General features: G+C 35.3%; 40 protein-coding genes. 31 read left to right on the forward strand and 9 right to left on the reverse strand.

Annotation, left to right across the window (positions count from 1 at the left end; genetic code table 11):
* The first annotated feature begins 459 nt into the window (after positions 1-459).
* Both HNS38_RS12075 and HNS38_RS12080 read left to right on the forward strand, forming a co-directional pair.
* The gene (locus tag HNS38_RS12075) at positions 460-2,574 is read left to right on the forward strand and encodes a peptidylprolyl isomerase (protein WP_172281919.1); all 2,115 of its coding nucleotides are present in this window, start codon (positions 460-462) and stop codon (positions 2,572-2,574) included.
* Between the two features lie 79 nt (positions 2,575-2,653).
* Entirely contained in the window at positions 2,654-3,148 is a 495-nt protein-coding gene (locus HNS38_RS12080) for a DUF5362 family protein (protein WP_172281917.1), read from the forward strand.
* Here HNS38_RS12080 and HNS38_RS12085 read toward each other — a convergent pair.
* The 4 genes from HNS38_RS12085 to HNS38_RS12100 are packed head-to-tail and all read right to left on the reverse strand — an operon-like array spanning position 3,131 to position 6,321.
* A complete protein-coding gene (locus HNS38_RS12085; RefSeq protein WP_172281915.1) occupies positions 3,131-3,958 on the reverse strand; it encodes a transketolase in 828 nt (275 codons plus the stop codon). The two genes, HNS38_RS12080 and HNS38_RS12085, sit on opposite strands and share 18 nt — an antisense overlap.
* Before the next feature lie 5 nt (positions 3,959-3,963).
* Positions 3,964-4,623: a DUF4159 domain-containing protein gene (locus HNS38_RS12090; protein ID WP_172281913.1), complete on the reverse strand. Its 660-nt coding sequence runs from the start codon at positions 4,621-4,623 to the stop codon at positions 3,964-3,966.
* Between the two features lie 10 nt (positions 4,624-4,633).
* Positions 4,634-5,338 (reverse strand): 16S rRNA (uracil(1498)-N(3))-methyltransferase, encoded by a 705-nt coding sequence (locus HNS38_RS12095; protein ID WP_172281911.1) that lies wholly within the window; start codon positions 5,336-5,338, stop codon positions 4,634-4,636.
* On the reverse strand, positions 5,338-6,321 hold the full coding sequence (locus HNS38_RS12100; RefSeq protein ID WP_172281909.1) for a T9SS type A sorting domain-containing protein: 984 nt from the start codon (positions 6,319-6,321) through the stop codon (positions 5,338-5,340). The genes HNS38_RS12095 and HNS38_RS12100 overlap by 1 nt, the downstream gene beginning before the upstream one ends.
* A 133-nt stretch (positions 6,322-6,454) precedes the next feature.
* Between HNS38_RS12100 and HNS38_RS12105 the strand changes: the two genes are divergently transcribed.
* From HNS38_RS12105 to HNS38_RS12120, 4 genes are all read left to right on the forward strand, one after another.
* Entirely contained in the window at positions 6,455-8,236 is a 1,782-nt protein-coding gene (locus HNS38_RS12105; protein ID WP_172281907.1) for a M20/M25/M40 family metallo-hydrolase, read from the forward strand.
* A gap of 9 nt (positions 8,237-8,245) precedes the next feature.
* Positions 8,246-8,644: a GtrA family protein gene (locus HNS38_RS12110; RefSeq protein WP_253916365.1), complete on the forward strand. Its 399-nt coding sequence runs from the start codon at positions 8,246-8,248 to the stop codon at positions 8,642-8,644.
* A 94-nt stretch (positions 8,645-8,738) separates the two neighbouring features.
* Positions 8,739-8,921, forward strand: a complete 183-nt coding sequence (locus tag HNS38_RS12115; RefSeq protein ID WP_172281905.1) for a hypothetical protein — start codon at positions 8,739-8,741, stop codon at positions 8,919-8,921.
* A 534-nt stretch (positions 8,922-9,455) separates the two neighbouring features.
* Complete coding sequence (locus HNS38_RS12120; protein ID WP_172281903.1) at positions 9,456-11,753, forward strand: TonB-dependent receptor; 2,298 nt, start codon at positions 9,456-9,458, stop codon at positions 11,751-11,753.
* A gap of 98 nt (positions 11,754-11,851) precedes the next feature.
* On the opposite strand, the gene HNS38_RS12125 is transcribed toward HNS38_RS12120, so the two are convergent.
* Positions 11,852-12,670, reverse strand: coding sequence for a choice-of-anchor J domain-containing protein (locus HNS38_RS12125; RefSeq protein WP_172281901.1), 819 nt, complete (start codon positions 12,668-12,670; stop codon positions 11,852-11,854).
* Between the two features lie 356 nt (positions 12,671-13,026).
* Between HNS38_RS12125 and HNS38_RS12130 the strand changes: the two genes are divergently transcribed.
* From HNS38_RS12130 to nhaD, 15 genes are all read left to right on the forward strand, one after another.
* On the forward strand, positions 13,027-14,232 hold the full coding sequence (locus tag HNS38_RS12130; RefSeq protein ID WP_172281899.1) for a DUF4407 domain-containing protein: 1,206 nt from the start codon (positions 13,027-13,029) through the stop codon (positions 14,230-14,232).
* 399 nt (positions 14,233-14,631) lie between these two features.
* The gene (locus HNS38_RS12135; protein WP_172281896.1) at positions 14,632-16,044 is read left to right on the forward strand and encodes an anthranilate synthase component I family protein; all 1,413 of its coding nucleotides are present in this window, start codon (positions 14,632-14,634) and stop codon (positions 16,042-16,044) included.
* A gap of 10 nt (positions 16,045-16,054) precedes the next feature.
* Positions 16,055-16,639, forward strand: a complete 585-nt coding sequence (locus tag HNS38_RS12140) for an aminodeoxychorismate/anthranilate synthase component II (protein WP_172281894.1) — start codon at positions 16,055-16,057, stop codon at positions 16,637-16,639.
* Positions 16,636-17,625, forward strand: coding sequence for an anthranilate phosphoribosyltransferase (gene trpD, locus HNS38_RS12145; protein WP_172281892.1), 990 nt, complete (start codon positions 16,636-16,638; stop codon positions 17,623-17,625). Before HNS38_RS12140 ends, trpD begins: the two co-directional genes overlap by 4 nt.
* A complete protein-coding gene (gene trpC / locus HNS38_RS12150; protein WP_172281890.1) occupies positions 17,622-18,422 on the forward strand; it encodes an indole-3-glycerol phosphate synthase TrpC in 801 nt (266 codons plus the stop codon). The genes trpD and trpC overlap by 4 nt, the downstream gene beginning before the upstream one ends.
* A complete protein-coding gene (locus tag HNS38_RS12155; RefSeq protein ID WP_172346543.1) occupies positions 18,416-19,039 on the forward strand; it encodes a phosphoribosylanthranilate isomerase in 624 nt (207 codons plus the stop codon). The genes trpC and HNS38_RS12155 overlap by 7 nt, the downstream gene beginning before the upstream one ends.
* Positions 19,036-20,211 carry a tryptophan synthase subunit beta gene (trpB, locus tag HNS38_RS12160; protein WP_216663709.1) on the forward strand — a complete coding sequence of 392 codons (1,176 nt, stop codon included), beginning with the start codon at positions 19,036-19,038 and terminating at the stop codon, positions 20,209-20,211. The genes HNS38_RS12155 and trpB overlap by 4 nt, the downstream gene beginning before the upstream one ends.
* A gap of 1 nt (position 20,212) precedes the next feature.
* Complete coding sequence (gene trpA, locus HNS38_RS12165) at positions 20,213-20,974, forward strand: tryptophan synthase subunit alpha (RefSeq protein WP_172281885.1); 762 nt, start codon at positions 20,213-20,215, stop codon at positions 20,972-20,974.
* A 4-nt stretch (positions 20,975-20,978) separates the two neighbouring features.
* Positions 20,979-21,995 carry a 3-deoxy-7-phosphoheptulonate synthase gene (aroF, locus tag HNS38_RS12170; protein WP_172281884.1) on the forward strand — a complete coding sequence of 339 codons (1,017 nt, stop codon included), beginning with the start codon at positions 20,979-20,981 and terminating at the stop codon, positions 21,993-21,995.
* 87 nt (positions 21,996-22,082) lie between these two features.
* A complete protein-coding gene (locus HNS38_RS12175; RefSeq protein WP_216663710.1) occupies positions 22,083-23,087 on the forward strand; it encodes a DUF1028 domain-containing protein in 1,005 nt (334 codons plus the stop codon).
* Between the two features lie 160 nt (positions 23,088-23,247).
* A complete protein-coding gene (locus HNS38_RS12180; protein WP_172281882.1) occupies positions 23,248-23,607 on the forward strand; it encodes a DsrE/DsrF/TusD sulfur relay family protein in 360 nt (119 codons plus the stop codon).
* A 10-nt stretch (positions 23,608-23,617) separates the two neighbouring features.
* A complete protein-coding gene (locus HNS38_RS12185) occupies positions 23,618-24,007 on the forward strand; it encodes a hypothetical protein (protein WP_172281880.1) in 390 nt (129 codons plus the stop codon).
* Positions 24,008-24,092: 85 nt separating this feature from the next.
* Positions 24,093-25,169, forward strand: coding sequence for an endonuclease (locus HNS38_RS12190; protein WP_172346544.1), 1,077 nt, complete (start codon positions 24,093-24,095; stop codon positions 25,167-25,169).
* A 24-nt stretch (positions 25,170-25,193) separates the two neighbouring features.
* Positions 25,194-25,763, forward strand: coding sequence for a 1-acyl-sn-glycerol-3-phosphate acyltransferase (locus HNS38_RS12195; RefSeq protein WP_172281877.1), 570 nt, complete (start codon positions 25,194-25,196; stop codon positions 25,761-25,763).
* Positions 25,764-25,967: 204 nt separating this feature from the next.
* Positions 25,968-27,362: a sodium:proton antiporter NhaD gene (nhaD, locus tag HNS38_RS12200; RefSeq protein ID WP_172281875.1), complete on the forward strand. Its 1,395-nt coding sequence runs from the start codon at positions 25,968-25,970 to the stop codon at positions 27,360-27,362.
* A gap of 572 nt (positions 27,363-27,934) precedes the next feature.
* Here nhaD and hutI read toward each other — a convergent pair.
* Entirely contained in the window at positions 27,935-29,176 is a 1,242-nt protein-coding gene (gene hutI / locus HNS38_RS12205; protein WP_172346553.1) for an imidazolonepropionase, read from the reverse strand.
* Positions 29,177-29,832: 656 nt separating this feature from the next.
* On the opposite strand from hutI, the gene ettA reads away from it, so the two are divergent.
* The 3 genes from ettA (at position 29,833) to HNS38_RS12225 (ending at position 34,345) form a co-directional block, all read left to right on the forward strand.
* The gene (gene ettA, locus HNS38_RS12210) at positions 29,833-31,524 is read left to right on the forward strand and encodes an energy-dependent translational throttle protein EttA (protein WP_172346545.1); all 1,692 of its coding nucleotides are present in this window, start codon (positions 29,833-29,835) and stop codon (positions 31,522-31,524) included.
* 35 nt (positions 31,525-31,559) lie between these two features.
* Complete coding sequence (locus HNS38_RS12215; protein ID WP_172281871.1) at positions 31,560-32,813, forward strand: sugar MFS transporter; 1,254 nt, start codon at positions 31,560-31,562, stop codon at positions 32,811-32,813.
* Positions 32,814-33,325: 512 nt separating this feature from the next.
* Positions 33,326-34,345 carry a hypothetical protein gene (locus HNS38_RS12225; RefSeq protein WP_172346547.1) on the forward strand — a complete coding sequence of 340 codons (1,020 nt, stop codon included), beginning with the start codon at positions 33,326-33,328 and terminating at the stop codon, positions 34,343-34,345.
* Between the two features lie 258 nt (positions 34,346-34,603).
* Here HNS38_RS12225 and HNS38_RS12230 read toward each other — a convergent pair whose 3' ends face one another.
* Positions 34,604-35,686 carry an LptF/LptG family permease gene (locus HNS38_RS12230; RefSeq protein WP_172281868.1) on the reverse strand — a complete coding sequence of 361 codons (1,083 nt, stop codon included), beginning with the start codon at positions 35,684-35,686 and terminating at the stop codon, positions 34,604-34,606.
* A 3-nt stretch (positions 35,687-35,689) separates the two neighbouring features.
* Positions 35,690-36,820: a tRNA guanosine(34) transglycosylase Tgt gene (gene tgt, locus HNS38_RS12235; RefSeq protein WP_172346548.1), complete on the reverse strand. Its 1,131-nt coding sequence runs from the start codon at positions 36,818-36,820 to the stop codon at positions 35,690-35,692.
* A 200-nt stretch (positions 36,821-37,020) separates the two neighbouring features.
* Here tgt and HNS38_RS12240 point away from each other — a divergent pair, with 200 nt between their 5' ends.
* The 7 genes from HNS38_RS12240 (at position 37,021) to HNS38_RS12270 (ending at position 44,885) form a co-directional block, all read left to right on the forward strand.
* On the forward strand, positions 37,021-38,142 hold the full coding sequence (locus tag HNS38_RS12240; protein ID WP_172281865.1) for a glycosyltransferase: 1,122 nt from the start codon (positions 37,021-37,023) through the stop codon (positions 38,140-38,142).
* The gene (locus HNS38_RS12245) at positions 38,133-38,741 is read left to right on the forward strand and encodes an RNA polymerase sigma factor (RefSeq protein WP_172346549.1); all 609 of its coding nucleotides are present in this window, start codon (positions 38,133-38,135) and stop codon (positions 38,739-38,741) included. The genes HNS38_RS12240 and HNS38_RS12245 overlap by 10 nt, the downstream gene beginning before the upstream one ends.
* Positions 38,742-38,865: 124 nt before the next feature.
* The gene (locus HNS38_RS12250; RefSeq protein ID WP_172281862.1) at positions 38,866-39,441 is read left to right on the forward strand and encodes a DUF4136 domain-containing protein; all 576 of its coding nucleotides are present in this window, start codon (positions 38,866-38,868) and stop codon (positions 39,439-39,441) included.
* A 5-nt stretch (positions 39,442-39,446) separates the two neighbouring features.
* Positions 39,447-40,580: a response regulator gene (locus HNS38_RS12255; protein ID WP_172281860.1), complete on the forward strand. Its 1,134-nt coding sequence runs from the start codon at positions 39,447-39,449 to the stop codon at positions 40,578-40,580.
* A 171-nt stretch (positions 40,581-40,751) separates the two neighbouring features.
* A complete protein-coding gene (locus tag HNS38_RS12260; protein WP_172281859.1) occupies positions 40,752-41,555 on the forward strand; it encodes an MBL fold metallo-hydrolase in 804 nt (267 codons plus the stop codon).
* 4 nt (positions 41,556-41,559) lie between these two features.
* A complete protein-coding gene (locus HNS38_RS12265; RefSeq protein WP_172346550.1) occupies positions 41,560-43,632 on the forward strand; it encodes a response regulator in 2,073 nt (690 codons plus the stop codon).
* 194 nt (positions 43,633-43,826) lie between these two features.
* Positions 43,827-44,885, forward strand: a complete 1,059-nt coding sequence (locus tag HNS38_RS12270) for a DUF4421 family protein (protein ID WP_172346551.1) — start codon at positions 43,827-43,829, stop codon at positions 44,883-44,885.
* A 330-nt stretch (positions 44,886-45,215) separates the two neighbouring features.
* Here HNS38_RS12270 and HNS38_RS12275 read toward each other — a convergent pair.
* A partial coding sequence (locus tag HNS38_RS12275; RefSeq protein ID WP_172346552.1) for a T9SS type A sorting domain-containing protein occupies positions 45,216-46,250 on the reverse strand: 1,035 nt, incomplete at its 5' end.

The raw sequence follows: 46,250 nt of genomic DNA on the forward strand, positions 1-46,250 counted from the left end.
TTTATTAAAAAAACTCTGAGGACTGGAATTTTATTCTAGTTCTTGGAGTTTTTTTATTATTAAATCAAGATAATCTACTAGTTTCGTGTAGATATGAATCATAAGCGCTCCAAATCTATCATATAATCATTATACTATTCAAGATTAAAGTATCCAGAAAAACAAGAAACAATCTCATCAAATTATAAGATGTAATTAAATAATTGTCTCACAATAAATAATAGAAAAAATTACAAAACACCTATAGAAAAGAACTAATACTACTCATAACTCAAGTGGTGTTTTTCGGCTCCATAACCCATATTAAAAGCTGATAACATGCGATTTAAGCCCATAACACATGAATGAGAATACCTTATAAGCACAGTATTAAAAAACTAATTTCCCAAAGCGTAAAAAAATGTTTTTAATTTATCTAATCTATTGTACATTTGCAGCTTGTAAAAAAAATTAAGTTTTATGGCCGCAATTGGACAAATTAGAAAGCACTACGGATTATTAGTAGCAATCATTGGTATTGCACTCGCCGCCTTTATTTTAGGCGATTTATTTAAAGGACAAACCAGAGAAGCTGTCAATATAGGCGTAGTAGACGGAGAAGAAATATCCTACAGGGATTTTAGTTTAGAGGTAGAACAAGCTGTTGAAGCTGAAAAAACAAATAAGCAAAAACTTCAGTTAACTTCTTCAGAAGTATTCAGAATCAAACAAAATACTTGGAATAACATGGTGAAAGAAGTCATCATGAAAAAAGAGATAGAGGAAATTGGATTGGCAGTCACTGCTGATGAATTATTCAACTTAGTACAAGGCTCGAATCCTCATCGTTATATTCTTCAGTATTTTAAAGACCCAAACACAGGTGAATTCAATGGAGAATTGGTGTTACAATATCTTCAAGGATTGGATCAAATGCCTCGTGAAAGTCAATTACAGTGGATTGAGTTTGAAAGAGCTATTAAAGATGACCAATTGAACACAAAATTCAACAACTTGGTATCTAAAGCATATTATTATCCTTCAGCATTTGCTAAGATGGCAGATTCAAGAAAAGAAGCTGAAGTAGAGGTGAAATATCTTGCTCAAGATTATTCATCTATTGCTGATGATAAAGTTGAAGTAACAGATGCTGATTACCAGAAATACTATAATGAGAAGAAAGAAAGTTTCAAACAAAAAGAAACTAGAAGTTTAGATTATGTAGTTTTCAATGTAAAGCCTTCTGCTGATGACCGTCAGGCACAACAATTGAAATTTAATGAGTATTATGAGGAAATGAAAACGATACCTTTAAATGAAGTTACTGTTTTCACTAATTCTATATCTGATAAGAAATACGAAGACAAATGGTATAAAAGAGGTGAACTCCCTTTACAAATTGAAGCTACCATGTTTGATGGTGAGCCAGGCGCTACTGTTGTTCCTTACCTAAGCAATAATGCTTATCATACTGCAATCTTATTAGAAAAAGGAAACCGTCCTGATTCTTTAAAAGCATCACATATACTTATCGCCTACGCTGGTGCCACTAGAGCAAATCCAGAAGTAACAAGAATTAAACCTGAAGCTCAGAGATTAGCAGATAGTCTTTTAGCTATTGTTAAGAAAAACCCTAAGAAAATTGAAGAATTAGCAATTGCTTTTTCTAACGATGGTGGTGTTACTGAAAACAAAGGACATTATGATTGGTTTGCTGATGGACAAATGGTTCCTGAATTTAATCAAGCAATTTTAGATAATAAAGATGGCTCTGTTGTTTTAGTTGAATCTGTATTCGGTTTCCATGTTATGAGAATCGATGGCAAGAAAGATTTTTCTGATAAAGTAAAAGTTGCCAAAATGGAAAGAGAAATCCAGCCTAGTAACCAAACTTACCAAGATGTTTATGTTAAAGCCAATGAGTTTGCAAGTAAATGCAAAGTTTCAAGTTTCGATGCTGTAACTGAAGAAATGGGTTTAAGTAAAAGATCATTAGCTGATTTAGATGCTATGCAAGAAAATATCCCTGGACAAAAAGAAGGTCGTCAAATTATTATTTGGGCTTATGGTCAAGATAGAGAGCTTAACGACTTAGAATTATTTGATATGGGTGCTAGTTATTTGGTTACTACTCTAGCTAAAATCTCTGATGAAGGATATACTCCTTTAGAAGATGTAAAGCAAAAAATTTCTTCCGCTGTTAAGAACTTAAAGAAAGCTGATATGATTATGGAGAAGATGCAAAACTCTTCAAACAAAAGCTCTTTAGACAAATTGGCTGCAGAACTTAATGTTAAAGCTGAGACTACTAAACTAACTTTCGAAACCTCTAGCTTCCCTGGATTTGGTCCTGAAGCTGATGTTATCGGAGTAGCTATGTCATTAGATAAAGGAGAAATGGCTGGTCCTATCAAAGGAAGCAAAGCAGTATTTATGCTTGAAGCTGTTAATACTAAAGCTGCAACTGAAAAGGCCAACTATAAAGCGTTATCAGATCAAATGAGTAATAGATTCCTTTCTTCTGTTAACTTCAAGCTTTATAAAGCTATGGAAGAGCAATCAGAAATTGTTGACAATAGACATTTATTCTTCTAAAAAAAGAAAAAACATATTGAAAAACCTCTCCTAATCTTAGGGGAGGTTTTTTTTATTATATTCGTGAAAAATTATTAAAATGGAAAGTATATTTAATACTAATGAAGAAAAGTTTGAACTTAGTCCCTCCTCTATTCAACACCTTACAGAAGCTGCGAAATGGAGTAAATTCCTATCTATAGTGGGCTTTGTGGGCGTTGCCTTATTTATAGTTCTTGCCCTGTTTATGGGAATCGTTTTACCATCATTGAATGAAGGACTTGGGATGGATGCTTTTCAACAGTTAGGTAACCAAGGCAACAAGGGTAATATGGCCATATTTGGCCCCATCATGGCTTTCATTTATTTGGCTTTTGCCATCCTCTATTTTTTTCCTGTATTATACCTTTTCAATTTCTCTAAAAAGGCTCAATTAGCCATTAAAGAAATGAATAATGAGCTCATAGAAGCTTCATTCAATAATCTCAGAAAACATTTCAAATTTATAGGAATCCTCGTTATAGTTATCATTGCACTATATGCTTTGGCATTTGTTGGTGCAATTATGGGTGGAATACTAGCTTCCCAATTCTAGTAAGAAATCGTACAATTCAGATTTAGAAGGAGCTTTACCATGCCAGGTATAATCTCCTTCTATAGATTTTACGCCTTTTCCCATTAGGGTATGTGCAATGATTATTGAAGGCTTTTGGCTATTCTTTTCAATCTGTTTAAAAACAGATTCTAGTTCTAGAATATCATTGCCATTACATTCGAATACTTCCCAATTAAAGGCCTTCCATTTATCAACTAGTGGCTCCAGTTTCATGACTTTCTCCGTAGAACCATCAATTTGAAGATTATTTCTATCTACTATACCTATAAGATTATTTAATTGGTGATGACCAGCACTCATGGCCGCCTCCCAAATAGCGCCTTCTTGTAATTCCCCATCTCCCAAGAGACAGAAAACCCTTGAGTTTCGATTGTCTATTTTATTTGCTAAGGCTATGCCTACAGCAACTGAAAGGCCTTGTCCCAAACTTCCTGCAGATAATTCTAATCCTGGTAAGCCATGATCCCGACCCGGATGCCCTTGTAGGCGAGAGCCCAACTTTCTAAGACTCATTAACTCTTCTTTCTCAAAATAACCTGCTTCAGCTAAACTAGCATATAAAACGGGTGCCACATGTCCTATGGACAATATCAATCGATCACGATCCTCCGATTTTGCATTCTTCGGATCATGCTTCATTTCTTTAAAATATAAATAGGCCATTACATCGGCAAGACCTAATGACCCACCAGTATGTCCAGAACCTGCCTCGGAAATCATGCGAAGCACACATTTTCTAATTTCCTTTGCCTTATTCTCTATTTCTATACTCGAAAATTTCTTTTTCATCCTTCTTAATTTGAAAAAACATATTGCAAGATATTGGCGCCCATTTTTAAGGCTTCCATCCTTTTTTCACCAGAATCATTATGAACTTCTGCATCTTCCCAACCATCTCCCAAATCACATTCATAAGTATAGAAACAAACCAGTCTACCTTCATAAATCAATCCAAAGCCTTGAGGTGGTTTTTTATCATGTTCATGAATCTTGGGTAACCCATCTTGAAAATCATATTTCTGATGGTATATGGGATAATCAAAAGAAAGCTCTTCGAACTCTAATTCAGGAAATACCTTTTTCATCTCTGGACGAATAAAAGGATCCATTCCATAATTATCGTCGATATGTAAAAAGCCCCCGGAAATTAGATAATCTCGAAGGTTGGAGGCTTCTTGTGCAGAAAAAACTACGTTTCCATGCCCGGTCATATGAATGAATGGGTGATTATAGATATCACGACTACTAGGTTCTACTGTCTTATAATCTTGGTCTAAATCCATCTGGAGATAGGCATTACAATAGGCTATTAAATTGGGTAATGCTGTAGGATTTGCATACCAATCTCCTCCTCCATTATATTTTAATAAAGCTATCTGAACAGGTTTTTGAGAAAAGCTCATGAAGCTAATCATTAATAATAAAACCAATAGAACGTGTGTTTTTTTAACCATTATGAATTCTCTAAGATTGATTTATAAATGCGATACTATGACAGGCAACCACTGCAGCTGTTTCAGTTCTTAATCGAGAGCTAGAAATACTAACAGGCTCAAAACCTTTATCTTTAGCCTCATTCACTTCTTCTGGTGAAAAACCTCCTTCGGGTCCGATAAGTATCAATGCTTTTTCACCAGCCTCAACAAACCTATCAATACGATCGCTTTTATCAGCCTCACACCAAGCAATAAGTTTCTTTCCATCAAAATCTTGATTTATCAAATCTTTAAATTTCATCATCTCTTTCAATTCGGGATGCCAAGCTTTTAAAGATTGTTTCATAGCCGAGGTGATTACCTTTTGAAGTCTGGGCCATTTTATTTCTTTACGCTCTGAATGTTCTGTTCGAATAGGTGTAATTACATCAATGCCAATTTCAGTGGCTTTCTCCAAATACCACTCAAAACGATTAATATTCTTTGTTGGAGCCACTGCCATGTGAAGTTCATATGGCTTAGAATTGAAATCGCATTTGGTTTCGTTCACTTGAACCAAACATCTTTTTGGATGCGGATCAATAATTTCTGAAATCATCCAGTTTCCTTTTCCATCGGTGAGAATTATTTCATCACCCATATCTAACCTGAGCACACGAGCCGCATGTTTCGATTCCTCTTCGGAAAGCTGATAAGTATTCCCTTGTATATCTGGTGTATAAAAAAGATGCATTATTGCTTAATTATTTTTAAGGTTTGAGTGCTTTGAGTGTTGGTGAGTGACAAAAGATAGACTCCCCTATTGAGTTGTCCTAAATCGATATAATGATCATTCGAAGAAATTATTTCTACATGAATTTGATTCCCACTTAAATCATAAACTATCAATTCAACTGGCTCACCATTCAAACCATAACAAGTAATACCTTCCACAAAAGGATTGGGAGAGACCGTAAACAGAGAAGCAAATTGCTCATCAAGTCCCATGCAAGAGGTAATGAAAAACGAATTTGAAGAGACAGGACTGGTATAGACGCCTTCCTCCACAAATAAAGTAATACTATCCAACCCAGACCCACTCACAGGCGATACCATATAAGGACCTTGACCTTCTCCACTTAATATAATTAAACTCTCTCCAAAATTCCAATGATAGATAGCATCAGTATTGGCATTTCCAGTATAATTAACTTCATATGTGTTTTCATAGCACATTACATTATCTTCTTCAAGGCTAATACTAAAATCACTATGCAATTTAGGTAAAACGGTCACCACAGAGGAGGAATCCACAATTTCCCCAGCACTGATTACTACACCAAATAAATCGATAAATACTTCAATGGTAATATATAGCTTATACTCCCCCCAACTGTCCACTTCTGGTGTTCCAAAAACATTAACACATTTAGGGATTTGAGGATAAAAATCGCAGTTATTATCCTGACATTGATAATTCATTCCTGGAGGAATATTATTTATAGTCACTATTTCTATATGATCTAACACCACTCCCTCTTGCTCAGTTGGAGAAATAATTGTCAAGACTTGTTCGTAATACTCATCCTCGATAGCACTAGGAAAATCGGTAGGACAAAATTCACCATCTCCTTCAGGGTCGGTACAATTAGGGTCAGGAGTACATTGTGCATTTGTTATATTAATACTCAACAAAATGGAAACTATCAATATAATGGATTGTAGAATTCTTTTCATAGTTTAAATTTAAGTGCTTAGGCCCCATAATGATCAAAGAAAAACAATGAGATAATTATTGAAGGATTAACAGTTTTTTGATAAACAAAATTACTAAAAACTCTTGTATCTTTACAGCCTAAAAAAAACTCTTATGCTTAACAAAAATCTTATCATTAGCTTTATTGGTCTGCTGGCCATTATGCTCACCTCATGTGGTCCTAATCCTGAGATTACAAAAGAAGAACTTCATAATCATATCAGCTATTTATCATCTGATTCTCTTAAAGGTCGTTTCCCTGGAACACCAGAAATGGAATTAGCGGCTAATTATATCAGAAATGCTTATAACGAAGCTGGAATAAAACTTTTAGCAGAAAAAGGATTACAAGAATTTGAAGTCACCACAGATATTTCTAGAGGAGAAAACAATATGCTAAGTATTGGAGATTCTATTTATGCTGCGGGCAAAGATTTTGTTCCTTATTCCTTCACTGCCAACAAAGAGCTGAATTCTGATATTGTTTTCGCTGGATATGGTTTCAGTTTCAATAAAAAAGGTGTGGAATGGGATGATTTTGAAGGCATTGATGTAAAGGGAAAATGGGTTTTGATGCTCACGGGTGATCCTGAAATTGACAGTGCAAACTCTATCTATGCTGCCTATTCAGGGGATCGTGAAAAAACCTTAACAGCTACTGATGCTGGTGCTTTAGGTGTTTTATTAGTGAGTGGTCCGGTGATGGATACTAGAGACAAACTAATCAGCCTTCATTTTGATAAAACTCAAGGCAACTCTGGTATTCCGGTGATGAACATCAAGAGGAAAGTCGCCAATGAGATATTAAAAAATAGCGGATTCACCGTAGCTCAATTAGAAGAAAAGTTAAATAGTACTCGTCAAGCCCATAGCTTTACAATAGAAGCACAAGTAAAAGGAAGCACAGAAGTAAATCAAGTAAAAGTGAATACTCATAATGTATTGGGATTTATTGAAGGTACAGATCCTGTATTAAAAGATGAGATTATCGTTATTGGAGCACATTATGATCACTTAGGTTTTGGCGGACCTGAATCAGGCTCTAGAATGCCTGACACTATCGCTGTTCATAATGGAGCTGATGATAATGCCAGTGGTGTAGCTGCTATCATTGAAATTTCTGAGAAACTAGCTCAACAAGATAATAAAAGAAGTTTACTTGTTATCGCTTTTAGTGCAGAGGAAATGGGCTTATTGGGTTCTAAATATTTTGTGAATCATCCTGAATTTGATGTGAAGCAGTTTAAAGCCATGATCAATTTAGATATGGTTGGAAGAATGAAAGAAGACAATGGAATATTATTGGCAGGAGTAGGAACATCAATAGAAGGGGAAGCCTTACTAAAGAAATTAGAATCAGTGGATACCACTTTACAATTGGGCTATTCCCCTGATGGATACGGTCCTTCTGATCATGCTGCTTTCTATGCTGAAGGCATTCCTGTATTTTTCCTTTCTACAGGAGCTCATGATGAGTATCATACTCCATTTGATGATGTAGAGAAAATCAATATTGAAGGTGAAAAGAAGCTTTCTGATTATTCTTTTGCTTTAACTAATGAGCTTCTTAACATGGATAAAAGCTTGACTTACCAAGAAAACGATATGACCGACCAAAGAAAAAGAGGCCGAAGAGGTTTTAGCGTTACACTGGGAATTATGCCCGATTATGCTGGTGTTGAAAATTCAGGTTTAAGAATTGATGGTGTAAGAAATGGTGGCCCAGCAGACAAAGCTGGAATGAAAAAAGGTGATATTATTGTGGCTATAGACGGAAAAGACATCAAGAATATTTATGATTATATGCACCGTCTCAACACTTTAGAAAAAGGGAAAACAGCTTCTGTGGATATCATCAGAAACGAGGAAAGACAAATTCTACTCGTACAACTTTAACATTAGCCCATGCTACTATTTGAATTATCGCAAGAGCTGATCAGAAAATTCCTTAAGTTTGGTATTGTAGGCTTTAGTGGATTATTCATTGATTTCGGATTCACTTTTCTTTCTAAAGAAAAGCTAAGGGTTCAGAAATATTTCTCAAATGCTATTGGATTTATGATGGCAGCAAGTTCTAATTATATTCTTAATCGAATTTGGACCTTTCATAGCGAAGACCCAAAAGTATTGGTAGAATACAGCCAATTTATGTTCATCAGCTTATTAGGACTAGCTATCAACACCTTAGTATTATGGCTCATCGTTAGCAAGCTCAAATGGAATTTCTATATCGCAAAATTAGTAGCCATTGCTGTAGTTACTGTATGGAATTTTGGAGCCAATATATTGGTCACTTTTGCTTAGAGTTATTCTAAATACATAAAAATCGAAGATATAAAACACAATCTGGTACTTTAATACGTAAATATTATTGATATTTGCACAAAAGAAAATAATCATGGAAAATAAAGAACAAGTTTGTGTATTCTGCAAACAAAATCAAAATGAAGTACCATTGGTACAATTAGCTTATATGCAGGGCCAATATTGGATTTGTCCACAACATATTCCTGTATTAATTCATGATCCTGCAAAATTAGCAGGAATGTTACCTGGAGCAGAAAATATGAAAGCTGGATAGCAATAGCTACATAAAAGACCGAAAGCCTGACTTGTTCAGGCTTTTTTTATGCAAAAAAATAAGCCATCAATAAGATGGCTTATACATGAACTTGAGAATTTTGAACGAATCTAAGGTTAACTTTTTGTTGAATTTGACTGAATGAAGCTTATACCAAAGATTTCAAATATTTCCTGTCGCCAGGGCTTTGTTTTTCTGTGCAATTAATGTTTGACTCAATCTCTTTTATATTTATCAATATCCATCATCTGAAATGCACATTTATTTTACTAAATTGAAATACACCTGTTCGTTTCACAACAAACCAAATTATGATTTCAATTTTTATTATGATGATTTAATATAAAGACCTGAAAAAAAGAAAAAGTTGCCTCTTTATGTATAATCTTTTAATTTAATTGAGATTTTAGGCCCCACCAATCAAAAGAAACAGAAAAAATAGTACTTTTGAAAATATTTAATTAATGTTAATTTTTGACACATAATAATACCATCATAAATCATTGTTGATCTTTCAACGTAATATTAATACCCATGAGAAAAAAGACTCTTTTAAGCTTTTTATTATTATTTATTGGTTTAGCTTCCTATGCGCAAACTGCCGGTATCAAAGGTTTTGTCTATGAGAAATCAACTGGAGAACCATCTATTTTTGTAAATGTTTTTTTAGAAGGAACCACTATTGGCTCATCCACTGACGATAACGGATATTTTGTTATCAATAAAGTTCCTGCTGGTAGCTACCAGTTATTGGTGACAGCATTAGGCTATGATACCATAAGAGAAAGTATCACCTTAGCTCCTGGTCAATTATTAAGTAAAAAGTTTTATATAAATGAAGGAAGTATTAATCTTGAAACAGTATACGTTTCTGCTGAACGTCAATCATTAAAAACAGATACCAAAATCTCCGTTACAAAGGTTACTCCAAAGCAAATAGAACAAATTCCTAGTATTGGTGGACAAGCAGATTTAGCCCAATACCTTCAGGTACTTCCAGGTGTCGTTTTTACAGGAGACCAAGGAGGGCAGCTATATATCCGTGGGGGTTCTCCGATTCAGAACAAGGTATTACTTGATGGGATGGTGATATACAATCCTTTCCACTCCATTGGTTTATTTTCAGTGTTTGAAACAGATATTATGCGAAACGCCGACATTTATACTGGTGGATTTGGTGCGGAATATGGAGGTAGAATATCTTCCATAATGGATATTACCACACGTGATGGTAATAAAAAACGAGTTTCCGGTAAAATAAGCGCTTCTACATTTGGTGCGAATGTATTGCTAGAAGGTCCCTTAAAAAAACAAAGTGAAGATGGTGGAAGTAGTTCTTCATTTATATTATCTGCTAAGCATTCATATTTAGACAAAACCTCAGAAAGCATATATAGTTATGTTGATGAAGAAGGACTTCCTTTTAGCTATACTGATTTATACGGTAAAGCATCTATTAATATGGGTAGTGGTTCAAAAATAAATTTCTTCGGATTCAGCTTCAACGACAAAGTAAAAAACTATAAATCATTGGCCAATTTCTCCTGGAATAGTTTCGGAGGAGGATCAAATTTCGTAGTTATTCCAGCTACTAGTTCTGTTTTGATAGAAGGCCATGTTTCTTATAGCAATTATGAAATTGAATTAGACGAAGCGCAATCTACTCCTCGTAATTCTCAAATTAATGATTTCAATATTGGTTTGGATTTAACTTATTTTTTAGGTGCTGATGAACTAAAATATGGAATTGAAATTCTAGGATTTACAACAGATTATTCCTTTTATAATTCTGCAAATAGAAAAATTGAGGAAAGACAAAGCACCACTGAATTTGGAGCTTATGCTAAATACAAATGGACCACAGGAAGATGGATTATTGAGCCAAGTTTTAGAGTTCAGTTTTATCCTAGCTTAAGTACCATTTCACCTGAGCCAAGGTTAGCTATGAAGTATAAAGCAACAGATAGAATGCGAATCAAATTTGCTGGAGGATTCTATACTCAGAATCTAATTGCAGCTACTTCTGATAGAGATGTAGTTAATTTATTCTATGGCTTCTTAGCAGGTCCTGAAAGTATTCCAGAAACATTTGAAGGCAAAGATGTAAGTGATAAATTACAAAAAGCACAACATGCTATTTTGGGCGTTGAATTTGACTTAAGTAATAGGTTGACATTAAATGTTGAAGGATATTATAAGAACTTTAGTCAATTAACTAATCTCAACAGAAATAAAGTATATAACAGTGATACACAGGGTGTTCCTGATGAGTTAAAATTAGATTTCATAGTTGAAAAAGGAAATGCTAAAGGTGTTGATTTCTCTTTAAAATATGATTACGATAGACTATTTGTATGGGCTGTATATTCTTTAGGATATGTTGAAAGAACAGATCCACAAATGACTTATAACCCTCATTTCGATCGTCGACACAATATTAACTTCTTATCCAGTTTAAAACTTGGAGGAGCCTACGATTGGGAAGTAAGTATCAGATATAACTTTGGTTCTGGATTCCCATTTACTCCCATGGCTGGTAATTACGAGCAAGTTGGATTTAGTGGTGGAATCAATGAAGATTACACCACTACCAACGGTGATATGAGTTTCTTATATGGTGACTATAATAGCCAAAGATTACCGAATTATCACAGAGTAGATGCATCAATTAAGAAAACATTTGAATTGGGTGAATTCTCTACTTTAGAAGCTAATTTCAGTATTACAAATATCTTAGATAGAGAGAATATCTTCTATGTAAATATCTATAATCGTGAAAGGGTCAATCAATTACCAATCATGCCTTCTTTAGGATTTACTTTGAGATTCTAATAATAATAAAAGCTAAACTTAAGGCTGTTCAATTCTATTGAACAGCCTTTTTCATTATTATTAGGTAGATACTATACTTCTTTATTCTATTTTTTTATTTAGCTCATCCATTTTGACTTAATCACAATAAATCCACCAATTAAAGCCAGCGCAATAATCAAACTCCAATTGGAAACTGGGACTGGAGCAGCTTCAATGAATTCCACTCTATCTAATCCAATATAATTACTATTCACACCACTTGGCCCACCATTCTCAACAAAATATCTTAGGGCAAACCTCCCTTGCTCTCCATTAACTAATCCAGTTACAGTATAAGTATATTGCGTCCATACTTCTGGGAAACCACCCATATCATAATTTGAATTAATATCATCCAATAAAATATTAAAATCGCCTACTGAAGTGGCCGTAGCACCTACATCAATACTTCCACCGTTAATACTCATTCTTACTTGCAAACGATCAGGCCAACCTGAACCAGATACTGTTCGTGTATAAAATGAAAATGAATCTCCATTTTGCAAAGTTAATTCTGGGCTAAACATCCAATTACTTATGGTATTGGAACCTGCAACACTATTAAAATTCACACCAATATAGGCTGTTGTAGCACCATCATATGCACTAAAAACTGCATCGTTTCCTTGAAACCAGCCGGTAGCACCTAATGGAAGGCTGTTATTACTAAACGCCCATCCATCTCCTGCAAGACTTGTAATATCATCAAATCCCTCCCCAAAATCAGTAGTGCTTTTTTGATCAGGATTAGCTAAAGGTTTCCAAATATCAGGACTCAAGTTGGCATTTTCAGCATACTTCACTCCATTTATGTCATTAGACATTGTATTCTGCGCAGTAAGAAAACCAATACTGAAGCAAAATAATAACATTAATAAATTTACATTTTTTCTCATGATAATAATTTTTGATGTCATCAAACTTACTCAATATTTATAAATGCAGAATGGTATAATTGTTACACCTCCACATTGAATTGATTTATAAAGAGAATTTTACCATCAATTTTTCAACAAATATTGATTAATGTACCGGCAAGATATTCTGCACAGTCCTTGTGATAATTATATTACCAAGGCATAATAACAGAATATCTGCTGAAAAAATAAAATCAAATATAGTGAAACAATAAAGTATTGATAATAAATATTTTAACATTTACTTCACAATTTAAGAAGATTGAGTCCTATTGAAACTAAACGTAACCATTTCATCTACTCTTCATCTAATCAATGAAAACAAAAAAAGACAGATGGGGAATCAAATTAAGGGACTACCGAATGGGCATAAGCCAGTTCCGGGTAAGTTCACAAGAACACTATGGTGGTTTTCTACGGCCATTCCAGAAGTAATAAAAGACTGTACAACGGATAGATATAGAGCCAGAATTATTGGAGCAGCTGTTGTATTTACTTGGATTTATGCCACCGTAGCTTGGATGTATTTTTGGTCTTTAAGTATATCCTCCCCTTTCCTATTTGTTCCTCTTGGTTTATTGATTGGCTTCGGAATCCTCAGTATCGACAGAATGCTCATTGCAAGTATTAACAAGAATAAAAAGAGTAAAATTGCCATTACTTTTAGAGTTTTATTGGCTATTCTCTTAGGTTCTTTCATTGCCCAACCTATATTATTATGGATGTTTGAAAAAGACATTAGTCAAGAAATTTCTATTGTTCAGGAAGAAAAAGTACAAGAAAAAAGAACAGAGTTATTATCCATTTATCAATCAGAAAAAGAAGGACTTATTGCGCAGCAAAACAAACTAGACATTGATAAATCTATCAGATATGCAGCTTTAGAAAGGGCTGAGAAAGAATATATAAATGAAATTGATGGTACTGGAGGTTCAAAGAAATTTGGAATTGCTGGAATTGCTCGAGAAAAAGAAAAGGCCTATTTAAGAAGCCAAAAAGCATATAGTGCCATAGAGGAGTCTCAAAAGAAAGAACTCAGCAAAATTGATGATAGAATAACGAGTATCGATAGTATCGTCAATTATGGAACGGAAGATTTCAGAACCAATAAGCTCTCCCAAGGCTTCCTCATTCGAGTGAATGCTTTGCAGAGTTTATTTGAGAAGGACGAGCATTTTGCCCTCCAAAAACGATACTATCTCATTCTTTTAATATTGGTCCTCTTCGAACTCATTCCCATCATCAGTAAGCTTTATTTGCCCACTGGCTCCTATGATGAAAAAGTAAGATTACAAGACCAATTAGAACTACGGCTAGCTCAAATTAATCAAGAACAAAATCTAGATTTCCATCAACATACTTACCAAGTTGCACAAGAAGCTGACAAACTATTATCCTCTGAACTCTACAAACTAGCCCCACCAAAACAGCAAGAGCAATTAGAGCTCATGTTTGAAGAGTGGAAATCATCCCCTCAACAAAGTTTTGAGGAGTTCTTGAATCATGTCAATTTTAAATTGATGAGAAACAGAAATTTATAAAGTTCAAAAATTCAAATTCTCTTTGTTTATATTTTGGTTCGTTTCTTAGTCTTAATGTTAACAGAAGATTAATTTAAACAACCACATTTTGATCATTCAAAAAAATGTCTACATTTGCCTTCGAAATGAATAACAACATGAACATAAATAATTGGTGGCTTTTAGATCTATAATCTAAGAAGCAGCTATATTTATATAAAATATTTTACAAGACCTGCTTTAAGAGCAGGTCTTTTTTTGTGCAAAAAAATTAAAAAACATGACAACAACAATGACAATTTCAGCTAAATATTGGTGGCGCTACTCAGGAATCCAGACCTAAGAAGCCCCAGACTATTATATATATATACATCACATATAAGCCTGCTTCTTGCAGGCTTTTTTTATACCCAAGAAATAATGAAAAGAAAAGTTTACACCAGTTATTTAAAGACCATTGCCGACCTCATCACACCCGTTGGCGTTTATAGTGCATTACGCGATCACTATCCCAATGCCCTCTTACTCGAAAGCGCAGATTACCATGATAGAAGCGATAGTAAAAGCTTTATCTGTCTGAATCCCATTGCAGGTTTCGAGGCCACTCAAAAGAACTATGAGATACAATATCCCGGAGAGGAGGCTCAAAAAATAGTCGCTACTAAAAACGAAGACATCCTCCAATCTTTTAAGGAGTTTATTGAGTCATTCGAAGCAGTGGAGACTGACCTACCCTTCAATAGTTCAGGCCTTTTTGGCTATTCTTCTTTTGAGGCAGTCCAGTATATGGAAGAGATTGAAATGAATAACCCAAGTGATATTATGAAGGATAATCCCGATATGAAATATCAACTTTTTGAATTTATCTTGGTTTTCGATCATTTCAAAAATGAACTCTATATCACTCAAAACAGCATCGATAAAAATATCGCTAGTCCTAAGGGTTTGGATAAATTCAAAGGATTATTAAGATTACAAAGTGACCCAGGATTCAAATTCAATAAAGAGGGTGAGGAATCAGCAAATATTGATGCAGATACTTTTAAGAATAACGTCACTAAGGGAATTCAACATTGTTTACGAGGTGATGTTTTCCAATTGGTTTTATCACGCCGATTTCAACAAAAGTTCAAAGGAGATGACTTTAATGTTTACCGAAGTTTAAGAAGCATCAATCCATCCCCATACCTCTTCTATTTTGATTATGGGAATTTCAAAATCATGGGCTCCTCCCCAGAATCTCAATTGCAAATAAATAAGGGAATGGCCTATATCAATCCCATTGCGGGTACTGTATTGCGAAGCCAAAATTCTGCTGAAGATGCCGAAAGAGCAAAAGCTTTACAGAATAACCCTAAAGAAAAAGCAGAACATGTCATGTTGGTAGACTTGGCCAGAAACGACCTAAGTATCAACTCCGAAGAAGTAAATGTAGAGACCTATGCCGAAATCCAATACTTTTCTCATGTTATTCACATGGTCAGCAGAGTAAGTGGGAAATTAGAAAAAGGAGCCAATGGATTAGACATCTACGCCGACACCTTTCCTGCAGGTACACTTTCAGGAGCACCAAAATATAGAGCCTTGGAAATCATTAATGAAACCGAAACCTGCACCCGAAGCTTCTACGGAGGCGCATTAGGGTTTATGGGCTTTGATGGGAGTATCAATCATGCCATCATCATTCGCTCCTTATTGAGCAAAAACCAAACTCTCAATTACCAAGCTGGTGCCGGAATTGTTGCCCACAGTACTCCTGAAGGAGAATTACAAGAAGTAGATAACAAAGTAGCAGCCCTTAGAAAAGCCATTGAATTAGCACAAACCCTATAAATCAATTAAGATGAAAATATTAGTATTAGATAATTACGACAGCTTCACCTATAATTTGGTTTATATTTTGAAACAAAACCAAATACAATTTGATGTGATAAGAAATGATAAAATATCAAATGAGGATGCATTAAAATATGATGGTATTCTATTGTCACCAGGGCCTGGAATTCCAGAAGAAGCAGGAAATATGCCCAGCATTATTGAAACTTGTGCTGGGATAGTACCAATTTTAGGAATTTGTCTAGGCCACCAAGCGATTGCACAATATTTAGGTGGCGAAATCATCAATAGAAACGATGTGCTTCATGGCATGCAAACACCCATTATTCGCACACAAAAAGCATCTCCCATTTTTGAGAATGTGCCAGAAAACTTCGAAGCAGGAAGATATCATTCTTGGGAATTAAATAAAGAAAATATTCCTGAAAAAATAGAATGCACCGCTATAGATGAGCAAGGAAGCATTATGGCCCTTCAAAATTTAGAATTGAATCTTTTTGGCTTACAATTTCACCCAGAGAGCATCATGACCTCAGAAGGAAAGAAGATGGTAGACAATTTTATTGAAATCTGTAAATCTACAGCCTCATGAAAATGATATTAGAAAGATTATTTCAGCAACAAAAACTCAGCCGAGAAGAGGCCAAGGAAATATTAGGATTCATCTCCGAAGGAAAGTATAACACCAGTGAAGTGAGCGCATTCCTTACTGTTTTTCGTATGAGGAGTATTACCGTTGACGAGCTGAGTGGTTTTAGAGATGGTATGATAGAACGCTGTATTCCCATTAATCTAGACGAGTTTAATCCTGTAGATTTATGTGGAACGGGTGGCGATGGAAAAGATACTTTTAACATCAGCACATTGTCTTCATTCATTACTGCTGGAGCAGGGCTTAAAGTAGCCAAGCATGGGAATTATGGAGTGAGTTCCTCTTGCGGTTCCTCCAATGTAATGGAACACTTAGGCTATAAATTCACCAATCAAATCGATATACTTAAGCAACAAATAGATAAAAGCGGAATTTGCTTTTTACACGCTCCTCTGTTTCATCCTTCTATGAAAAATGTAGCACCTATCAGAAGAGATATTGGGGTAAAAACATTTTTTAATATGCTAGGGCCTATGGTGAATCCAGCATCTCCCAAAAATCAAATGGTGGGCGTTTATTCTATGGAACTTCAACGCTATTACAAATATATTTATGAGCAAGAAAATAAGAATTACCGCATTGTTCATAGTATGGATGGATATGATGAAATCAGCTTAACCGCTCCGACTAAGGTTATCAGCCCTGACAAAGAATATATGCTAAGTCCAGAAATCATCAGCAAAGAAAAAATAAACCCAGAAGATTTAAAAGGAGGTAAAACGGTAGCTGAATCAGCAAAAATATTCACCAGCATATTAAATGGAGAAGGAACTTATGCCCAAAACAGAGCCGTAATTGCAAATGCTGCTATGGCCATTAATGCAGTTCATTCAGAAAAATCCTTTGAAGATTGTCTAAATATGGCACAAGAATCTTTGGAAAGTAAAAAAGCACAACAAGCCCTAAAAACCTTAATTTCATCATGAGTATTTTAGAAAAAATAATAGCGACCAAATTAGAAGAAGTCGCCCATAATAAATCAATGACCCCAGTTAAACTTTTGGAGAAGAGCATTTATTTCGAAACCGAAAAAGTTTCCATGAAAGAATATCTGCTTCGCACAGATAAAGTCGGAATCATTGCCGAAATCAAAAGGAAATCTCCCAGTACTGGAGAGTTAAAATCAAACGTGAATATTGAAGAATTAAGCATAGGCTATATGCAAGCTGGAGCCACCGCACTTTCTGTACTCACCGACCAAACTTATTTCGGAGGCCAAAACAAAGACCTCACCGAAGCCAGAAAATTCAATTATTGCCCCATCCTCCGCAAAGATTTTATTATTGATGAATATCAAATACTAGAAGCCAAAAGCATTGGAGCGGATTGTATTTTACTCATTGCAGCCAACTTAAGCCCAAAAAGATGTATCGAACTCGCTGAATTTGCCCAAAAGATAGGATTAGAAGTATTAATGGAAGTAAATGCAAAAAATGAAATTGAGAGTCATTGCAATCCTCATATAGATATTGTTGGAGTAAATAACAGAAACCTCCACGATTTCACTACAAATCTTGAAACCTCCATGAAACTTTCTGAATTCATCCCTGAAGAATTTGTAAAAATTAGCGAAAGTGGTATTACGGAAGCTGAACAAGTATTACAACTGAAGGAATATGGATTCAAAGGATTCTTAGTGGGCGGGCACTTTATGAAAATGGCTGAACCGGTTGTGGCTTGTCGCGAATTGATTTCAAACATTCAAAACCAGTTATCATGTTAATGAAAGTTTGTGGAATGAAATATTCCGATAATATATCGGCTCTTGCTTCATTAAAACCCGATATGATGGGCTTCATCTTCTATCCAAAATCAAAGCGGTTTGTGGACAAAAAAGTTTTGGAGATGAGCTTTCGCGAGTTTGATAAAAACATATCAAAAGTGGCTGTATTTGTAAATAAGTCAGCTGAATTTATTGCTTCCGATCTAGTGGGATTACACTTCGACTATATACAATTACATGGCAAAGAACCCATTGAAGAAGTGATCAAACTAAAGAACTATGGCTATAAAATTATTAAAGCTTTTCCTATGAGTAATGCATTCGAATGGGATCGCACTGAAGCATACGAAGCCTATTGTGACTATTTTGTTTTTGATACCTCAAGTCCTAATCATGGTGGAAGCGGTCAACAGTTCGACTGGAATATTCTCAAAAACTATCAGGGAAAAACACCTTTTCTATTGAGCGGAGGCATCTCTATACAAGACATAGAGCAAATTAAAAAGTTTCAACATCCACAGCTTGCCGGAATTGACATCAACAGCAAATTTGAAATAGAACCTGGACTAAAAGATATTGACTTGGTTCAGAAAATGATTAAAGAATTTAGACGATGAAAAATACAAAAATATCAAACCATATAGACAGTGAAGGATTTTATGGCGATTACGGGGGAGCCTTTATTCCTGAAATGCTTCAGCCTAATATTGAAGAATTGAAATCTTCATATATTGAAATATTGGATTCAAAGGAATTTCAAGAGGAGTTTAAAGAGCTCCTTAGAAACTATGTGGGTCGCCCCACCCCTATTTATCATGCCAAAAGATTAAGTGAACACTATAAAACTCAAATTTATTTGAAACGCGAAGACCTCTGCCATACCGGAGCCCATAAAATCAATAATGCTTTGGGGCAAATATTATTGGCCAAAAGACTAAAGAAAAGCAGAATCATTGCAGAAACAGGAGCTGGACAACATGGAGTAGCCACCGCTACAGCATGCGCCTTAATGGGAATGCAATGCGTGGTTTATATGGGTGCCGTGGATGTGGAACGTCAATCACCAAACGTAGACAGAATGAAAATGCTCGGTGCAGAAGTCATTCCAGTACATAGTGGGAGCAAAACCTTGAAAGACGCCACCAATGAAGCCATCCGCGATTGGATTACAAATCCTACAGATACTCACTATATCATAGGTTCAGTGGTTGGGCCGCATCCCTATCCAGATTTGGTAGCCCGATTACAATCTGTAATAAGTGAAGAAATCATAACTCAAATGCCAGAGGAGCCTACACATATTATTGCTTGTATAGGAGGAGGCAGCAATGCCATTGGTGCATTCTATCACTTTTTAGACAAAGAGCATGTAAACTTAATTGGAGTGGAAGCAGCCGGCAAAGGTATTCACACCAATGAAACTGCAGCCACTTTAACTTTGGGTACTACTGGGGTTTTACATGCCTGCATGACTACCCTTTTGCAAACCAAGGACGGACAAGTCATTGAACCTCATAGCATTTCAGCAGGTTTAGATTATCCTGGAATTGGCCCTCAACATGCCCATTTACATCAAAACAAAAGCGTAAAATATGTAAGCGCTACCGATGAAGAAGCTGTTGCAGCCGCATTTCTCTTAACACAAAAAGAAGGAATTATTCCAGCGCTTGAATCTGCACATGCCTTTGCTTATTTGGAGCAACAAGAATGGGAACCAACTGATAGAATCCTGATTAATTTAAGTGGTCGTGGCGACAAAGACCTCAGTACTTACTCAAAATTTATTTAAGATGAGCCTACAAGAATTATTTCAAAAAGACCAGAAACCACTTCTGAATATTTATTTCTCAGCTGGTTTTCCTAATATAGACAGCCTACCCGAGCTTCTCAAATCGCTAGAGGAAGCGGAGGTTGATATGGTAGAAATAGGCATTCCCTACTCCGACCCACTTAGCGATGGACCAACTATTCAACACAGCAATAGCATAGCCCTGAAAAACGGAATTACTTTAGAACTCATATTTCAACAATTGGAAAGCTCCTCAAGTAGCATCCCGAAAATCATGATGGGATATTTTAATTCTGTGCTGCAATTTAGAGTGGAAGAATTCTGCAAAAGATGTTTTGAAAATGGGATTAGCGGAGTCATCCTCCCCGATTTGCCTTTGGAAATATATCAAAGGAAATACCAAGATATCTTTGAAAAATATGAATTAAGCTTTATCCTACTCATCACTCCTGAAACCACAGAAGAAAGAATCAGAAAGATAGACGAACATTCTACTTCTTTTATTTATGCGGTTAGTAGCGCCGGAACAACGGGCACCAAAAAAGGAATACAAGGTGCAGAAAATTATCTTCAAAGAATAGCTTCCATGAAGCTTAAAACTCCTGTCATGGTAGGATTCAATATCAGCAGCCCAGAAGATTTCAAATTTGCCAGTAAATACACCAGTGGTGGAATCATAGGAAGTGCCTTCATCAAACATATAGAAAACAGCAAAGATTTATCCCAAGACACCCAACAATTTATCAATTATATTAAATCCTAGAATCATGATTATTCAGTTAAATACAAATATAAAAGCAGGAGAAAACCTTCAACTTAAACAGGGTTTAGATCAACTCAAAATTCCATTTTATCCCGTCAATACCCAGTTGGGTGAATATCTCATTTGCACTCCTAATCAAGATTTCGATATCAGAAGAATTGGTCAACTTCATGGAATAAAAGATGTACACCGAGTAAATGGAACTCATAAAATGGTGAGTAGTAAATGGAAAGTAAAAAGAAGTATAATAGACATTGGAGATGGAATAGAAATAGGTGCTGGAGAAATGACGGTGATGGCTGGGCCATGCAGCATAGAAGATGAGTCTCAGGTATTAAAAACGGTGGAGCAACTCAAAAAACATGGTGTGAAAATCATGCGAGGAGGAGTCTATAAACCTAGAACAAGTCCTTATAGTTTTAGAGGTCATGGTATGGAGGGACTCAAAATGTTTCATGAGATTTGCAAAGCCAATAATATAAAAATCATTACGGAAGTGATGGAAACTGGACAAATTGACGCCATGGCTCCATATGTGGATATTTTTCAAATTGGTGCTCGGAATTCTCAAAATTTTAATCTTTTAGAAGCCTTAGGGCAAATTGACAAACCTGTGATGATAAAAAGAGGGATCAGTGGAAGTATTGATGAATTGCTCTATTCGGCAGAATACGTTTTCAAAAATGGGAACGAGAAACTCATTCTTTGCGAAAGAGGCATCCGTACTTATGAGAAAGCCTACAGAAATACCCTCGATTTAAATGCTGTTCCCATTTTAAAAGAAAAATCCCACTTGCCTGTTATTGTGGATCCAAGTCATGGAATTGGTTTGAGGAAACACATTGTCCCTATGACCTTAGCCAGCATAGCTTCAGGGGCTGATGGTGTGATTATTGAAATTCATGAAACACCCGACAAAGCAGCTACTGATGGACAACAAACCATTGATTATAATGAGTTTAATTCTTTAATGGGGAAACTGAATAGTCTTTCGGGTATTTTGGGTAATTGGTATAATTAGGCAAAGGGATTACTCCCCCTCCAAAAAACAATTATACAAACAAAGACTTTATTTCCTATTTTTGAGAGCACCAAAAAAAACAAAAACATGAACATTTCTATAAAATCCATTTTACTCAGCTTCATTCTATTATTAAGTTTGAATTCCTTTTCTCAGGATACCTTTTCTATAGTAGCTGTTGATTCAGTTACCGGAGAAGTAGGCAGCGCTGGAGCCTCATGTGTCAACCTTATTCCTTATCCTAACATGACCAATCACTTTTTGGGAGAATTATTCCCGGGTGTAGGTGCTATAAATTGCCAAGCTTATTATTTGGCAAACAATCAGGTGAATGCTCGAAACCGAATGAATGAAGGAATGACTCCATCAGAAATTATTACATGGCTGGAAGAAAATGATGTTCAAAACAATCCTACTAAAAGACAGTACGGGATAGTGGCTATGGTGGATGGTTCTCCAGAATCTGCAGGATATACAGGAGTAAACACAGATGATTACAAAAATCATGTGACGGGTCCTAACTATTCCATACAAGGGAATATTCTGCTAGGACAAATGGTTCTAGATAGTATGGAAGCTCAATTTCTCAGAGCAGAAGGCGATTTGGCTTGTAAACTAATGGCGGCACTTCAAGGGGCTAAAATGGTTGGAGCGGATACGAGATGTACCAGTAATGGTACCTCCTCACTATTCTCCTTTGTGAAAGTGGCTCAGCCTGATGATATTTTTGGAAGTCCTTCTTTTGTTTTGGGATTAAGAACAGCAAGTAATGCCGGAATCGAACCGATAGATTCTCTTCAAATATTATTTGATGAAACTCATTATTGCCCAAGTGTGGGTATAGAGGAGTCTAATGAGTTTGAGAACCACTTTACATTAAAACCCAATCCTGTTGAGGATATATTGTCCTTAGAATCTGAGCTAAATGGAGTATTCCAAGTTAGAATTGTAGATATCAATGGAAAACAAGTCCTACAAAGTTCTATTCTTAAAAACTTAAGTTTCGATGTAAGTCATTTAGATTCGGGTATGTATTTTCTTCAGATCTATAATGAGAAGCAAAATTTCATTAAAAAAATTATTAAAAAATAAATCAGTAAAAAAGGCTATCTAAAACATATTGAATCATAGGTCACTGAGCGGATCCAAAGTGACAAAACAACTGATATTCAATGGTCTTTCCGACTCCGTTCAACGACCGACATGATTTTTTAGACATCATCCAAATTCACAAAACCAAAATCAAAAGCTTATGCAAACCATACTCCTCATCATTAACGATGCCCCATACGGAACAGAGAAAGCTTATAACGCCTTAAGAATGGCCATGCGTTTACAACAAGATCATGGCGATAATGTAAAAGTAAATATTTTCTTATTGGCCGATGCCGTATTCTGTGGACTCCCCAATCAGAAGACTCCAAATGGCTTTTATAATATCCAGCGTATGATGAAGTCTGTGGTCAATAATGGAGCTGAGATAAAAAGTTGTGGAGGCTGTTCTGAGGCTCGTGGAATTGACAAACTAGAAACTATAGAAGGAGTCCAACTCAGCAATATGAAAGAATTTGCACAATGGACCGTGGATTGTGATAAAGTATTAACTTTCTAAAAAAAGAGACATGAGAAGAATAACAATATTTATAAGCACCTTAATTTTAATGGTTTTTATTCAATCCTGCGATGAAAAAGAAGATATCAACGGCCAATGGAAGTTGATGCAAGTTGAAACCAATGATGGAATTTTAATCCCTCAAGTAGATTTTCTTGTTCAAGTTGAAGATCGAAAAATCAGTTTCAACCTCGATGTAAACTCATGCTTCACAGAAATAGAAATCAGAAACGATAGTATCATCTATCAGTTTGCAGCTTGTAGCAAAATGTGTTGTGATGGAAATACAGACCCCATTGGTGGATTCCTGAACTATTCAGGAGCTTATTCCTTTATTAATGACACTTTGATTATCACAAATGAAAACAAATATTTCCTGGTAAAAGCAGCTAAAGAATAAAGTAAATCAAGGCTCTATATATATTTGTTTTTATCAAATAATTGCTTCACTTTTGCTCTCAATAATATAAGCACAAAACAATAATATGCGTAATTTACTAATACTTTTAAGCGGTTTCATACTAATATTTACTTCATGTAAAAACTCTCCAATCACTGAGTCTCAAAACACCGCAGAGCCTTTTACCATCGTCTTTTATAATGTAGAAAACTTGTTTGACACCATTGACGCACCAGACAAATGGGATGAGGAATTTACTCCAGGTTCAGAGAAGAATTGGGATACTAAAAAGTATTTCAAGAAATTATCTAACCTGGCGGATGTTTTTGATAGTATTGGAACTAAAGGTTTACCCGCCATTATTGGCCTAGAAGAAGTTGAGAACAGAGCTGTTTTAGAAGATTTAGTAAAACAAGAAAAACTAGCTGAAGCCCATTATGAAATTATACATTACGAATCTCCTGATTTCAGGGGCATTGATAATGCATTGCTTTATAACCCCCAAATTTTCACAGTGCTTCACCAAGAAGCCATTCCAGTAAGTATGCCCGAAGAGATTGCTTATCGTAAGAATCAAAAAATGACTAGCCGAGATATTCTTTATGTGAAAGGATTGATTAATAAGAAAGATACACTTCATGTTTTAGTAAACCACTGGACAAGCATGTATTATGGAGAGGAAGAAACCATACCGCATAGAGCATATTGCGCATCAGTATTACGAGATAAGATCAACTTCATTTTTGCACAAAATAGAGAAGCAAACATTATTGCAGGCGGTGATTTTAATGAAGATAATTTTGGCCCTGCTGTAAACAACGTACTTAAAGCAGATACCGTTTTAAAACAGTTCGAGCTAGGTCAACTATATAGTCTGACCAACTATCTCAATACTGTTAAAGGCAAAGGAACCTATAGTTATAAAGGAGAATGGGGTATTTTAGACCATATCATTGTTAGTGGTAGCCTCCTCCAAACCAATAATTCTCTATTTACTCACAAAGATGCTATTGATGCTTTCGATTCTGATTTGGTATTGAATTATTATAATAATAAATATGGCAAAGGAAATCGCCCGAATCGAACTTATGCTGGCAATAGATATTTTGGTGGCTATAGTGATCATCTAGCAACTTATATTGAATTTAATAGTTTACCTTAGTCAGCTAAATAAAAGTAAGTATAAATGGGAATAAACAGCAAAATATCAGGATTGGTTCTCAAACTTTGGGGATGGAAAGTTAAAGGCAAAAGACCTGATCTAAAAAAATTTGTTTTTATTGCCGCTCCTCACACCTCCAATTGGGATTTTCCTATTGGCCGCTTATCAACTTCAGTAATGGGTATCGATAACAAGGTACTTATGAAGAAATCATGGTTTTTCTTTCCTCTAGGATATATATTTCGTTGGCTAGGTGCCATGCCTATAGATAGAAGCAAATCGGGAACTGTAATAGACCACATCCTTGGATTATTTGAGGAAAATGATGAATTTGTTTTTGCCATCACCCCCGAAGGAACACGTTCTTATGTGGAATTTTGGAAAACGGGGTTCTACACTATTGCATTACGAGCCAATGTACCTTTGGTTTTAGGTTACCTAGATTTTGTAAAGAAAGAAACTGGAGTTGGCCCCACAATATACTTAAGTGGTAATAAAGATGCAGACTTCGAAAAAATCATGCAATTTTACAGAACCATTGGAGCCAAATACCCCGAAAAGTTCAATCAAAACCCAAGTCTAGGACGTTCTTAAATACCTATCTTAGCATAATATTGCCCCTCTCAACTAATACCAGCCGAATTTACAAATCAATTATTTGTAAATCAACCGTATACCCTTCCTTTTAGCCAATTTAGACCTCATATAAATTGCAAAATAATGCCTAAAAAACTAGTCAAGCATCGTAATCATTTTTTACATTTGCGCAAAATCAAAAAAAACTAAACAACAAAAATCATGTTTATATTAATGGTTATCATTTTTGTTCTAGGATATGCAGCAATTGCACTAGAACATCCCTTAAAAATTGATAAAGCGGCTTCGGCTTTATTAATTGGAGTTTTAACATGGACTGTTTATGTTCTTAATGGCCATAGCATTCTTAGTCTAGGTTATAGTACATCTTGGAACGACTTAATCGCTGGTTCACATGGGGCAAGTCACGATACTTTTCATTTCATCAAGCACGAATTGGAACATCACTTAGTTGAGATTGCTGAAATCTTATTTTTCCTTTTAGGCGCAATGACTATTGTTGAGGTTGTTGACCGTCATGGAGGATTCAGAATCATTACTGACAAAATCAAGACATTAAACAAAGTGAAGCTTTTATGGATATTCTCTATCCTTACTTTCTTCATGTCTGCTGCTCTTGATAACTTAACCACAACAATTGTAATGTTGGCCTTAATTAGAAAAATCATGGCTGAGAAAGAAGACAAATGGTTCTTCGCTTCTATGGTTGTATTAGCTTCTAACGCAGGTGGTGCTTGGTCTCCTATTGGTGATGTTACCACCATTATGCTTTGGATTGGTGAGCAAATTACAGCTCAAAGAATTATTATTGACACCATCCTCCCTTCATTTGTAACTATGGTTGTTCCTGTGATCATCATGAGTTTCTTTATGAAAGGTGAAGTAAAAGCTGCAGAAGCTGTAGTAGATGATGAAGATAATGGTGAATCTATCACCTCTGGACAAAGAAATTTCATCTTTGGTTTAGGTGTTGCTTCTTTATTATTTGTTCCTGTTTTCAAAACAGTAACTCACCTTCCTCCTTATATGGGAATGCTATTAGGTTTAGGGAATATGTGGTTGGCAACTGAAATAATCCTTAAGCATAAATCAGCTGCTTTCAAGAAAAAATATAATGTAATTGGAATCATTAAACATGTTGATGTGGCTACAGTATTCTTCTTTATGGGAATCCTTACTGCAGTTGCTTCTTTACAGTCAGCAGGTCACCTTGCTATTTTAGCAGGATATCTAGATACTAACATCCACAATATTTATGGTATTAATTTAGCTATTGGAGTTCTTTCTGCGATTGTAGATAATGTTCCATTGGTAGCTGGTTCTATGGGAATGTATGATGTATTTACTCCGGAGATGGTTCAAGCTGCTGCTGACCAAGCCTATGCTGCTGAATTTATGCAAGATGGTAACTTCTGGAAATTCTTAGCGTTTTGTGCTGGTACAGGTGGATCAATATTAATTATTGGTTCTGCTGCTGGTGTAGCTGCCATGGGAATTGAAAAAATTGACTTTATCTGGTATTTCAAAAAGATTAGTATTCTTGCTTTCATTGGATATTTATCAGGTGCTTTCACCTATTGGTTAATGTTCGCATAATAAAATCAATATATATTATTGAGGCTCTCTTATTATAAGGGAGCCTTTTTTTTGTGCTAAAAACTAAAAGTTAACAGTTAAAAACTAATAGTTTGTAGGCTGTTTTCGTGAGAGGAAATACAATCTAAAATCAAGTTAATTGCGAACAATATCTCCTAACGAGTCATGTTTAACTATTAATTGTTACTTGTTACTTTTCACTATTCACTGTTTCTATTAACTTAATCTCTTTAGAATTCAAGGAAAAAATAATCCTTTACACTTAGAAAAGGGATCAAAGCCCCAAAGGGGATTGAGGCCCTGATATCCGGAAAATAAACCAAGGACGCTATCCCCTCATTCTTCTGGGCTACCATCCTTTACATTACCCTAAGGAATCAAAGTCTTAAGTATAGTGAGAGGATTAACAGGGTAATTTAAATTTAGATGCTGATTCTAGAAAATAAAAAAAAAGGATACTATCCCATTTTACTTCAGGGATAACATCCTCTATATCTTACTAGTAACCAAAAACTAATCATTGTTAACTTTTCACTATTAACTGTTAGTTCTTAACTATTAACTATCTTCTTTTATTTCCAAACCTCTCCATTCAAAATCACTCTATCTACTTTGTTATCGCCAAAAGAATAGGGCATATACTCATAGCTAGGAATTTCCTTTGTGATAAAGAAGCTGGCTCGTTTACCTCTACAAATACTTCCCATTTCTTTACTTAAATCCATAGCATAAGCTGTATTGATAGTTGTTGCATTAATAACCTCCTCTGGTGTCATTCTATAAAGAATAGATCCCATGGCCATAATCAATTGCATATTTCCAGAAGGAGCAGAACCTGGATTAAAATCAGAAGCCAAAGCAACTGGCAAACCAGCATCCATCATTTCTCTAGCAGGAGCATAAGCCATATTTAAAAAGAAGGCAGCACCTGGTAAAATAGTAGGCATGGTTTTCGAAGCTAAAAGGCTAGCGATTTCGTCTTTACCTGTAAACTCTAAATGGTCAACAGAAAGGGCTTTATGTTTCACTCCAACTTGAATACCACCAGAATAATCTAATTCATTGGCATGAATTTTTGGCTTTAAGCCATACTTAGCAGCAGCTTCTAAAATTCTATCGGTATCTTCAACAGTGAAAAATCCTTTGTCACAAAAGACATCAATATAATCAGCTAAATTTTCTTCGGCTACTTTTGGAAGCATCTCGTTAATAACAATATCTACATATTTTTCTTGCTGTCCTTTATACTCTAATGGAATAGAATGAGCACCCAAGAAAGTGGATTTTATTTGTAAAGGAGATAATTCTTTAAGTCTTTTAATGACTCTCAACATTTTCAACTCCGATTCAGTGTTTAATCCATAGCCTGACTTAATTTCAACGGCAGCAGTTCCATATTCTGCAATGGTATTCAATCTCACCAAAGCTTGTTCCACTAAAAAATCCTCACTGGCCTCAGCCATCTTTTTAGCTGAATTTAAAATCCCTCCTCCTCTTTCTGCTATTTCTTCATAGGACAATCCTTTTATCTTGTCTATATACTCTATCTCTCTATTGGCAGCATAAACCAAATGGGTATGGCTGTCTACAAAACCAGGAAACACCATTCTTCCATTGGCATTAATTTCCTCGTCAGCACTAATATCAGTAGGGATATCATCCATGCTACCAAAATCTGCAATTCTATCGCCTTCAGTTAAAAGCCAAGCATTTTTAATGGTTTTTATTTTGCTCATATCAGCCCCAGCCACCCAGCTTTGAGGAGTTTCTTCTACTTGAACCAATTCTTTGATATTGCGGATAAGGATAGACATTTTATTGTATGTTTTTGTGAATTGCAAAATTAAGAAATATATATCTATGCTTGGAGGTCTTTGTCTTCCATATTTTACTGAAATTTTGAAAGTAGTACTTGAAGTGCCTAGAGTTCGTAGAGTGCCTAAAGTACTTAGAGTGATAAGGGTATTTAATATGGATAGTTCAAAGGCTAAGTAATCATTAGCCATGTAATTATTCATTTTCTAAAAGTCACCCAGTACCCAGTCCCCAGTACCCAGTCCCCAGTACCCAGTACCCAGCACCCGTCATCTATTCCTTAATTAACACTCTTTAAGTATTTTAGGTGTTTCCACCTAGGGGAGCCTACCAGATGAACAGGTTATCTAACTGACTATATTTTAATGTTTTAGATAGCATCTTTGTCATATCTTCTTTTGGAGAGAAGATTAAGAATTAGGAGCTACTTTTTCCTCATAATTTTGATGATAAATAAGCAACTCAAATAACTTTAATTACTAAAAGTGCTCCTATTTCTTTTTTCCTTTTACATTTCCTCAAACAGCTTTTTTTCTTTACTTTGCCAAGGATTAGCAAGCGGCATTATTTGTGATTATTATTCATATCATAAAAGCCTCTATGCTTCTGTTCATAGGTGTTATGAACATAAACACTCTTTTAAATTCAAGAAAAAATGGCACAAGATCCTTCAGAAGACAAGAAGATTATATTCTCAATGGAAGGGGTTTCCAAGAAATTTGGCCCCAGCAAGCAAGTATTAAAAAACATTTACCTTTCTTTTTATTATGGAGCTAAGATTGGTGTCATCGGACTCAATGGTTCCGGAAAATCCTCACTCCTCAATATTATCTCAGGTAAAGATCAAGCTTTTGATGGTCATGTAGTATTCTCTCCTGGGTTTTCAGTAGGAATGTTAGATCAAGAACCTCATCTAGATGAAACCAAAACGGTAAAAGAAATCGTAGAGGAGGGTGTTCAGGAAGTAGTGAACGTATTGAAAGAATACGAAGAAGTGAACAATAAGTTTGCTGAGCCCATGTCGGATGACGAGATGAATAAGTTAATTGAGCTTCAAGGCGAATTAACAGAAAAACTTGATCATTTGGATGCATGGGAACTCGATAGCAAATTAGAACGTGCAATGGATGCACTCCGCTGTCCTCCAAGCGAAACACCAGTTCCGCATTTAAGTGGAGGAGAAAGACGTAGAGTAGCCCTTTGTCGCCTTCTATTACAAGAACCAGATGTATTATTACTCGATGAGCCTACCAACCACTTGGATGCTGAATCTATTCAGTGGTTAGAGATATTCCTTCAGCAATACAAAGGAACGGTAATCGCAGTAACTCACGATAGATATTTCCTCGATAACGCCGCAGGATGGATTTTAGAACTCGACCGTGGCGAAGGAATTCCTTGGAAAGGAAATTATAGCAGCTGGCTAGATCAAAAATCGAAAAGATTAGCACAAGAAGAAAAAACAGCCAGTAAAAGAAGAAAAACTCTAGAGCGAGAGCTGGAATGGGTAAAAATGGCTCCCAAAGCTCGTCATGCCAAATCTAAAGCTCGTTTGAACGCGTACGAATCCTTATTGAGTGAAGATGTGAAAGAAACTGACGAGAAGTTAGAAATTTTTATTCCTAATGGACCTCGTTTGGGATCTCAGGTAATTGAAGCCGTGAATGTTTCTAAAGGCTTTGATGAGAAATTGCTTTATGAAGATTTAAACTTTGTGCTTCCTCCAAATGGTATTGTTGGAATTATTGGTCCTAATGGTGCTGGTAAAACCACTTTATTCCGTTTGATTATGGAAATGGACACCGCAGATAAAGGGGATTTTATTGTTGGGCCCACCGTAAAAGTAGGTTATGTGGATCAAGCTCATGCTGATATTGACCCAGAGAAAACAGTTTGGGAAGTGATTACTGAAGGAAATGAAAACATTCAACTTGGAAATCGTACCATGAACTCCAGAGCTTATGTTTCTCGTTTTAATTTTAGTGGGGGCGACCAGCAAAAGAAGGCAGGAGTGCTTTCAGGTGGAGAAAGAAACCGTATGCATTTAGCCTTAACACTAAAGCAAGAAGCCAATGTTTTGCTGCTGGATGAGCCTACCAACGATATTGATGTCAATACACTAAGAGCTCTTGAAGAAGGTTTAGAAAGTTTTGCAGGCTGTGCGGTCATCATCTCTCACGATAGATGGTTCCTAGATAGAGTTGCTACTCATATTTTAGCTTTTGAAGGTGATAGTCAAGTCTATTGGTTCGAAGGTTCCTATTCTGAATACGAAGCCAACCGTAAGAAGCGTTTAGGTGATGAAGGGCCAAAACGTATCAAATTCAAGAAACTAAAAGCAGATTAATACAAACACAATCCATTAATCAAAACGAATAAATCATGAATCAACAAAGCAAAACAGGGCCATTAATTATTATAGGTTCCTTATTTTTTATTTTGGGTTTCATTACCTGGCTTAATGGAATATTAATCCCATATTTAAAAACAGCTTGTGAGCTAACTGATTTTCAGGCATTATTTGTAGCATTTGCATTTTACATTAGCTATACGGTGATGGCTTTACCTGCTTCATGGATACTTAAAAAAACTGGTTTTAAGAACGGAATGTCTATTGGTCTTTGGGTGATGGCTGTTGGAGCTTTGGTATTTATCCCTGCTGCTGCTACTCGTATATACTCCTTCTTCCTTGTTGGGCTTTTTATACTTGGAACTGGGATGTCTATTTTACAAACAGCAGTAAATCCATACATTACCATCCTCGGACCTATTGAGTCTGCCGCTAAAAGAATCAGTATGATGGGAATAGCCAACAAACTTGCAGGAGCAATAGCTCCACTAGTATTGGCTTATTTCGTAGTTCAACAAGGCGATGATGAAGCCATTAAAAACTTGGTCAATTTAAGTGCAGAAGATAAATCGATTTTCTTAGATGGCTTAGCCGCAAGAGTAGTGAATCCATATATCGTCATGGCTATAGTACTTTTTATAGTTGGTTTAGGTTTGAAATTCTCTAATCTTCCAGAAGTAGATTCAGAAGGAAATGATGACATCAATGATTCTACACAAGAAGATAAATCAAGTGTATTTGCTTATCCATATTTAGTTTTAGGCGTATTTACTTTATTCTTTTATGTAGGGGCAGAAGTTATTGCAGGTGATACCATCATTCAGTATGGTAAGTCACTGGGAATATCCATGGAATCTGCTAAAATGTTCACCACCTACACCATGGTTTCCATGCTAGTGGGTTATGTTTTGGGGATTTTATTTATTCCAAAATACATCTCTCAGCATAGAGCTTTACAAGCATCCGCAGTCTTAGGAATTGTATTTACAACTGTGGCTCTATTCACCGATGGTTTTGTTTCGGTACTCTTTATTGCCCTATTAGGATTTGCCAATGCTTTGGTATGGCCAGCCATTTGGCCTCTTGCTATTAAAGGATTAGGAAGGCATATTAAAACAGGTTCTGCCATGTTGATTATGGCCATTTCTGGAGGAGCGATTCTACCATTAGCCTGGGGTAAGATGAGCGATTTATATGGTAGTCAAACAGCCTATTTCGTTATGATACCTTGCTATTTGGTTATCTTGTTTTTCTCTACTTATGGGTATAAGATTAAGAAGTGGTAGTTAAAGAAGACCGAAGTTGGAAGCTTGAAGCTTGAAGCTTGAAGCAAATACGCTAAGGCATATCAATTCTTAAATAGAAAATACAGAGGAGTCCTTGAATAAAGGGCTCCTTTTTATTTAGGTCATATTTCCTGATTAAAAAAATCCATTGGATATTATTCATCTATTCAACTCAAATAAAATGAGAAATGTTATTTCAATATTATTCATCTACTACAGATTGATAATCTGAATATTACAGAATTTTTTGAAAATATTAAAACAGTAGACTTTTTTACTTTTGTCCTTATAAACGCAAACCAATAGGAATATGATAGGAGAAGCCACAGTTATGGCATCAAACATAACGGATAGAGGTTCTTTTACATCCAAATCAAAAATGTTCGGTAGTTTAGGTTCCGAAATTGAATTGGAAATTTCTGTAAACCACGTTAAACACAATAGTATATAAATGCCTCATTCACTCTTAAAACCATCAAAGAAAATCAATCGCTAATCAAAAATCAAAAACTATGAAATTGAAAACCTTAATTCTGTGTTTCTTAATTGGAGCAATGGGTTTATTAAGTACTGTAAGCAGTGCTGCAATGGTAACAAATCCTCAAAATGAAATAGAAAAGGTAAGTGAAGACCTTGAAAACACCGTGAAAGAAAGCAAAAGTGAACAAGCACGAGAAAAAACTACAGACTGGTTTTCACTTGTTATTGCTCTTGCCTATTTTCTGGGAGTTTTCATTCTACTTCCACTAGTGATTTATACCAATATGAATGAAAAAATCTTTATTGCTACTGAAAGCCATAAAATAGAGCTTGTTGATGGTCTGGACGAGAAGCAACGCAACGAAAAAGCAGTTGAAATATTAGAAGGGATAGAGGCTCAGATGAGCAATATTACCGATGATGAAGGTAACGAATTCGTCACAATTACCAGTGGGAAACAAGCTGTTCATACTAAGATGGGTCTTGACTATATTAATAAAAGATTAGATCCTAGTGATGAAGATATAAAAAACAGGGTTACTGAATTTACAGAAGTCTATAATGATAGAACTAAACGTGTTTTTACCGGATCGAAGTGGATCATAGGATGTGCAATTGGTATTGTCGTTTTATTAGGCATTATAGATATAAGCTTAATATTCAGCTTCTTTATCCTATTACACCTTTTAGGATTAGTTTTCTATTATTTATCTAGTAAAACGCCTCTTTATGCATTAGAAAAAAGATTAAAAACTTTCGGCACTTTAAAACTAGGTGTTGTTGGTGGAATATTAACTGGATTATTTGCTGGTTTTGCGGCAAAAGAATATGTAAGTATCAATGGTGGATCATGGCAACGAGATTATGAAGGAGAATTCAATTCTTCCATGGTTTTAGTTTTAATAATTGCAGTTGTTGCTATGTTTATAGCCTTTATGGTTGCCCTTTTCGGCATCATAAATTTCCTCATTAACTATTCTACTTCATTTCTTTCTCCATTGAAGAAAGAAGATAAATGGTATGCAGAAAATATGCTTAAAACTGATATCTAAATGTGAAAATATGGAGGAGCCTTTTTAAACAAGGGCTCCTTTTTCAGTTCAACTCCGCTCTATTTAGAGTCTGTCGATAAAGTCGAATGTATATACTATAAAGTTCAAATTACTCACAAATAGTATAATATATTTTGTGTTCGTGAGCTCCGTTCAATCGGTTCTAGGCGTGTGAAAAATTCAAACCGTAGAATACTGGTGTAATTGAGGATTTGGATTTTGAGCAACAACGATGATGCTGGGCTTTATAGACGAGCACTATTTAGGAGCATTCCTAACCAAATAGAAAGCAATAAAAGAGAAAACTATATTGGGAATCCAAGCAGCCAAAATGGGAGATAATCCTCCATAAACCGCAAAAACAGTAGCAAATTGCATAAAGAGGATATAGATAAAGGTGAGGGCAATTCCTAAGCCTAAATGCATTCCCATTCCTCCTCTTACTTTTCTAGATGATAGCGAAACACCAATTAAAGTCAGAATAAGCGCTGCAAATGGATAAGCCGTTCGCTTTTGCTGTTCTACTTCGTATTGAATGACATTTCCGGCGCCTTTCATCTTTTGATCTTTGATAAACTTATTGATTTCAAAAAAGTCCATCACTTCATAATCCTCTTTAATCAGTATCAAATCTTTGGGTATCAAAGCCAAGGTGGTATCCATTTCGGAGCCTTTTGTTAACACCTCCTTCAAGCCATCTATCTCTCTAATATAAAAGTCCTTGATTTTCCAATTGTTATTTACTGTATCATAAATAGCTTTTCCACTATTGAGCTTATATATCAAGCTTCCGTCATCATCAAATTGCTCCAAAGAAAATTTCATAGCAGACAGTGTTCTTTCATCGTAGCGCTCCACATAAACAAAGTTATTCCGGGAAATCTGAAAATGAATATTTTGTCCCCTATCCATCTTCAAGTTAGAAATATACTTCTGCTTAAACTCTCGCATCTTAACATTGGTGTGAGGAATTACAAAATTACCCAACACAAAAGACATGAGTGCTAAAAAAGTAGCGGCAATCATATAGGGTCTCAGTAATCGTCTAAAACTAACCCCACTACTGAGGATGGCAATAATTTCGGTATTGGTTGCCAATTTGGAAGTAAAGAAGATAACGGAGATAAAAACAAAGAGGTAACTAAAAAGATTGATAAAGTATGGGAGAAAATTTAAGTAATACGAGAAAATAATCTCATATAATGGAGCTTTATTCTCCAACAAATCCTGAATCTTTTCCGATAAATCAAAAACAATAATCACCCCTGCCAAAAGTGTAATGGCATAGAAAAAAGTTCCTAAAAACTTCTTGATGATATATCTATCAATCTTTTTGAGCATATATTATAGTCTATTCTGTAATTTTGGAACCATCATATTTTTCCATGAGGCAAAATCACCTGCTAAGATATGCTTTCTAGCTTCGCCTACCAACCATAAATAAAAACGAAGATTATGCAGACTTGCAGCCATAGGACCTAGAGTTTCTTTGGCCACAAATAGATGACGGATATAGGCTTTGGAATAAATACTGTCTACAAAAGAGAATCCATTTGGATCGATAGGGCTAAAATCTTTTTCCCATTTCTTATTTTTAATATTGATGATTCCTTCACTGGTAAACAACATTCCATTTCTTCCATTACGAGTAGGCATCACACAATCAAACATATCTATTCCTAAAGCAATTCCCTCTAAAATATTCACTGGTGTTCCTACACCCATTAAATAACGTGGCTTATCTTTTGGTAAGATATCACAAACCTCTTCAGCCATTTCATACATCATCTCAGCTGGCTCACCAACGGATAATCCACCAATTGCATTTCCTTCGGCTCCTACATTAGCAATATACTCTGCCGACCGTTTCCTCAAATCACTATAAGTACTTCCTTGCACAATAGGGAATAAGGCTTGTTTATGCCCATACTTTCCTTCTGTATTTTTGAATTGATTCACACACCTGTCCAACCAACGATGTGTCATTTCCATAGAATTCTTAGCATAATCATAATCGCAAGGATAAGGTGTACACTCATCAAAAGCCATCATGATATCGGCACCAATACTCCTTTCAATGTCCATGACTCTTTCCGGAGTAAACATGTGTCTTGAACCATCTATATGAGATTGAAAAAGAACACCCTCCTCAGTCAACTTACGAGTACCAGCTAAACTATAAACTTGATATCCACCACTATCTGTCAATATTGGTCTATCCCAACCATTGAATTTATGCAATCCTCCGGCTGCTTCCATTATTTCCATACCAGGACGAAGATAAAGGTGATAAGTATTCCCTAATATGATTTGGGCATTGGTATCTTCCTTTACATCACGTATATGCACTGCTTTTACCGCACCAGCAGTACCGACAGGCATAAAGATAGGAGTTTGTATTTTTCCATGATCGGTTGTAATCTCACCCGCTCTTGCTTTACTTTTATCGTCTAATTTATCAATCCGAAAATCCATGCTATTCTAGTTTTTTGCAAAGATAGAAAATGCCTTATTGTCTGCTATTTTTGTAAGTTATTAATTGTTAAGGAATTCAAGAAAAAGCTGTTCTGTCTTGCATTCATTTTTATCAACAAATGGTCTTTAGTAAATAAGCAAGGGCCGAAAAAATACAGTCCATGCCTTTTGTACTTTCGTTTCTTGTAAATAAAGCATAAATGATCAATTTCTACGATATAAACATTATTATTTTCGGTGTTTTTGCATTGGCCTTTTTGATACAGATGATCTATATCTGGTTCATTTTTGGGCGTTTGGCTTTTTATAAACCAAACATAGATAAGCGAATTGAAAAACCTGTTTCGGTGGTTATTACTGCTAGAGATGATTATTTCTTTCTACAAAAACATCTACCCAGTATTTTAACACAAGACTATCCTGAATATGAAGTAGTAGTGGTAAATGACCGCTCCGATGATGAAACCATGGCCTTACTAGACAGATTGAATAATCAGTATGACCATTTGAAAGTGGTGAATATGAATCATAGTGTGAGTTTTTACCCTGGCAAGAAATTCCCACTTTCTATTGGAATCAAATCGGCCAAACATGAAATATTACTTCTAACCGATTCCGACTGTCAAGTAAATAGCAAAGACTGGATAAGGAATATGCAAATGGGATTTGATGAACAAACTCAAATCATTTTAGGATATGGTCCTTACCAACCCAAAAAAGGAATTCTTAATTCACTTATCAGATATTATAGTTATTTCACAGCCTTACAATATCTTTCCTTTGCTTTAGCAAAGATGCCATATATGGGTGTAGGTAGAAATTTGGCATATACAAAATCCCTTTTTTTTAAGAATAATGGATTTATCTCACATTATAGGGTCGCTTCTGGTGACGATGATTTATTCGTGAACGAAACTGCAAAAAAGAATAATGTAAAAATTTGTATTAATCCAGATAGCTTCACCTACAGTGTACCTAAAACGACTTTTGGTCAATGGATCAAACAAAAGAAAAGACATTTGTCAGCGGGTAAATTATACAAAAAAAGACATCAATTTGTATTGAGTTTATACCCATTCAGCTTGCTCTTATTCTATTCTCTATTTGCTTTCCAGATGTATACTGGATTCCTATTTTACTATGTATTAGGCATTTTGGCTGTTCGTTTAATCAGTTTCATGGTGATTCAGAAAACTAGTATGAATAAGCTCAACGAAAAGAAATTATTTTTAACTTCGCCAATATTAGAACTGTTTATCTTTTTACTCAATAGTTTATTGGTAATGAGTAACACCATCTACACTAAAAACAAATGGAAGTAAACAATAAGCTGACTCATAAAGCTCAACGAGACTACGAATTAGTTTTAAAGGCCCTAAAAGGTAATCAAGATGCTTATGCAGAATTGATGAAAAATTATAGGGATAGCCTTTACTTCATGCTCCTAAAAATGACTAATAATGCCACCGATGCTGAAGATTTAACCATTGAAGCCTTTGGAAAAGCATTTAAAAATATCAAATCCTATTCACCCAAATATGCTTTTAGCACCTGGCTTTTTAAAATAGCAACCAATAATGCTATTGATTTTATTAGAAAGAAAAAGCAACGCACACTAAGCATCGACAAACCATACTCCAATAGTGAGGAAGGGCCTGATATGTCACAAAATATTGAATCTGGAGGATTAGACCCAGAGGAAGCTTTCATTAGACAGCAAAAAATTCAGTTGATGAGAGGAATAGTAGACAAGTTGAAGCCGCACTATAAAACACTTGTTGAACTCAGGTATTTCAAAGAATATTCCTATGAAGAAATTGCTGAAGAACTAGAGCTCCCATTAGGAACAGTTAAAGCCCAATTGTTTAGAGCTCGTGAGTTTCTCTATAATGTTTTGAAAGAATCTAAAGACAAAATTTAGAACCAAATTTCACGAATTATCCTAATATTCCTTTTTCATTTTTTTTAATATTAATTGAAAATATTTGATTTTCTTTGTATAAACAAGTATCTTTAAAATTATAAAACGATTTAAAATATCCATTATGAATAAACTTTTCCCTTTACTTATCATACTTGCATTGGCTCTCACCTCTTGTAATACTGTAAAAACTACCGTTGACTATGATCCGCAAGCTGATTTTAGCGTATACAAAACATTTTCTTATGTACCATGGAACAAACAAAGTGATGAGATTTTAAGTGAGCGCGATAAAAAAAGATTTAGAGCTGCTTGCACAGCTCAATTAGAAAAAATAGGTTATGTAAAAGGTGAAGGAAAAACAGATTTAGTCGTCAATCTATTTTTAATAATTGATGAAAAAACTGGAACTGCTACTTTTAATGACTTCTACTCTTCTGGTGGCCCAACTGTAGGATATTATTATGGCCCTTGGGGATATAATAGCCCAGGTGGAGTTTCTGTTGTTGGAACCATGCATAGTTACGATTATGAAGAAGGAACATTAATAGTTGACCTTTTGGATGTGAAGAAAAAACAATTGGCTTGGCAAGGTATTGCTAAAAAGACTTTAAAGTCTCATAAAAAAGGTGACGGTGAGGCCATAAATGTAGTTATGGAAAAACTTTTTAAAGGTTTCCCCCTTCAAGCCTCAAAATAAACCCAATGGAACTCAGCGAAAGACCACGTGTATTAATAGTTGATGATGACAAGCAAAACCTTTTAGTAACTGCTGAAGCACTCAAACATCTAGGAGCTGATATTGATATCACAACCAAAGCAAAAGAAGCCATTTACTGGATTAATAGTAAAAATTATGCACTATTGATTTTTGATGTGCAAATGCCTGAAATGGATGGTTTTCAGTTGGCAGAAATAATACAAAGTGGTTATCGAAATAGCAAAACCCCAATCATCTTTATCAGTGGGGTATACTTTGATGAGTTCAGTATTTTCAAAGGATACAGGAAGGGTGGTGTAGACTATATGACAAAACCACTTAATATGGAAATCCTTCAATCTAAAGTCCTTATATTTTTAGAGATTGAACAATCTCGACGAGATCTGGAAATAGAGAAGACTAAATCCTTAAAAGCCCTAGAAGATAAGATCCTTGCTGTTGGAACGGTAAGTCATGAAATACGAAATCCGCTTGGCGTCATAGCTAGTATTGCAGACTTAATGCGTGACGATATTAAAGATCCTGAACTATTAACCTACCTGAATATACTAAGTTCCTCCACCGATCACATGTCCCGTTTGCTGAATGACTTAGTTGATTATTCAAAAATAGAAATGGGCCAGATAGAACTTGACCGCTCTCATTTTAATCTGAAGAAAGAGCTGGAACTAATGATCAAGTCTTTCGAACTTCAGAATACAGGAAATAAAAATAGTTTCTTTTTAAATATTGACGATAATATCCCAGTGCAATTATCTGGGGATATTACACGCTATAAGCAAATTCTATATAATTTAGTTGGGAATGCTAACAAGTTCACCAAAGGCGGTGAGGTTAAACTTAATGTCATCATTGAGAATAAAAGCGAAAACCATTTATTCATAAGCACTCAGGTTTGCGATAACGGAATTGGAATGAATGAGGAAGAGCAAAAAGACATTTTTAAACCATTCTCACAAAGCAACCAAACTATCACTAGAAGGTTTGGTGGCAGTGGCCTAGGCTTGAGCATTTCGAAAAGATTAAGCCAAATTATGGGTGGTGATATCGAGTTAAAAAGCGAAAAAGGAGTGGGTTCTTGTTTTACTTTTACTACTCGTTTCCGTCTCTGCAAATAGTATCCAAAGCCGTTTGTCTAGAATTAAACACCTAATTATCAAACCCTTAAACACTAGGCTAATTTTTAAAGCTCCTCTATCTTTCTATAAAATACCATAGTTTATTATATTTTCCGATTGTATTATTACCTATTTTTTCTTATATTTGGTAGTGAACAATCTTTTAAAACTATGGAAAACCAGATTAATTTAGGCGAATTAAATATCCCTATCGACCAGCTGACCGGCAAACCTTGCCCTGTCTTTATTAATGATGCCCAACACGCTATCTATTGGCTTGGAATACCAGAGGATACAGCATTTAGATGTAACACCTATCTCATAGTAAGCGGTGAAGAAGCTATTCTATTCGATCCTGGGAGCAGAGCCTATTTTGATTTTGTGAGAAAAAGAGTAGAAGAAGTTATTCCTTTAGAACAGCTCAAAGGTATTGTATTATGTCATCAAGATCCTGATGTGGCTGGCTCCATGGTTGACTGGCTAACTCTAATACCAGAACTAAAAATAATCACCTCCGACCGCACTCAAGTTTTAATACCTCATTATGGGGTTGAAGATTACCAATTCTATAGTATTGGTGAAGATAATGATTTCAAATATCAATTTTCAAATGGTAGAATTTTAGAGTTTATTGAGGCTCCATTTTTACATTTCCCTGGTGCCTTTACCACCTTAGACCGAGAGAGCCATTTTTTGTTGAGTGGTGATATTTGGGCGGCTCTAGATATCAATTGGAATCTGGTAGTTGATGATTTTGAAGACCATCAAATGAAATTAGATTTATTCCATTTGGATTATATGGCCTCTAATGTAGCAGCAAAAGGCTTTGCCTTGAAAATTCAAGACCAAAAAATAAATTGCATTTTACCACAACATGGAAGTATTATCCCAAAAGAATACGTAATTGATGCCATTAAATATTTAGAAGATTTAAAATGTGGATTAGATATTGTATATCCCGAACTCAGTCATTAGAATTATGGAAACAGCCGACGAATTTCAAAAGAGAATAAAAAGCCTTGAAAAAGAAAACGCTTTTCTCAAGCAAGCCATGAAACAATGGAAAACCATTGAAAAGTTATACAAAACTTCAGCTGGCAAACTAAAAGAGAGTGAAAAGCGAATTCGTAATATTATTGAGAATACTCCTATTGGAATGTCAGTCTCAGATGAAAATGCTGTATTTGAATATGTAAACCCTGCCTTTTGTGAGCTCATGAATTGTTCTTTATTCGATCTCAAAGGTCAAAATATATGGGGCATTTTCCATAAAAGTGATCTGGAACAAATCCAACAGGATTATTACGATTTATATAGAGGAAAAAATGACATCAGAAGAGATTGGCAATTAATATCAAAAGATAAAGAAGACAAATATGTTTTAGCAGATACCTCCTTATTAACCGGAGAGGATGGCAAACCTAAAATACTTACTTTTATTACCGATATAACTGAACGTAAGAAACTGATGAATGAGTTGGTAGAGGCCAAAGAGAAAGCCATTTTAGCCAATAAAACTAAAAGTGCTTTTCTGGCCAATATGAGTCATGAAATCAGAACACCCATGAATGGTATTATGGGAATGACAGAAATATTAAAGCAAACTACACTCGACAAGGAGCAGGTTGAATATTTAGATGTTATTAATACTTCAGCTAATAATCTATTAAGTATCATTAATGATATTCTAGATTTCTCGAAAATAGAAGCCGGGAAAATTGAATTAGAACAAACCCCAATTAATATCGATGAGGTAGTCAGTGAAATTGCCGATTTATTGGTGTTTAAAGCAGACCATAAAAAGATAGAGCTCATCACTTATACCAAAATAGATGTGAAACATCAATTATTAGGGGATCCCGTTCGTTTAAAACAAATCATGATCAACTTTGCCAATAATGCCATTAAATTTACACCAGAAGGTGGCGAAGTATTAATTTCTGCAGAGGTCACAGAAGTGATTTATGATGAAGTGGAAATCCTCTTTAAAATCCAAGATACAGGTGTTGGTATTTCAAAGGAAGGAATGAATAAACTATTCAAACCATTTAGCCAGGTAGACGCCTCTACCACACGAAAGTTTGGAGGGACTGGCCTTGGATTGATTATTGCAAAAAGACTCGCAAATCAAATGAAAGGCGATGTGTCAGTTGAAAGTGAAGTAGGAGAAGGTTCTACCTTTAGCTTTACCGCTAAGTTGAAAATGGACATGAATAAGACCTATCAAGAACCAGAAATAGAACTGGCCGGTTTAAAAGCACTTATTCTAGATGATAATGTCACCAACGTAAAAATCTTAGAGAAGTATCTAGGTTTCTGGGGATGCAAGAGCGACTCCGCATATTCTGCCTATGAAGCCTTTAAACTTTTAGAGGAGTCTTATGATAACCATCAACCCTACGATTTTGTACTTTCAGACTATATGATGCCAGATATAGATGGTTTTGGATTTGCAAAAATGGTAAGAAAGAGTCCAAAAACTAAAAATGCAGTGATGGTACTCTTATCATCTATGACACAACTTAGCTTGAAAAAGGAATTCCAGATAGCAGGATTTCAGGCTTATCTCTATAAGCCCATTAAACTCGAGCAACTCAAGAGGACATTAATGCATGTATTATTTAGCGAGGAATTGGTAGAGCAAAAAGAAAAAAATACTAGTCAGGATAAATATAAAATTCCTCCTCTAAAAATCTTATTGGCGGAGGATAATTTAATTAATCAGAAAGTTGCCATCACTGTACTTCAGAAATTAGGACACCACGTGGAAATAGCCGAAAATGGCTTACAAGCGGTTCAGAAATTTGAGCAAAACAAGTATCACATCATCCTAATGGATATGCAAATGCCAGAGATGGATGGACTAGAAGCCACTCGAATCATTAGAGAATATGAGAATGAGAAAGGTCTGAAAGCCATTCCAATCATCAGTATGACTGCTAATGCCATGAAAGCAGATATGGACAGAAGCATGGATGCCGGCATGAATGATTTCATTAGCAAACCTTTTAAACAAGAACAGCTTTTAGAAACTTTGAGTAAATTTGTATAGGATAAAAATTGGCAATACAAAACGAGCTAAACAAGCCTTCCTACTCTATAAGAACAGAGTATCACTCCCTCAACAGAACACAAAAGTTAGTGAAAAGCACTTTTTATTTCTCATTATTTTCAAGTGAAATATGTTTATAAAACTATTTTTCTTCTATCGATAATAAAAAGACTTATATCTAGTTTTACCAAATAATGCATCCGCTAAATAAACATATATATTTTATTCTTCTTGTATTCCTGTCATGGAGTTCATGGGCTATTGAAATAGACACTAATTTCAAGTTAAAACCATTAAAATATGACACTAATTATATTGAAAGCAGAAGTGATCATATTCATTTAGCTCCAATTGCTGTAAGTCAGCAAACGGGAATCGATTTAGTAAACACCAAAACAGATTATCGTTATCGTTTTGTTTCAAATACACCTTTGCGCTTTGGATTAGGTTTTGATTACGAATGGCTGGCATTGGAAATAACTTATGCCATCCCCGGACTTGAGCTAAATAACAAAGACAAAGGTGATTCTGAAACATTTGCTATTAAGCTAGGTATCTCCGGTAGAAAGCTTCGTGCCAATGCTTATTACAGAGGGACAAAAGGATTTACTCACCAGAATGTAGAAGGATTATATCCCGACTGGTTCTTAAATGAAGAATACTATCCATACCTTAAGAATTTAAGAAACAGGACATTAAACCTAAGCGTATATTACACATTTAATCATAAAAAATATTCCAATAAAGCGGCACTGCGCCCAATAGAACAGCAATTAAAAAGTGCTGGCTCTCCTGTCATTGGTATTTTGGCCACCATGGAGGGAATATACTCTCCAACACCCATCATTAAAATAGATAGTTTACAAAATTCCTATCTCAATTTTAAAAAAGCTGAATATCTAAAAATAGGGTTGAATGCTGGCTATATGTATACTTTTAGTATTAAGAAGAAATACTATATCCATGCTGCATTAATTCCTGGCTTACTGTATAGTTATGGAGATATACTTTTACATAATGAGAATGAGGTTCGCTTTTCCAATAGTCTAGGAGGCTCTATTTATACTAGAATAACAGCAGGGTATAATGGAAAACGTTTTTATGGAGGAGTGTTCGCTGTAGCCGATATTTATGCCAGTGACCTCTTCGCTGATAGGTACGCAACTACTTCTTATACATATCTTAAAATCTTTGTTGGTTACCGCTTCCCTATTAAAAAAAGGAATTGGATGAAGTATGTGTTTTTAGATTAGCTACTAAGTAACAAATTAATATCTAATTTCAATTATTGATTAGCTAAAAGATAAAGATTGTCATCAGGAATTTAAAGGACTTCCACTCCGAAATTTTACATTAGGAATAGTAAAATTAAATAATCAGATTTTGCCCTTAATTTTGTCTTTCAGTGCACAAGTTCTGAGTTTTTTTTAATGGCTGCTAATCAGCTCACTATGCTCAAAACATTGGTTCCTTTGATTAGTTTAGAGATAAAAGAAAGACATTAGAAACAATTTTACAGAGCACTATTCAAAAAAAAGCGAGCTTTAAATGAATAAAGCTCGCTTCATATTGTTTATTAAAAATTATTGAATAATAATTTTTTGCATTCTTATTTCAGTACCATTATCTAGCTTCAAGAAATATATTCCTGTTACCAAACCATCAAATTTCATAACCGGTTCATGATGATTGGCAATAAATACTTCCCCATTATGTATTTCATTACCAGAAATATCTAATAATTGATATTTATAGCTACCATCAAGTGTTGTAGATAGAACTTTGAATGTTCCATTACTAGGATTAGGGTAAGTCATATCTTTACTGTCAGGTTCTGAAATTGATATTGCAAAATAACTAGTCCAGCTTCCTTCATCGGAAGTAATTTCCAAGGTAAACATGACATCTTTCGCTGGACAATTAGGCGATATTACAAAATCATATGAATAATTACTCCATTCGGTCTCTAGTGCATCAATATCTCCATAATTTTCGTTAATGTCCACTAATTGAATATGTGGATCATCACAAGAAAGTACTGCAGAAACATTATTGGCCATTCCGTTGCCTTCGTTGTAAATTCTCACTGGTAGCTGTACAGATTCTCCAGATTCAGGAATACCATCTCCATCACTTTCATCAGAATCAGTATCATCTATTTCATGATCAAAATAAACAAGTTCTGGCATAAGTAAACTGTTGTCAGGGAAAATTTCAAGAGAGAAGAAGTCTATCCATGTTCCTTCATCTGAATTCATTTCAATAGCAAACTCTACAAAGCGCGCTTGAGTGATACCAGGTGCAATATCGAAGTTGAAATTATAGTCAGACCACTTATCGTTACTAGGGCTTATTGGAGGATAGTATTCGAAATCATCTGTAATTGTAATAGATGGGTCTGTGGTAGAAATAGTAGCAGATACACCATTGGCTTTAGCAACACCAGAATTTAATATTTCTATAGGCATTCTGATGGATTCGCCACCTTCTGGGAGGTCATCATCGTCTTCACCTGCTTGAACATAATAATGAGATTGGTACACTAAATTCGGTAAAGGAGTTTCATTATCAGGATAAATGGTTACGATAAAAGTATCAGTCCAAGTGCCTTCATTAGA

It is taken from the genome of Lentimicrobium sp. L6 (assembly GCF_013166655.1).
Classification (GTDB): Bacteria; Bacteroidota; Bacteroidia; order Bacteroidales; family UBA12170; genus UBA12170.

Excerpts from the sequence above, each read along its gene's own strand:
- HNS38_RS12075 (WP_172281919.1), top strand. The coding sequence starts at position 460 with ATGGCCGCAATTGGACAAATTAGAAAGCACTACGGATTATTAGTAGCA.
- HNS38_RS12080 (WP_172281917.1), top strand. The coding sequence starts at position 2,654 with ATGGAAAGTATATTTAATACTAATGAAGAAAAGTTTGAACTTAGTCCC.
- HNS38_RS12085 (WP_172281915.1), bottom strand. The coding sequence starts at position 3,958 with ATGAAAAAGAAATTTTCGAGTATAGAAATAGAGAATAAGGCAAAGGAA.
- HNS38_RS12090 (WP_172281913.1), bottom strand. The coding sequence starts at position 4,623 with ATGGTTAAAAAAACACACGTTCTATTGGTTTTATTATTAATGATTAGC.
- HNS38_RS12095 (WP_172281911.1), bottom strand. The coding sequence starts at position 5,338 with ATGCATCTTTTTTATACACCAGATATACAAGGGAATACTTATCAGCTT.
- HNS38_RS12100 (WP_172281909.1), bottom strand. The coding sequence starts at position 6,321 with ATGAAAAGAATTCTACAATCCATTATATTGATAGTTTCCATTTTGTTG.
- HNS38_RS12105 (WP_172281907.1), top strand. The coding sequence starts at position 6,455 with ATGCTTAACAAAAATCTTATCATTAGCTTTATTGGTCTGCTGGCCATT.
- HNS38_RS12110 (WP_253916365.1), top strand. The coding sequence starts at position 8,246 with ATGCTACTATTTGAATTATCGCAAGAGCTGATCAGAAAATTCCTTAAG.
- HNS38_RS12115 (WP_172281905.1), top strand. The coding sequence starts at position 8,739 with ATGGAAAATAAAGAACAAGTTTGTGTATTCTGCAAACAAAATCAAAAT.
- HNS38_RS12120 (WP_172281903.1), top strand. The coding sequence starts at position 9,456 with ATGAGAAAAAAGACTCTTTTAAGCTTTTTATTATTATTTATTGGTTTA.
- HNS38_RS12125 (WP_172281901.1), bottom strand. The coding sequence starts at position 12,670 with ATGAGAAAAAATGTAAATTTATTAATGTTATTATTTTGCTTCAGTATT.
- HNS38_RS12130 (WP_172281899.1), top strand. The coding sequence starts at position 13,027 with ATGGGGAATCAAATTAAGGGACTACCGAATGGGCATAAGCCAGTTCCG.
- HNS38_RS12135 (WP_172281896.1), top strand. The coding sequence starts at position 14,632 with ATGAAAAGAAAAGTTTACACCAGTTATTTAAAGACCATTGCCGACCTC.
- HNS38_RS12140 (WP_172281894.1), top strand. The coding sequence starts at position 16,055 with ATGAAAATATTAGTATTAGATAATTACGACAGCTTCACCTATAATTTG.
- trpD (WP_172281892.1), top strand. The coding sequence starts at position 16,636 with ATGAAAATGATATTAGAAAGATTATTTCAGCAACAAAAACTCAGCCGA.
- trpC (WP_172281890.1), top strand. The coding sequence starts at position 17,622 with ATGAGTATTTTAGAAAAAATAATAGCGACCAAATTAGAAGAAGTCGCC.
- HNS38_RS12155 (WP_172346543.1), top strand. The coding sequence starts at position 18,416 with ATGTTAATGAAAGTTTGTGGAATGAAATATTCCGATAATATATCGGCT.
- trpB (WP_216663709.1), top strand. The coding sequence starts at position 19,036 with ATGAAAAATACAAAAATATCAAACCATATAGACAGTGAAGGATTTTAT.
- trpA (WP_172281885.1), top strand. The coding sequence starts at position 20,213 with ATGAGCCTACAAGAATTATTTCAAAAAGACCAGAAACCACTTCTGAAT.
- aroF (WP_172281884.1), top strand. The coding sequence starts at position 20,979 with ATGATTATTCAGTTAAATACAAATATAAAAGCAGGAGAAAACCTTCAA.
- HNS38_RS12175 (WP_216663710.1), top strand. The coding sequence starts at position 22,083 with ATGAACATTTCTATAAAATCCATTTTACTCAGCTTCATTCTATTATTA.
- HNS38_RS12180 (WP_172281882.1), top strand. The coding sequence starts at position 23,248 with ATGCAAACCATACTCCTCATCATTAACGATGCCCCATACGGAACAGAG.
- HNS38_RS12185 (WP_172281880.1), top strand. The coding sequence starts at position 23,618 with ATGAGAAGAATAACAATATTTATAAGCACCTTAATTTTAATGGTTTTT.
- HNS38_RS12190 (WP_172346544.1), top strand. The coding sequence starts at position 24,093 with ATGCGTAATTTACTAATACTTTTAAGCGGTTTCATACTAATATTTACT.
- HNS38_RS12195 (WP_172281877.1), top strand. The coding sequence starts at position 25,194 with ATGGGAATAAACAGCAAAATATCAGGATTGGTTCTCAAACTTTGGGGA.
- nhaD (WP_172281875.1), top strand. The coding sequence starts at position 25,968 with ATGTTTATATTAATGGTTATCATTTTTGTTCTAGGATATGCAGCAATT.
- hutI (WP_172346553.1), bottom strand. The coding sequence starts at position 29,176 with ATGTCTATCCTTATCCGCAATATCAAAGAATTGGTTCAAGTAGAAGAA.
- ettA (WP_172346545.1), top strand. The coding sequence starts at position 29,833 with ATGGCACAAGATCCTTCAGAAGACAAGAAGATTATATTCTCAATGGAA.
- HNS38_RS12215 (WP_172281871.1), top strand. The coding sequence starts at position 31,560 with ATGAATCAACAAAGCAAAACAGGGCCATTAATTATTATAGGTTCCTTA.
- HNS38_RS12225 (WP_172346547.1), top strand. The coding sequence starts at position 33,326 with ATGAAATTGAAAACCTTAATTCTGTGTTTCTTAATTGGAGCAATGGGT.
- HNS38_RS12230 (WP_172281868.1), bottom strand. The coding sequence starts at position 35,686 with ATGCTCAAAAAGATTGATAGATATATCATCAAGAAGTTTTTAGGAACT.
- tgt (WP_172346548.1), bottom strand. The coding sequence starts at position 36,820 with ATGGATTTTCGGATTGATAAATTAGACGATAAAAGTAAAGCAAGAGCG.
- HNS38_RS12240 (WP_172281865.1), top strand. The coding sequence starts at position 37,021 with ATGATCAATTTCTACGATATAAACATTATTATTTTCGGTGTTTTTGCA.
- HNS38_RS12245 (WP_172346549.1), top strand. The coding sequence starts at position 38,133 with ATGGAAGTAAACAATAAGCTGACTCATAAAGCTCAACGAGACTACGAA.
- HNS38_RS12250 (WP_172281862.1), top strand. The coding sequence starts at position 38,866 with ATGAATAAACTTTTCCCTTTACTTATCATACTTGCATTGGCTCTCACC.
- HNS38_RS12255 (WP_172281860.1), top strand. The coding sequence starts at position 39,447 with ATGGAACTCAGCGAAAGACCACGTGTATTAATAGTTGATGATGACAAG.
- HNS38_RS12260 (WP_172281859.1), top strand. The coding sequence starts at position 40,752 with ATGGAAAACCAGATTAATTTAGGCGAATTAAATATCCCTATCGACCAG.
- HNS38_RS12265 (WP_172346550.1), top strand. The coding sequence starts at position 41,560 with ATGGAAACAGCCGACGAATTTCAAAAGAGAATAAAAAGCCTTGAAAAA.
- HNS38_RS12270 (WP_172346551.1), top strand. The coding sequence starts at position 43,827 with ATGCATCCGCTAAATAAACATATATATTTTATTCTTCTTGTATTCCTG.